This window comes from Methylobacterium sp. BE186 (assembly GCF_031457035.1).
Taxonomy (GTDB): Bacteria; Pseudomonadota; Alphaproteobacteria; order Rhizobiales; family Beijerinckiaceae; genus Methylobacterium; species Methylobacterium segetis.
Genome location: NZ_JAVDVV010000021.1, coordinates 1 through 57,203, shown reverse-complemented (window position 1 = coordinate 57,203; position 57,203 = coordinate 1). Strand labels below are relative to the sequence as shown.

Sequence of the window (57,203 nt, the reverse complement as noted above, 5' to 3'; positions counted from 1 at the left end):
AGCCGCGATCCTGGCCGTCGGGCCGATCGGGCCGGGCGCCGTCGTCGACGCCGTCTCGGCTCTCGCGCGCGCGGAGAAATCGGCGCCGAAGCTTCTCGCCATCGGCGAGGCCGAGGCCATCGTGAAGCGGCTCCCGGGCTACGAGCAGATCGACATTCCGGCCGGGGCGTTCCGCGGGAGGCCGGAGGTTCCGGACGACACCGTGACGGGCATCGCGGTGACCTACCGGCTCGCGGCGTCCCGCGCGATGCTCGACATTCTCGCGGCGGCGGTCGCGCGGACGGTCCTGACCATGAAGCCGATGCTTCTCGAAGCGACGCCGCTGGCAAGCCAGATCGAGGCGCCGGACACCGATGAGAAGGATCCCTTCCTGCCGATCCATCCGGGCGTCGCCGCCTATCTCAGCAGCGGGGACCAGAGCTTCTTCGACACTTCGCAGAATTATCTCTACGTCGCCGGCATCCTCGTCAGCGTCGCGGGCTCGACGCTGGCGATCCTCGCGGACCGGCGGCGGCGACGTCAATCCGACCGGGACCGCAAGGTGCTGCTGCACCTCGTCGGGATCGCCGAGCGCGCGCGCGACGCCGATGCCGCCAGCCTCGCGCGCCTCGACGGCGAGTTGCACGGGCTCCTCGCGGCGGCTCTGACCCGGCAGGCCGAAGGCCGCTCCGGACCGGACCAATGGGGTGTCGTCGCGGCTGCGGCCGCCCATGCCCGCCACGTCATCGCCGGCCGACAGGCGTGTCTCTCCGGCTCGGCGGGTGCCCTCTCCGGGCCGAGCCTCGACGGATCCGAGACATGGGTACGCAACCCCACAAGTCACAATCCGAGTTGATGGTACTTATTGCCTGGACTAACCAAAGGTGGCATGGTCGATATTCGCAATCTGATCATAATTGTACTCGGGCGCACCAGATTTCGCGATCGTGATCCGTACAGGAGCGCACGCACATGGTGGTCGTCGGCCTTGCCCTCCTCGCCGCCACCGTCGCACGTCCGGCAGCCGACCAGGTTCCGGAGTTCGACGTTCGGCCGAGTTGCCACGCGGCGACCTCGCTCATGACCCTCGATCCGAAGCGCGAGAAGCGCTGCCTCGACGACGAAGCGACGGCCCGCAGCGAGGTCGCGAGACAATGGGCGAGTTTCCCGGGCGTCGAGCGGCAGCGATGCGCGGCGGAGGCGCAGCTGAACGGAATGCCGAGTTACGTCGACCTCCTCGAGTGCCTCACCCTCGCCCGTGAGGCGAAGGCGGGCGCGAACTGACCGGGGGCGCCCGGCCGAGGCGCCGCAAACCGGTCGCACCGCTGCCTGGGCGGAGCCTTCCATGCTGAACGAAAGCCGCCCGTCATTCTCCGTTCCGGATCATCCTGGCCTGACGCGCCGCCCTTGGCGGTCCCTGCCCGCCGCGATCCTGATCCTGCTCGGCGCCTGCAACGAGCGGAACCAGTACATCGCACCGCCGCCGCCCACCGTGTCCGTGTCCCAGCCGGTCGAGCGGCCGATCACGCGATATCTGGAGATGACGGGCAACACGCAGGCCTTCGCGTCGGTCGATCTGGAGGCGCGCGTTCAGGGGTTTCTGGACTCGATCACCTACAAGGACGGGGCGCACGTGACGAAGGGCACGACGCTCTTCGGCATCCAGCGCGACACCTACGAGGCGCAACTCAAGCAGGCGCAGGGCAGTCTCGCTTCCCTCGATGCGGCACGCTCCAACGCCCAATCCGAATATCAACGTCAAGCCACGCTCGGCAAACAGGAATTCGCTTCGCAGGCGCATGTCGAGGACACCAAGACGAAGCTCGACCAGGCCACGGCCTCGGTGACGGAGGGGCAGGCGAACCTCGATCTCGCCCGGATCAACCTCGGCTACACGCAGGTCCAGGCGCCCTTCGACGGCATCGTGACGAACCACCTCGTCGATGTCGGCGGCCTCGTCGGGGTCGGCGGACCGACGAAACTCGCCACGATCGTGCGGGTCGATCCGCTCTACGTGTACTTCAACGTGAGCGAGCAGCAGGTGCTGCAGGTCAAGGCAAGTCTCACGAAGCAGGGCCGGACCCTCGGCGATATTGCGAAGATCCCGGTCGAGATCGGGCTTCAGAACGAGGCGGGCTATCCCCATGCGGGGCACCTCGACTACGTGGCGCCCCAGATCGATCCCGGTACCGGCACCCTGCTCGCCCGCGGCCTGTTCGAGAACGGCGGGCACGCCCTGATGCCGGGGCTGTTCGTCCGCGTGCGCGTGCCGGTGCAGCATCAGGAGAAGGGCCTCCTCGTGCGAGACGATGCCATCGGCACCAGCCAGCAGGGCAGCTACGTCCTCGTCGTCGGGTCCGACGACGTCGTGATCCAGCGCCCGATCACGACGGGCCAGCTCGAGGGGCGCTACCGCGTGGTCGAGGCCGGGCTCTCGGCCGGAGAATGGGTGATCACCGACGGGCTCCAGCGCGCCGTGCCCGGCTCGAAGGTCGTTGCGCAGAAGGTGGTGCAGGAAGCGGTGGCCGATGCGCGGCCATCCGCCCCGGCTCCGGCCCAGCGCTGAGGCGTCTTCCCTCCGCGCTCCGGAAAGGCCCGAGCCGACCATGATCTCGCGCTTCTTCATCGAGCGGCCCGTCCTCGCCAACGTGCTCGCCCTCGTCATGGTGCTGATCGGGGCGGTCGCGCTCTGGAACCTGCCCGTGGCGCAATACCCAAACGTCGTCCCGCCGACCGTCCAGGTCACGACGCGCTACCCGGGCGCCAGCGCGCGCACCGTCGTCGACACGGTGGCGCTACCGGTCGAGCAGCAGGTCAACGGCGTCGAGGGCATGCTCTACATGCAGTCGACCAGCGCGAGCGACGGCACCTACACGCTGACCGTCACGTTCGCGATCGGCACGAACGCCGATCAAGCCCAGGTTCTCGTGCAGAACCGTGTCGCCATCGCGATGCCCTCGCTGCCTCAGGCCGTGCAGGTCCAGGGCGTCACCACGCAGAAGAAGTCGACGGCGATCCTGCAATTCGTCACCCTGTCCTCGCCGGACGGACGCTTCGACAGCCTGTTCCTGGCCAATTACGCCGTGATCAACCTGCAGAGCGAGCTGGCGCGTCTGCCGGGCGTCGGAACCGTGTCGGTCTTCGGCGCCGGGCAATATGCCATGCGGATCTGGCTCGACCCCGATCTCGTGCAGTCCCGCGGGCTCACGCCGAGCGACGTGATCAGCATCGTCCAGCAGCAGAGCCAGGAGGTCACGGCCGGGGCGGTCGGGATGCCGCCCGCGCCCAGGGGTCAGGACTTCCAGTACACGCTCAACGTGAAGGGCCGGCTCGACGAGGCGGCCGATTTCGAGAACATCATCCTCAAGGCCGATGCGCAGGACGGCGGACGGATCACGCGGCTCCGCGATGTGGGCCGGGTGGAGCTCGGCGCGCAGAGCTACAGCCAGTCCTTCACGCTGAACGGGCGGCCGGCCGCTGGAATCGGGATCTACCAGCTGCCGGAAGCGAACGCGATCGCCGTCGCGAGCGAGGTCCGCGCCCGGATGGACACGCTCGCCAGGGCCTTTCCGCCGGGCCTCGTCCACACCATCCCCTTCGACACCACGACCTTCGTCGAGGCCTCGATCCGCGAGGTCTACCTGACCCTGTTCGAGGCCGGGATCCTCGTCCTCATCGTGATCATGGTCTTCGTTCAGGATTGGCGGGCGATGCTCGTGCCGGCGACGACCGTCCCGGTGACGATCATCGGCGCCTTCGCGGCGATGGCCGCCCTCGGTTTCACGGTCAACCTCTCGACCTTGTTCGCCATCGTCCTGGCGATCGGCATCGTCGTCGACGACGCGATCGTCATCGTGGAAGGCGTCGCCCGCCACATCGAGCGGGGCCTGTCGCCGCGCGAGGCGGCGGAGACCGCGATGGGCGAGCTGTTCGGGCCGATCATCGGGATCACCCTTGTCCTGATGTCGGTCTTCATCCCGGCCGCCTTCCTGCCGGGCCTGACCGGCCAGCTCTACAAGCAATTCGCCCTCGTGATCGCGGCCACCGCCCTCATCAGCGCGGTCAACGCCCTCACCCTGAAGCCGACGCAATGCGCCCTCTGGCTGCGCGAGCCCGTGCCGCCGGAGCGCCGCAACGTCTTCTACCGGGCCTTCAACCGGGTCTACGGCCTCGCGGAAGACGCCTATGCCCGGCTGATCGCCCGGATGGTCCGGCACAGCCTCGCCCTCGTGATCGTCGCGCTCGCGCTCTCGGGCCTGGCGGGCTGGGCGCTGACCCGCCTGCCGACCGCCTTCCTGCCCGTCGAGGATCAGGGATACGTCCTGATCGGGGCGCAGTTGCCGGACGGCGCCTCGAAGGAGCGCACGGACGCGGTGATGCAGCGTCTGAGCAGCCTCGCGCGGGAGGTGCCGGGCATCGATCAGGTGCTCACGATCAGTGGGATCTCGGTCCTCGATTCGAACGCGAGCCTGCCCAATGCCGGGGTCGCCTACGTCGTGCTGAAGCCCTGGGACGAGCGCGCGGGGATGCCGGGCCAGGACCTGCGCAGCCTCTACGGTCGCTTGAACCGGATGCTCGACGGGGTCGAAGAGGCGGCCACCTTCGTGCTGGTGCCGCCCCCGATCCAGGGCATCGGCAATGCCAGCGGCTTCACGATGCAGGTGGAATTGCGCAACGGCAGCTTCGACTACACCCTCCTGGAGGGGCTGACCCGGACCATCGTCGCGAACGGCAGCGCGCAATCCGCCCTGCAGAGGCTCAACACCTCCTTCCGCGCCGGCGTGCCGCAGATCGCCGTGTCCGTCGACCGGATCAAGGCCGAGGGCCTCGGGGTCACCGTGGGGCAGGTGTTCTCGACCCTGTCCGGCTATGTCGGCTCGGCCTACGTGACGCAGTTCAACAAGTTCGGCCGCACCTTCCAGGTCTACGTGCAGGCCGCCTCGGAATACCGGCTTCGGCCTGAGGACATCGCGAACCTCTACGTCAAGGCCGGCAACGGCACGATGGTACCGCTCGGAACCCTGGTCACCGTGAGGACGGTGCAGGGTCCCTCGCTGATCAGCCTCTACAATCTCTACCCGACGGCCACGATCGTCGGCGGCCCGGCGGCGGGCTACAGTTCAGGCGAGGCGATCGGGCTGATGGAGGAGATCGCCGGGACGGTGCTGCCGCTGGGCACCGGCTACGACTGGACGGCGATGTCCTATCAGGAGAAGGCCGTCGGCGCGCAGGTCTACCTCGTCTTCGCCCTGGCGCTCGTGCTCGTCTACTTCGTCCTCGCAGGACAGTACGAGAGCTGGATCCTGCCGCTGGCGGTGCTGCTCGCCGTGCCGCTGGCGCTGCTCGGCACCGTCGGCGCACTCGCCGCGCTCGGAGCCGCCAACAACCTCTACACGCAGATCGGCCTCGTTCTGCTCATCGCCCTCGCCAGCAAGAACGCGATCCTCATCGTCGAGTACGCGCGCGAGAAGCGGGGAGAGGGCATGGAGATCGTAGCGGCCGCCGTCGAGGCCGCGCGGCTCCGGTTCCGGCCGATCCTGATGACCTCCTTCGCCTTCATCCTCGGCGTGCTGCCCCTCGTCACGGCGAGCGGCGCGGGCGCGGCGGCGCGCAAGTCGATCGGCATCGCGGTCTTCAGCGGCATGCTCGCCTCGACCTGTCTCGCCGTCTTCTTCGTGCCGCCCCTCTACGTGGTTCTGCAACGCGTCGAGGAGTGGCGGGCGCGGCGAAGCACGCCGGCGCGCACCGCGCTGCCGCCGCTGTCCGGCCCGCTCTGAAGGGGTTCGGCCAGGGGTCGGCGCGGCCCTGGCGGAGGCGGATGGGAATCGAACCCACCATACGCTGTTGGCGTATCGCTGGTTTTGAAGACCAGGAGGGCCACCAGACCCCGTTCGCCTCCGCACGAGGTGGTAGCAGCCCGCCGGAGGCGGGACAATCGCACCCGCGGCGGCCCCGGCGGCCTCAGCCTGGCAGCAGCTCCGCCGCTCAGTCCTGCAGGCCCATCGTCAGGAACCCCGTCCGGAGTTCCTCCGACATCGGGATATCAAGCCGCTCGCCGTTCGGCAGCCGCTTGAGGAACCACTTGTCGTAGATCCAGCGCAGTTCGCGCGAGGCGGCGAGGCGGCGGAACGTGTCGCCGACGAGGGCGGCGAGGTCCGGATCGTCCCGGCGGAACATGACGGCGTAGGGCTCGAAGGAGAGCTTCTCCGGCAGCACGGTGTAGGCCGCGCCCTCGCGTCCCTCCCCCGCCTTCAGGCCGTAGAGCAAGACCTCGTCGGTGGCGAAGGCGTCGGCGCGCCCGTCCTTGAGCAGCGCGAAGGATTCCGCGTGATCCCCGGCCGTGAGGATCTCAGCCGCGATGCCGGACTTGGCGAGCATGGCGCGGAGCGGGGCCTCGTTGGTCGTGCCCGCCGTGACGACGACCTTGCGGCCGCCGAGGTCCCGGTAAGACCGCAGGCCGGATTCGCGCGTGACAAGGAGCTTCGTCGCGCTGACGAACAGGATCGGCGAGAAGGCGACGCTCTTGCGCCGCTCCGCGTTCGTCGTCGTCGAGCCGCATTCGAGATCGACCATGCCCGAGGTCACGGCTGGGATGCGGCCCTCCGCGGTGACCGGCTCGTAGCGGATGCGCAGGCCCTCCCGCCCGGTCGCCCGGCCGATATCGTCGACGATTTCCTGGCAGAGGTCGATCGAGTAGCCGATCGGGCGCCCGCCCTTCTCGACGAAGGAGAACGGGACCGAGCTCGACCGGTATCCGATCACGACCTCGCCGGTCTCCGCGGCCTTTCGCAATGTGCCCGTCAGCACCTCGATGGCGCGCGCGGGGGCGGCGCCGAGGCAGAGGGCCAGCGCGCAGGCGACCCTGGTCGCGAAGGAAGCGAACATCGCGCGTCTCCGCGGGTTCGGCCTACTCGGCCGGCGAGGGCAGCGGGCTGACGTCCCGGTCGAGCCGCTGGTCGGTCCCGGCGAGTTGCCCCTCCCATTTCGCGACGGCGACCGTCGCGACGCTGTTGCCGAGCACGTTCGTCGCCGACCGCCCCATGTCGAGAAACTGGTCGATGCCGATGATGAGCAGGAGCCCGGCCTCGGGAATGTTGAACTGCGACAGCGTCGCCGAGATGACGACGAGGGAGGCGCGAGGCACACCGGCCATGCCCTTCGAGGTCACCATCAGGAGACCGAGCATCGTGATCTGCTGGCTCCAGGTGAGCGGGATGCCGTAGGCCTGCGCGATGAACATCACCGCGAAGGTGCAGTACATCATCGAGCCGTCGAGGTTGAACGAGTAGCCCATCGGCAGGACGAAGGACGTGATCCGGTTCGGCACCCCGAACTGCTCGAGGTTGTTCAGCGTCTTCGGATAGGCGGCCTCGCTCGAGGCCGTCGAGAAGGCGAGGATGAAGGGCTCCCGGATCAGCCCGAGCAGCCGGGAGATGCCGCCCAAGCCGACGAGGAGAAAGCCGGCGAGGAGCAGCAGGCACCAGAGCACAGACAAGCTCAGGTAGAACTCGACCAGGAACTTGCCGTAGGTGACGAGGACGCCAATGCCCTGCGTGGTGATCGTCGCCGCGATTGCGGCGAAGACGGCGACGGGGGCGAACATCATCACGTAGCCCGTCACCTTGAGCATCACGTCGGCCAGCGCCTCGACGCCCTGGGCCAGGAACCTCCCCTTCTCCCCGAGGGCCGCGAGCGCGACGCCGAAGAAGATCGAGAAAACCACGATCTGCAGGATCTCGTTGTTCGCCATCGCCTCGACGGCGCTCTTCGGCACTAGATGGGTCACGAAGTCCTTCAGGGAGAGCGAGGCGGTCTTGAGCCCCGTTCCCGCGCCGGTATCGGGCAGCGGCAAGTTCAGGTTGTGACCGGGCTGCATGATGTTGACGAGGAGGAGGCCCAGCGCCAGCGAGCAGAACGAGGCGCCGACGAACCAGATCAGCGCCTTTCCGCCGACGCGCCCCACCGAGGCCGTGTCACCCATATGCGCGATGCCGACGACGAGCGTCGAGAAGACCAGCGGAGCGATGATCATCTTGATCAATCGCAGGAAGACGTCGCTGATCAGAGAGATGTAGCCCGAGATCTCCTTCGCGGTCTGGGGATCGGGCCAAGTGATGCTGCAGGCGTATCCGACGCCGATCCCCAGAACCATGCCGATGAAGATCATCGTCGTCAGGCGGTTGCCGCTCACGGGCGTCTCCTCGGCACCTTCGGCATCTCGGCCGCATCATCGGTTCTGAGCAGGAAGCGTGCCGCGCGCAAGCTCAGCAAGGACCCCGGCCCGGGCGGGACTGGACGCAAAGGGCCGCGCTGTCACGAAAGACCGCCTCCTTCGCACCCTCAACTCACGAAGCCGCGACTGCGATTGCCGCCGATGCTTGCCGGAACTCGGCCGGCGGCGCAGCAGGCGACGGCCTTCACGCACCTCGCCAGCGAAACGGCCTGCCCCTGGGTTCCGCGCCCTCGATCGAAGATGCAGAAAGGCAACACAGGTCGGCGAGCTTCGTTCGACCCCGGCCGAATCGCGGGAATGCTCTTGTCGTAGGCGGATCTTATCTGTCGAATTGCTTTCACGCCATGAACTGATCTTGTGCTTACAACGCAAACAACCCGCACAAGAAACATGCAACCGCGGTTTGACGGGCGCCCAAAGGTTCGGGTGGCCCGGCACAAACCGCGAGACGCCGCCTCGCCCCTCACCTGAGATCGCGCGGGGCTGCCGATGACGGGACGATGATCGATCGGGCTCAAGGCCGGATCGGATCGCATGGGCCAGAATGTCGAGTTGGGGGTGTGGATGATCAGGATCAGATCGGCCTTGCTGTGCACGGCGGCCGGCATCGTGGGAACGGGAACGGCGCAGGCCGCGGATTTGCCCCTCAAGAAGGCGGTTCCGGTCGAGTACGTGCGCGTCTGCGGCGCCTACGGTGCCGGCTTCTTCTATATTCCGGGCACCGATACCTGCCTGCGGGTCTCGGGACGAGCGCGTTTCGAGGCCGGCACCATCCCCAACCCGAACCGGGCGCAGAGCCAGGGCGACGAGTATCAGTCCCGCGGACTGCTGCGCCTCAACCTCGATGCGCGCACCCAGACGGGCTACGGCACGCTGCGCGCCTTCGTCCGCGCCGAGATCGCGAGCCGCACCGGCACGCTGCTCGCCTCGGGCACGCAGCAGCGCATCGCCAACGCCTTCCCGGCCTTCGGCCAGGACACGTTCGGCCGCGTCCAGAACTTCGTCGTCGCCGACAAGGCCTTCGTGCAATTCGCCGGCCTGACCGCCGGCCGCGCCTCATCGTTCTTCGATTTCTATGCCCACGATTACGAGTTGATCGGCTCGACCGGCGGGTCCGACATCGCCTCCACGAACCTTCTCGCCTACACGGCTAAGATCGGCGAGGGCCTGAGCCTGACCCTGTCGATGGAAGACCCGATGTTCCGCAAGCAGCCGGTCTACGCGGCCTCCGTGGCGACGGCCGCCGCGGGCGCCGGGCTCGCCTCGCAATTCGTCGTCGGCACGACGGCGCCGACGCCGGTCATCCTCACGACGGATGGAGGCTTCAACGCCACCGGCGTCACCTTCCTCGACGCCGTGCAGCGCGCGCGCATGCCCGATTTCGTGGCGGCGCTCCGCTACGACGCCTCCTGGGGCTCGGCCCAGCTCTCGGGCGCGGTCAAGGACGTCAATGTCGGCGGATTCATCGCGAATTCGGCGTTCGGCACCGGCGGGGTCGCCATCTCGAACGCGGCGGCCGGCGCGCTCCTCGCCGCGCGGGGCGTCCGATCGGGCGCGCAGACCGATTACGGCTGGGCGGTGCAGGGCGGCATCAAGGTCAACCTGCCGATGATCGCGCAGGGCGACGGCTTCTACCTTCAGGGCGCCTACGCCGAGGGCGGCATCCTCTACACCGGCTACACCTACCTGACCGGCAGCTACCTCAGCAACCTGACGCCCGTCCAGGGCGCCTCGTTTCAGCAATACGTCTCGGACGCGGTGATCAACCCGATCACCGGCAAGCTCGAACTCTCGACGAGCTTCACGGTGGTCGGCTCCTTCCTGCATTACTGGTCGCCCGAATGGCGGTCGGCCTTCTTCGGCAGCTATGGGGAGGTCAATTACAAGCGGGGCACGCGCGAGGCCTTCAGCCTGCTCAACGGCCTGATCGGAGGCGCGACGCCGCCGAACGCCTTCACCAACCCGGCCGCCTTCGCCTTGAGCCCGGTGCTGCGCAACAACGCGCAGATCATCGCGGGCGTGAGCCTGATCTGGTCGCCGGTGAAGGACCTCGATATCGGCATCGAGGGCACGTATATCGGCACGTCCGTCATCGGCGGGCGCGTCGCCGACCAGACCCGCCCCATCACGGTGAACGGCCTGCCGGCCTTCACGGTGAGCCGCTACGACGCCACCCAGATCCGCATGCGCGTCCAGCGCGATTTCTGACCCGTTGCCGGCACCGGCGCGCCCGTGCCGGGGCGCGTGCGTACCGGCACGCCGCTTGCCCCGGCCGCACCCGCAAGCCTAACCTTGCCGCAGACGATCGCGTCAGCCCCCAGGAAGGATCCCGCATGGGCCTGAGAGACAGCCTACTCCCCGCCGCTCTCGCCGCAACGCTCGCCGTCGCGCCGGCTGCCGCGCAGGAGCTGACCGGCACGCTCAAGAAGGTGAAGGAGTCCGGCGCCATCACCATCGGCCATCGCGACTCGTCGGTGCCCTTCTCCTATCTCGACGGGAGCCAGAAGCCGGTGGGCTACGCGACGGAGATCTGCCTGAAGATCGCCGACGCCGTGAAGGCGAACCTCAAGCTCGACAAGCTGGAGGTGAAGCTCGTGCCCGTCACCTCCGCGACCCGCATTCCCCTGATCGCCAACGGCACGATCGATCTCGAATGCGGCTCGACCACCAACAACGCCGACCGCCAGAAGCAGGCGGGCTTCACCAACACCCACTTTCTCACGGCGACGCGCTACGTGGCGAAGCGGGAGAAGAAGCTCGACACGATCGCGGACCTCAAGGGACGCACCGTCGTCTCGACCTCCGGCACCACGAACATCCGCCAGATCAACGAGGCGAACGCCGCCCGCTCGATGGGGCTGACCATCCTGCCGGCCAAGGACCACGCCGAGGCCTTCCTGATGGTCGAGACCGGTCGGGCCGACGCCTTCGTGATGGACGACGTGCTGCTCGCCTCCCTCGTCGCCGGCTCGAAGACGCCCGACGCCTACGCGATCTCGAGCGAGGCCCTCTCGAAGCCCGAGCCCTACGGCATCATGCTGCGCAAGGACGATGCGCCGTTCAAGGCCGTGGCCGACGCGGCGACGGCCGCCCTCTACAAGAGCCCGGAGGGCAAGGCCCTCTACGAGAAGTGGTTCACACAGCCGATCCCGCCGCGCGGCATCAACCTGAAGCTGCCGATGAGCGAGGCGATGCAGAAGACCTTCGCGAATCCGAGCGACAGCCCGGACCCGGCTTCCTACTGATCCGGCCGTGACGGGGGGCGGCCGGACATGAACTACACGTGGAATTGGGGGATCTTCTTCGAGCCCTCCCCCGAAGGCACCGGCACCTATGCCGACATGCTCCTGTCGGGTCTTCTCTGGACCATCCTGACGGCGCTCGCCTCCTGGGCGATCGCCTTCTGCCTCGGCTCAATCGTCGGCGTCATGCGCACCCTGCCCTCCAAGGCGGCGCGAGGCTTCGGCACGGCCTACGTCGAGCTGTTCCGCAACGTGCCGCTCCTCGTGCAGATGTTCCTCTGGTACTTCGTCCTGCCCGAGCTGCTGCCCCCGGCCGCGGGCGCGTGGATCAAGCAGCTGCCGAACGCGCCGTTCTACACGGCGGTGATCTGCCTCGGGTTCTTCACGGCCGCGCGCGTCGCCGAGCAGGTGCGGGCCGGCATCGAGGCCCTGCCGCGCGGCCAGCGCCTCGCCGGCACCGCGATGGGCTTCACGGTGGCGCAGACCTACCGCTACGTGCTGCTGCCGAACGCCTACCGGATCATCCTGCCGCCGATGACCTCGGAATTCCTCAACAACCTGAAGAACACGTCGGTGGCGCTCACGATCGGGCTCCTCGAACTGACCGCGCGTGCCCGCTCGATGCAGGAATTCTCGTTCCAGGTCTTCGAGGCCTTCACCGCGGCGACCCTGCTCTACGTGCTGATCAACGTGGTGGTGATCGTGGCCGCGACGTTCCTCGAGCGTAGCCTGACCATCCCGGGGCAGCGCTGATGTTCGCCAACCTCGACTTCGGCGTCATCGTCTCCTCCCTGCCCTACCTGTTCGGGCAGGGCATGGTCTTCACGGTGACGCTGACCGCGCTTGCCGCCTCGATGGGCGTGGTGCTCGGCACGCTGCTCGCGATCCTGCGGCTGTCCGGCGTGCCGGGCGTCTCGCATCTCGCCAAGGGCTATGTCGAGCTGATGCGCTCGCTGCCGCTCGTGCTGGTCATCTTCTGGTTCTACTTCCTCGTCCCCTATATCGGGGCGTGGGTCGTGCGCTCGCCGACGCCGATCCAGGTCGGCGCCTTCGCCTCCGCGCTCGTCACCTTCACGCTGTTCGAGGCGGCCTTCTTCGCCGAGATCATGCGGGCCGGGATCCAGTCGATCCCGAAAGGGCAGACGGCGGCGGCGTTGGCGCTGGGCATGACGCGCGCGCAGGTGATGCGCACGGTGGTGCTGCCGCAGGCCTTCCGCAACATGCTGCCGCTCCTGCTGACGCAGACGATCATCCTGTTCCAGGACACCTCGCTCGTCTACGTGCTCTCGCTGACCGACTTCCTCGGCGCCGCCTCGAAGGTCGCCCAGCGCGACGGGCGCCTCGTCGAGATGTACCTGTTCGCCGCCGTGGTCTACTTCCTGATCTGCTTCACGGCCTCGTCCCTGGTCCGCCGGATCCACAGCCGCGTCGCGATCATCCGCTGAGCCGACAGGAGGCCGCCGTGACATCCACACCGATCCCGGGACCGGACGCTCCGACGCCCGCCGGGCGCGAGGCGACGCTTCCCGACGATGGGCTGCAGCAGGGCCCGCTGATCCTGCCGCGCACCGCGACCACGGGCGAGCCGATGATCGCGATCAACGCCGTGAGCAAGTGGTATGGATCGTTTCAGGTGCTCACCGACTGCACGACGACGGTGTCGAAGGGCGAGGTGGTGGTCGTCTGCGGACCTTCGGGATCGGGCAAATCGACCCTGATCAAGTGCGTCAACGCCCTCGAACCCTTCCAGGAAGGCCAGATCACCGTCGACGGGACCAAGGTGAAGGACAGGGCGACGAACCTGCCGAAGCTGCGCTCGCGGGTCGGCATGGTCTTCCAGCATTTCGAGCTGTTCCCCCATCTCTCGATCACGGACAACCTGACCCTCGCCCAGCGCAAGGTTCTCGGCCGCAGCCCCGCGGACGCCGAGAAGCGCGGGCTCGACCTGCTCGCCCGGGTCGGCCTCTCCGACCATGCGAAGAAATACCCCGGCCAGCTCTCCGGCGGGCAGCAGCAGCGCGTCGCGATCGCCCGCGCCCTCGCCATGGACCCGGTCGTGATGCTGTTCGACGAGCCGACCTCGGCCCTCGACCCGGAGATGGTCGGCGAGGTGCTCGACGTCATGGTCGAGCTCGCCCGCGATGGGATGACCATGATGGTCGTGACCCACGAGATGGGCTTCGCCCGCAAGGTCGCCGACCGGGTGATCTTCATGGATCGCGGCGAGATCGTCGAGGACGCGACGAAGAGCGACTTCTTCGGCCAACCCCGCTCCCCTCGCGCGCAGCACTTCCTCTCGAAGATCCTCTCGCACTGAGCATCGGGCGCGTCTGCCGGGCACCGGTTCCGCGCGCTCGTGGAAAGATGCTTCCCCGAGCATCCGGACAATTCGAGCGATCCCGGTAGCGACCCTCGAACCGCGCGGCCCGCAGCATGCCGGGACCTCACCTGCTTCGAGCGGATTCATGGCGACAACGATAGCTAGACCGGCCCCCGACGACGTCGCGGCGCACCTCGCGGACGCGCGGATCATCCTACGGAACGGGCCCGACGCGTATCGCTGCCGGGCCGTCATCATCAACCGTCACCGGGCCCTGATCGAGACGAGCCTGACAGCGCAATTGCCCGCCTGGTTCAGCCTCGCCATCGCACCGGATTTCACGCCGAGGCCCTGCGCCGTGACATGGCGCGGCCAGCGGATCGTGAAGGTCGCCCTGTTCGAGTAAGCAGATCCCCGGCGGCACCCGCCACGTCCCATGCGGCTCGGGCCGCAGCGCTCGTGGCGGGCCTGCGACCCCGCAGCCCTACTTCTTCGTGGCGAGATAGGCGATCACATCGTTGATCTTCTTGTCGTCGGGATAGCCCGCGAAGACCATCTTCGTGCCCGGAACCTTGGTCTTCGGGTTCTTCAGCCACTCGTGCAGGTTCGCCTGATCCCAGGTGATGCCCGAGTTCTTCAGGGCGGGCGAGTAGGTGTAGCCCTCCGCGCTCGCGGCCTTACGCCCGACGACGCCGGTCAGGTTCGGCCCGACGCCGTTCTTGTCGAAGGCATGGCAAGCCTTGCAGGGCGCGAAAGCCTTCTCGCCGGCCGCCGCATCGCCGGCATCCTGCGCGGAGGCGGCGGCGGGAAGGAGAAGGGCGAGTGCGGCGCTGAAGATCACGGAGCGCATGTTGGTTCCTCTCATGCAGGGATCGGGCGCCTGTAGCTAAGGTCGGCGCTCCTGGCGCAAATGGCGGTTACAGCCGGATCACGCTTTTGTGAACATTGGGCGGGGATTAAATCGCGCTGCAACTTGGTGCTGCTCGGCACTGCACCTAGATCCTCCGGTCGTGCCGTCCGAGGCGGATGGAGAATGAGGCCGTGCGCGTGCCGTCGCACAGAGTCAGCGCCTTCCTGGAGCGCTCGGGCTGGACGCAGGCCAGGCTCGCCTGGGAGCTCGGCGTCAACCAGCCCCGAATCTCCCGCTTCATCAAGGGGCTGAAGAAGCCCAATCCCGAACTCGACGAGGCGCTGAACCAATTCTTCAGCAGCCATCCGACAGCACGCGCCGTCGCGCCGGGACGGGACGACGCGGGAGCCGGGAAACAGCGCGCCTGAGCGGACCCACCGATCTCGGCGCTTCAGTTCAGTCGGTTGCCGTGTCCGCCCCCGATCCTCCGGGCGATCGCGCGGCCCAGCTCCCACATCAGCAGATCGACCAGTTGCCGCAGGATCGGGGTGCCGTCCTCGTCGATGGCGCGGCGCGCGGCAAGGGCGTGCGAGGCGGCGCGATCGAGGGGGCTCGACGAAGCCGCTTGCGGGTCCTCGAGTCGACCGTCGCGTAGGACACGGGCGGTGACGTCGATCAGGATTCCGTGCCCGTGTGCCGGCATTGCGGCCTCGCGCGCGTAGATGCGTCCATGATCGAGGACCCAGCGGATCCCTTCGGCCGTGTGAACACGGTAGGTCAAGATGACGGGGCCGCCCTCAGCCTCGGCCTTCTCGACGTGCCGGAGCACGTCGGCGCGATCCTCGGAATGGATGCGGGCGATCACCGTCTCCAGCGAAAGCGTGGTCTGCGCCAGGGCCGGATCGCCGGTCAGCATCTCGGCAGCTCCCCTGTCCAGGACATGGTCGCCGCGCGCCCCGCTCCAGACCCAGGTGCCGACGACGCTGGCGCCGCGCGCGAGGGTCAGAGGATCGTCGGAGTGCTCCGTCGCGTGATCGCGTGTTCGATGCAGCACGCTTGGTCTCCTCCCGGCAAGCTCGGACTAGCAAGCATCGGGATGAGATACAACTTGCGACGAGTATAGCTCCTGCCCAAAACGTGCACAGCACGCGCGCCACCTGACGGAGGACAATCAATTATTGCGGCGACGCTTGTTGCCGCGCTCGCCACGGCATCGCACGGGATCGCGCCTGACGACACTCTCTTGCCGGCACCGACCGCAGCGTCAGCCAGCAGGATTCCGGGCGGCCCACGGCTGCAAGCCGCACGGATCTGCCATCCCCGGCGCCCTGATGCCGATATGGTGCAAGGCCATCCTCCCCGTTCGTCCCGACCTCGGACAGGCACGGCGAACGCCCTCGCGGAAACGTTTCCGCCCGCTCCGAACGCCGAGGCTTGGCTATGCGTTACCGGCCATGATGCGCAAGGAGCCCGGTTGCGATGCCCCGATCGACCACCCGTTTCCCCTGGAGGAGGCCGACATCGCCCTGGCCCTGCGGCTTGCTCAGGCCAAGGACACCGACTTCGTCCGCGGTCTCGGCACCGTCAGCGAGATCGGGAGCCAGCAGGCGCTGCTGGCTCTCGTCGGGCTGCTCTTCGCCTACGGTCAGTTCGGCCGGGACCCGGCGGCTACGCGAACAGCCGGCCGCCTGCTCGGCGCCCACCTCGCGGCGAGCCTGATCAAGTCGACCGTGAAGCGCCTCGTTCATCGGACGCGGCCGAACGTCCTGATCGAGGACGGGATCTACGCGCGCGGCTGGTCGGGACCGAACGAGGGCCCGTGGCAATCCTTCCCGTCCGGCCACGTCGCCGTCAGCGTGGCCATGGCCCGGGCGCTCGCCCGCGCGCACCCCTCATGGCGGGGGCGAGCCTATGCAGGAGCGGGCTTCGTCCTGGCACTTCAGGTGCTGCGCGGTGCGCATTACCCGGCCGACGTGGCGGCCGGCGCCCTCGTGGGCCTGTTGGCGGAGGCGGCGAGCGAGCGCGGCCTGTGCGCGGCCGAAAATCGGCGGCGTTCGGCTGCCCGCGGACGGTCGGACCGGGCCGGGCGCTGACCGGCGCTCCTCACGGAATCTCGAGCACCCGCAGGTTGTTGGTCGTCCCTGCCCGGCCGAAGGGAATTCCGGCCACCACGACGATGTGCTCGTGGGAGCGGGCGTAGCCGTGCCGCACCGCCTCGGCCGAGGCGAGGTCGACCATCTCCTCGTAGGAAGCGATGTCCGCGGAGAGCACGCTCTGCGTACCCCAGAGCAGGCAAAGCTGACGCGATACCAGTTCCGACGGCGTCATCGCCAGGATCGGGACGGGCGAGCGGCGTCGCGCGCTTCGGGCCGCCGTGGTCCCGCTCAGGGTGAAGGCGACGAGGCCCGCCGCATGGATCGATTCCGCGAGGCCGGAGGCGGCCGTGGCGACCGCGTGGGGCGGGCTCTCCTCGTCACCCGGCTCGGAAGCCGAGACGAGCGAGGGATAGAGGCGGTGCGTCTCGGTGCGCCGGATGATGCGGTCCATCATGGCGACCGCCTCGACGGGATAGCGGCCGGTCGCGGATTCGGCCGACAGCATCACGGCGTCCGCCCCGTCGAAGATCGCCGTCGCGACGTCGGACGCCTCCGCCCGCGTCGGCGTCGGAGCGGCCACCATCGAGTCGAGCATCTGGGTCGCCACGATGACGGGCTTGGCCGCGACGCGGCAGGCCCGGATCAACTCCTTCTGGCGGCCGGGCACGTCCTCCGGCGGGATCTCGACGCCGAGATCGCCGCGGGCAACCATCACGGAATCCGAGAGGCGGATGATGTCGCCGATCCGGTCGAGGGCCTGCGGCTTCTCGATCTTCACCATCAGGCCCGCCCGGCCATTCACGAGCGCCCTCCCCTCCAGCACGTCGGAGGGCGTCTGCACGAAGGAGAGCGCCACCCAATCGACCCCGAGTTCGAGGCCGAAGGCGAGGTCGTCGCGGTCCTTCCGGGTCAGGGGCGAGATGTCGAGGAGCGTCCCCGGCAGGTTGACGCCCTTGCGGTTCGAGATCGCCCCGCCGACGACAACCTCCGCCTCGATCACGTCGCTTTCCAGCCCCGTGACGCGCACGCGCACCCGTCCGTCGTCGATCAACAGGTCCTGCCCCGGCGCGACGGCCCGAAAAATCTCGGGATGGGGCAGCGGGATCGCATCCCGGTCGCCGTCGCTTCCGGCGAGCACGAAGCGGACGGGATCACCCGTCTCGATGCGAAAGCCGCCGTCCTTGAGGGTGCCGAGGCGGATCTTCGGACCCTGAAGGTCCTGCAGGATGCCGATCGGGCAACCGACCTCCCGCTCCAACGCGCGGATCGCCCCGTGGACGCGGGCGTGATCCTCGCGCCCGCCGTGGCTGAAGTTCAGCCGGAATGTGTCGACGCCGGCCTCGAACAGGGCCTTGAGCATCTCGGGCGAGGAACTCGCCGGGCCGACGGTCGCGACGATCTTGGCGTGGCGGTGTCTGCGCATCGGCGGCTCCTGCCGTTCGGCGGCGCGGGCCAAGTCGGCCCGCGCTCCGCGGCGGGTGCCGGCGAAGCACCCGCTCGCCCCGACCTTACTCGGCCGGGACGGGCCGCGGCGTCAACGCCTCGGGCTCCACCGCGAAGGGCCGCTCGGGATGCATCGTGAAGGCCAGCGCCGCGCCGATGACGAGGAGCCCGATCGAGCCGGCAAACGGCAGGATCCAGTTGCCGGTGACGTCGACGATCCACCCGAAGGTGAGCGGCGAGACGATCGCCGCGAAGGCCGAGCCGAAATTCATCAGCCCGCTCGCGGTGCCGGCATATTGCGGGGCGATGTCCATCGGCACCGACCAGATCGGGCCGATCACGAGTTCGAGGAAGAAGAACCCGCCGCTGAGGAGAAACGCGATCAAGGTCAACTCCTTGGTGAAGAACACGCCCGCGAGGCAGGCCGCGGCGCCGAGCATGCCGAGGCAGATCACGTTGCGGCGAGCCTTCTGCAGGTCGCCGGTCTTCTTCAGGATGCGGTCGCTCACCACGCCGCCGAGCGTGTCGCCGATGACGCCCGCGAAGAACACGCCCGAGGCGAACAGGGCGGAGTTCTTGATGTCAAGGCCGTAGCCGTCCTTGAAGAACGAGGGCAGCCAGTTGAGGTAGAGCCAGAGCGACCAGCCGTAGCAGAAATAGGTCAGCGTCACCGGCGCCATCCGCGGCACGAGCCGGCGCCAGGGCACGGGCGGCTTCGGAGCGGCCGGCTTGCGGTCGCGGATCGAGAGGCGCTCCAGGTCCTCGGCGGTGATCGCCTTATGCTCGCGCGGATCGTCCCGATAGTAGAAGAACCACACCGCCACCCAGGCGAAGCTGACGAAGCCGAGCAGCACGAAGGCGCCGCGCCAGCCCAGATAGGCCATCAGCAGGACGACTAGCGGCGGTGTGACGGCATTGCCGAAACGGGCGAAGGAGTGCGTGATGCCCTGCGCGAAGCCGCGCTGGTCGGCTGCGACCCAGGATTGCATCGCCCGCGTCGCCGTCGGGAAGGTGGCCCCCTCGCCGAAGCCGAGGACGAAGCGGGCGAGGAACAGCGAGACCACGCCGCCGACGAAGCCCGTGGCAATCGTCGCCGCGGCCCAGATCAAGCCGCAGATGAAGAGCGTGCGCCGCGCGCCCCATTTGTCGGCCATGGCGCCGCCGACGATCTGGAACACCGCGTAGGGATAGGCGAAGGCCGAGAAGATCAGCCCGAGCTGCGTGTTGGTGAGCCCGAGCTCGGCCTTGATGGCAGGGGCGGCCGTGCCGACGTTCACCCGGTCGACATAGGTGATGAAATACATCAGGCAGAGCAGGAACAGCACCATGCCCGGCGCGGTGACGCGTCTGGGTATCGTTATAATCCGTTTCCTCCGGCGGCGTGCCTGCGGCGCCGGTCTGAGGCCGGGCTCGCGCACAGGTCGAATTCTTGTTTCGCGCGGCTTTCGCCCACCTGCCGTGATGTCGCCCCTCCCGAGCGGGGCAGAAGCGAGCGGCGTTCAGAGCGTCAGGCGTGAAGGCACATCCTCGCGGCGCGCCGGGTTCGGCCGCAGCCGCCCGATCTGGTCTTGTCGCGCGCCCTAAAATGCATTCATTTTTCAGGCCCGCAAGAACTATCTTGTCGTCAGATCGCCAATCGACGCGCCCTGGCGCCACTGCTACGGTTCCGCCATGGCCAACACTTCGACCCTCGGCCGAACCAGCCTTCCAGATCGGCAGGACGGCCCCTCGCGGGTCGCGCGACCCGTCGATCCGACCAGCGAAGGGGTGCCGCCCCGTGGGCGAGGAAGCGGGACGATGCCGGGGCGCGACGCACCCGCCGGGCACCTCCACGGCGAGGTGCTGACCCGGCTGCGCGACTACATCGTCGAGGGCGAATTGCCCGCAGGCGCCCGGGTGCCCGAGCGCCTGCTCTGCGAGCGCTTCGGGATCTCGCGCACGCCCCTGCGTGAGGCTCTCAAGGTCCTTGCGGCAGAGGGGCTGATCGACCTCCTGCCGAATCGGGGCGCGCGCGTGCGCCGGCTCGACGAGCGCGAGCTGATCGAGCTGTTCGACGTGATGGGCGGCCTCGAGGCCCTAGCCGGTCGCCTAGCCTGCGAGAACCTGACCGATGTGGACTTCGATGCGATCGAACGGCTGCACCACGAGATGTACGGCCACTACCTGCGCCGCGATCTCCACGGGTACTTCGCCTGCAACCAAGCGATCCACCAAGCCATCGTAACCGCGTCGCGCAACGCTACTCTCAGCGCGAACTACGCGACCTTCGCCGGGCGAGTCCGGCGAGCGCGCTATTCCGCCAATCTCGACGCGGACCGGGACCGCTGGGGAGAGGCGATGCGCGAGCACGAGGAGATCCTCGACGCCCTTCACCGGCGGGCGGGGGCGGAGCTCAGCGACATCCTGTTCCGGCACCTGCGCAACAAGTACCGGTCCGCCGCCCGACAGACGGCCGAGCGCGCGCAGGCCGAACCTGTCCACGATCTCACCTGAGAGCCCCGCTGGACGCCGCTCAAGCCTGAAATTTGAATTCAATTTGCGAGCCTGATTCTACGCCATGACCGAACAACCCGCGCGTTCGACATCGTACCCGGGGCATGGCGCGCGTGTTCAAGGCGAAGCTGAGATGGCATCAAATGGGCAACACAATTGTGCCGATCATGGATTAGGGCGTGCACAACCTTAGGCCGACTGTTAAGACCTGTGAGCGATTTAAGGAACATGCGTCGCGCCGGGCTGCTCCTTGAAGATTCCCGCTCTCCATAGATGGGTCCTCGGACCCCGTCGCAGCCGGCCGAGCGCGCCGCCGCCGACGCTCCCGCCCGACATGCGCGGCAATTTCGACGGTCTCCGGGACGGCGTCCTGAACGGCTGGGCCTTCGATCCGCAGCGGCCGGAGACCTATGTCGGCATTGAGCTTTGGGTCGACGGATTGCTCCTGCGCGAGCATCGCGCCGACCGATTCCGATCGGACCTACGGGCGGCTGGGATCGGTTCCGGCTCACACGCCTTCATGATCCGCATCGACGATGCGATCCGCCGGCACGCGTCGAAGCCGGGCGCCCGCCTCGAACTCCGCACCGCGAGCGATCCGCCCCTGATCCTCGCACAGGTCAGTCTCTCCGAGACGTTTCGGCCGGATCAGGCCGATCCGCCGCCGGATTCGATCCTTCGCCTTCAGGCGCAGGTCCTTCGCGCGGCCGCCGCGCGGCCGGACGGCGCGGCGCGGTGTCCGGCTCGCGGTGAGGCGGCGCGCTCGCCCCTCTACCTGAAACTCCTGCGCGGCGAGGGAGCGGATTGCGCCGGAACGGGAAACGGCCGCGATGCCCGGCCGCGCCTCTCGCCCTTCGCTGCGCAGTTGGGCGAGCGAATGGGTCTGAGGAAGCAATTCCCCGAACCCTCGGATCGCGACCATCTCTACCGCTGGTACATCGACCATTACGCGGGCAAGCGCCCCTTCCGCGCGCCGCTCAGCGCGGAGGAGATCGCCTATCTCAACGAGCCGATCGTCCTCGGCGGTCAGCGCTACGCCCTGTCCCGGGCGGCGCTCTGGTACGCGCTCGAGGATGACGGCGTCCGCTCCGTCCTCGACCTGTCGAGCGAGCAGGGGTACCGGCGCGTCCTGTACTGGTGGGCCTGCAACAGGGCGCCCGCCCTCAACGTCGAGGATTGCCTCGTCTCGTACCGGCAGGCCGCCTTCCTCCAGGCCGTGCCGGGTGCCGAGTGCGGCGGATTTCTGCCCTTCTCGCGCTTCATCGAGGAGGCGCTCGATCGAAACCCGAACCTCGCCTTCGTCCGCGACACGGGCGACTTCCAGACGCGGATCGCCTGCCATTACGCCGTGCTGCTCGAAGCGGCCGAGGAGCCGGGCGTCCTGCGCTTCGTCCCGCGCGAGGTGCTGGAGCATTTCCTGCTGGGACCCGAACCGCAATTCGACGCGGTCGGCGCGACCCTCTCGGCTGCGAATGATGGCACGCCGTATCCCGACCGCGAGACCTATCTCGCCGTCGTCGCCGCCCACGGATTCGACATCGAGCGCCAAGCGTTCGCGACGGTCTCCCACGACGGTGACCGGATCGATGCGGCTCACCTGACGGCCAGTTCGCCGCCCGATGTCCTCCCCTTCGTGCAGGTGGTCGCGCCCTTCGGCAAGGCCTCCGGGCTTGCCACCGCGGCGCGCTCGACCCGGTCCGTGCTGCTCGCCTCGGGGCTCCCCTGCCGCTTCGCCAATTTCTCCCTCGAGAATCCGCAGCCGGCCGTCGCCGACGACAATCACGTCCGCCACGTGGCGCAGGGTGCGGTCGTCAACATCATCCACGTCAATCCGGACCTGCTGCCGTTGGTCTACGCGCATTCGCCGGACGTCTTCACCGACGCCTACAACATCGGGTTCTTCTTCTGGGAGCTCGACCGGATCGCCGCGAACCACCGCCTCGCCCTCGACCTCGTCGACGAGATCTGGGTCGCGTCCGAGTACAATCGGCGCTGCTTCGAGGCGGCGACGAACAAGCCGGTCCGCAACATGCGGCTCGCGCTGCCGCCGCTCGCGCCGGACGGCGCGTCCAGGGCGCGAACCCTGATGCAGGGCCTCTTCGGCACTACAGCCGACGATTTCGTGTTCTTCACCTCCTACGATTCGTTCTCCTACACCTCGCGCAAGAACCCGACGGCGGTGATCGAGGCGTTTCGGGCGGCCTTTCCGACCGACAGCGGGGTCCGACTGATCATCAAGACGCACAATGCCGCGACGCTGAGCGATCCCGGCACTCTGCGCGCTTGGCGCAAGATCGCGGATGCCTGCGACGCGGATGCCCGTATCGCGATCATCGACCGAACCATGCGCCACGAGGAGGTGCTCGATCTGATCGCGGCGGCGGATTGCTACGTCTCGCTCCATCGCTCCGAAGGGTTCGGCCTCGGCATGCTGGAGGCGATGCAGCGGCGCACCCCGGTCGTCTGCACGCACTATTCCGGGAATGCGGATTTCTGCACGTCGGAGACGGCTTGGCCGGTCGCGTTCGACATCGTGCCGACGGGCGCCGACGAATATGCCTACGTCGAACCCGGCCACGTCTGGGCCGATCCTCGACACGACAGCGCCGTCGAGGCGCTGCGGGCAGTGCGTCGCGAGCACGCGGAGCGCGCGCGCCGCGTCGAGAATGCGGCCCGCCTCGTCGGTTCATCCTACGAGCCGGCCGCCCTCGTGACGCTCTACCGGTCCCGAATCGACAGCATCCTGGCGGCTCGCGGCACCGCCGCGCCCCGGGAAGCCGCGCTGGCGTGAGCATCCGCTCCCTCATCGTCGTGACCTGCGGACGGCCGGACGGCGTCGCGGCGGTGCTCGCCGCGGGCGCGGATGCCTGCGTGCTCGACCTCGGCACGGAGAGCGGAGGCGCCCGGAACGCGGCCCGTGCGGCTGCCGCCGAGCCTCTCGCATGCGGGCGGGCGGACAGGGCCGCGACGCGACTCTTCGTCGGGATCGGCCGCCTCGACGCCGGCAAGACGGATGCGGATCTCGCGGCTCTGATGGGCTTTGCGCCGGACGGCATCGTCCTCGCCACGGGCAGCGGCCGCGACGTCGCGGCCCTCGGCGCGCGCCTCGCGGTTCACGAAGCTTTGGCCGGCCTGCCGGATGGGTCGACGCGGATCCTCGCCGCCGCGCATACGGCCGCCGACATCCTCGCCTTGCCGAGCCTGCCGGGCGCGTCCGGGCGGCTCGCCGGCCTGACCTGGGACGTCGGCGCCCTCGCCGCCGACCTCCGCGTCGATGTTTTCGGCACCGGGAGCGCGGATTGGCCGAGCCCCTGCCGGCATGCCCGCGACCGCCTCCTCATCACCGCCACGGCCGCCGGCCTCCCGGCCTTCGACACGGCGGAGCCGCACTTCGCCGATCGCGGTGGAGCCGAATGCGCCGCCCGTGCTGCCGCCCGCGACGGGTTCTCCGGCAAGCTCGCCGTCGATCCAGCCCATGTTCCCGCGATCAACACCGCATTCGGCAGGCTCGCCCAGCCGCCGGATTGATACCGTCGCCGGCGGCAGGACCCGCACGGTTCCGGGGGTCCGCGAAGCCGGGAAGGCCGCTCCCGAGGCGCGCCTCAGACATGGACCGGCCCCTCGTCCCGCTCCCGCTCTCCGATGACCGAGCGGAGCACGAAAATGGCGAGGCCGCCGTAGAAGGTCGCGACGAGACCGGCCACCAGCCAGCCCGGGAGGGGGCCGAGCGCCGCATTCTCGAGAATGTCCCGGATCGCATGGTTCGTCCCGGCGGGGCTGATGCCGGGCTGAAGCGAAGGCGATGTGATCTTGAGCACCCAGGCGAAGAGCAGGATCAGGAACATCCAGCCGTAATTGCGCCGCAGGCGACGGGCGACGGCAGCTGCCAGCGAGATGCGGAAGCTCGGGCGCCGGAGGCTGTCGCCGAGGTCGCGAGTCCAGTCGAGGGTGCCGCCGGGGAGCGGCGCGAAGATCTGGGCGTAGTAGAAGCGCTCCAGACGCCGGACGCGGGCCCGGTAGACGTCGAAGAACCGGTACCGGCGCGCCTCGATGGCGAGGAGCAGCAGCACGAGCAGCATCGCGAAGAGAAGTACGCCGTGATGCGCGGTCGGCGTCGAGAGCGAGACCGAGAGCATCGCGGCGATCACCGTGATCGCCCAGTTGGTGGTGTGGTCGATCCGGTCCCGCCAGCCGGCCATGCGGCCGATCTCGGCGCGGTGGTAATGGGCGAGGACCGTGATGATCTCGCCGGACCCGCGCGGTTGCGGCACGGGGCCGGGAGGTCCTTCATGGTGAGGCCCGGCCAGGGGCTCTGGGAGCGGCGCGCGGCTCATATCATTCTACGAGCGGCCCTTCCCGAAGTTGCAGGGAGGGGCCGGCGCGTGCGGGTGTGGACGCCCGGCTCGGCCCTGCACGGAGGCGCAGCGCCGGGCGGACCTTGCTACTGGCCGCTCTCCACGGCCGCACGCAGGACCGGGGTCCATCGGGCGACCTCGCTCTCCACGAGCTTCTGCAGGGCCGCCGGACCGCGCTCGGCGACGGGCGGAACGGTGCCGCCGAGGTCGAGGATGCGCTTGCGGGTCGACTCGTCCTCCAGGGCCTTGCCCAGCGCGTTCACGAGGGCGGCCGAGACGTCCTTCGGCAGACCCTTGGGCGCGAAGACCGCGTTCCAGGCGCTGACCTCGTAGCCCTCCAGGCCCGCTTCCTTGGTGGTCGGCACGTTCGGCAGCGCGGGCGACCGCTCGGGGGTCGCGATCGCGTAGGCCCTGATCGTGCCGCCGGTGATCTGGGGCGCCACGTTGACGATCTGGTCGGTCATGAAGTCGACTTGGCCCGCCATGAGGTCGTTCAGGGCCGGGCCCGTGCCGCGATAGACGACGAGAGTGGGCTTGGCGCCGACGATGGAGTCGAACAGCACGCCCGTCGAGTGGGAGACCGAGCCGACGCCGGCATGGGCCTGGTTGATCGAGGCGCCGCCCGCTTTGACCGCCGCGAGGAAGCCCTTCAGGTCGGCGGCCGCGAAATCCTTCTTGGCGACGATGACGATCGGCGTACCGGCCGCCATCCCGATCGGGTCGAAGCTCGTCGCGGGATCATATTTCAGGCCCTTGAACAGGGCGGGCGCGGCCCCGTGCGTGCCCATATGGCCCATCATGATCGTGTAGCCGTCCGGCGTGGCCTGCGCGGCGCGGGTGATGCCGGTGGTTCCGCCGGCGCCCGTCACGTTCTCGATCACGACCTGCTGGCCGAGGGTCCGGGACATGTGGTCGGCCACGATCCGCGCGACGACGTCGGTCGGGCCGCCGGCGGCGAAGGGCACCACCATGGTGATCGGGCGCTGCGGATAGGCGTCGGCGCGGGCGCCCGTCGCCGCGATGCCGAGCCCGGCCGCGGCGATGGCGAGGCCCGCGAGGCGGCGGGTGAGCGTTCGTGTCATCGTCGTAGGTCCTCCCAATTCGCTTTCTCGGCCCGGTCGCGCCACTCCGGCGCGATCAGGCCTCGCTGAAGACGTCGTCGCGGCTGCGGCGCAGCGACGGCATCAGGGCCGCGACCAGCATGATGATCGAGATGGCGAACAGCCCCGCGCAGATCGGACGTTCGAGGAACACCATCGCATCCCCGCGGGACAGCGTGAGCGCGCGACGCAAGTACTCCTCCATCAGCTTGCCGAGGACGAAGCCGAGCAGGAGCGGCGCCGGCTCGAAGCCGAACTTGATCAGCACGTAGCCGATCAGGCCGAACACGCCGATCAGCATCACGTCCGTCGGCAGCGCGTTGATCGAGTAGATGCCAATCGCGCAGAACATCAGGATTGCCGGGAACATCAGCCGGTAGGGCACCTTCAGGAGGCGCACCCAGACGCCGACGAGCGGCAGGTTGATGACGAGCAGCATCAGGTTGCCGAGCCACATCGAGGCGATCATGCCCCAGAACAGGTTCGGATTCTTGGTCATCACGCCGGGGCCCGGCACGATTCCGTGGATCGTCATGGCGCCGACCATCAGGGCCATCACGGCGTTGGGCGGGATGCCGAGGGTCAGGAGCGGGATGAAGGAGGTCTGCGCGCCCGCGTTGTTGGCACTCTCGGGGCCCGCCACGCCCTCGATGGCGCCGCGGCCGAAACGGCTCGGATCGCGGGCGATGCGCTTCTCGACCGTGTAGGCCGCGAACGGCCCGAGCACGGCGCCGTTGCCCGGCAGGATGCCGAGCATCGAGCCGATGGCGGTGCCGCGCAGGATCGGGCCCGCCGCCTGCCGGAGATCCTCCCGGCCGGGCAGGAGGCGACCGATATGCTGGCGCACCACGTCGCGGGTCTCGGTGTGGTCGAGGTTGCGCAGGATCTCGGCGATGCCGAACAAGCCCATCGCGAGGACCGAGAAGTCGATCCCGTCCGTCAGGAAGGCGAAGCCGAAGGTCAAGCGCTCCTGGCCGGTCTCGAGGTCCGTGCCCACCGTGGCGAGCAGGATCCCGACGAGGATCATCGCCACCGCCTTGAGGATGGAGCCGCGCGCCAGCACCACCGCGAAGACGAGGCCCATCACCATCAGGGCGAAATACTCGGCCGGGCCGAAGACGAGGGCGAGCCGGGTGAGCGGCGCGCCGATCGCCGCGATCAGCATGGTCGCCACCGTGCCGGCGCAGAAGGAGCCGATCGCCGCGATGCCGAGTGCGATGCCGGCCCGTCCCTGGCGGGCCATCTGATGCCCGTCGAGGGTCGTGATGACGGATGTCGCCTCGCCCGGGATGTTGACGAGGATCGCCGTGGTCGAGCCGCCGTACTGCGCCCCGTAATAGATGCCCGCCAGCATGATCAGCGCGCCCACCGGATCGAGCCCGAAGGTGATCGGTAGGAGCATCGCGATCGTGGCGATCGGCCCGACGCCGGGCAGCACGCCGATCAGCGTGCCGACGAGGCAGCCGAGGAAGCAGAGCGCGAGGTTCTGCAGGCTGAGCGCGATCGAGAAGCCGAGCCCGAGATTGGAGACGAGATCCGACACAGCCGGGGGTTCCTTGGATGGATCGCGCTCAGGTCGTCAGCGAATGGGTGGCGACGTCGACGCCCTCGCGCCGCTGGCCTCGTCCGAGGACGAGCAGGGCGAGGCCCCCGACGCAGAGGAGCCCGGCCGCGAGGCGCAGGAGCGTGCGCGAGGACAGCGTGCCCGAGAGCGCGTCGACGAGGGCCACCGGGAAGATCGGGATCGGCAGATTGAGGAGATCGCCGAAGAGCAGCATGCAGCCGGCGGTGAGGAACAGAGCCAGGATGACGAGCTCCCGCAGGCGGGCTTCAGGCGTGGCGTAGCCGCCGACGATCACGGCGAGAGGCCCTGCCACGATCAGACCGAGGCCGGGAGTCGCGACGGGACCGAGACTGAAGGGGCGGATCGTGACGGCGAAGGCGAGGATCGCCAGGGTGACGACCACGGGGCCGCGCCACGCGGCGCCCGCCAGCGGCTCGCCGTCCCTGACGAAGGAGGCCGCGACGAGGGCGAGGCCGCAGATCCCGACGCCGATCGAGAGCCAGCGCGGCATCAATCCCGGCCCCATGGCCCGGAGCGTACCCTGCGGCAGGTCGCTCCCGGCCCAGAGCCCGAACAGCGCGAGGGCCACCAGGCCGAGACCCGCTACCAGGCTCTGCGGTGCGCGCACGATGCCACGGCCCGGTTCGCGGCCGTGGTCCAGCTCGCTCATCTCGTTTCCTCCTCACGCCGCGATCTTCGGCTGCCGCCTTGCCCGGCGGATCTGCCGAAGACTGTGCCACGTCTTGCCTGTCCCGTCGCGAGGACGCCGACGGTTTTCCCAAGCGGCTCGTCCGCTCATTCCGTCTGAACGCCGGCTTCCTTGACGACCGGCGCCCATTTCGCGGCCTCGGCCTTCACGTGGTCGGCGAGGGTTTCCGGGCTCGAACCGACGATCGTGGCACTGAAGGCCTGCATCCGCTCGATCACGGTCGGGTCCTTGAGGGCCTTGAGCGCCGCCGCATTGAGCGCGTCGATGACCGGCCGTGGGGTCTTGGCCGGGGCGAAGAGCGCATTCCAGGTGTAGGTCTCGTAGCCCGGCAGCCCGGCCTCGGCGATCGTCGGCATGTCGGGGAAGGAGGGCGCCCGCTCCTTGGTCGTCACCGCGACGCCGCGAAGCGTCCCGGCTCGGATGAATTCCGAGGACGAGGGCAGGTTGTCGAACATGATCGGCACCTGTCCCGCCACGACGTCGTTCAGGGCGGGTCCGGCGCCGCGATAGGGGATGTGCTGCATCTGAACGCCGGCCATGCTCTTGAAGAGCTCGCCCGAGAGATGGAGCGGCGTCCCGTTGCCCGACGAGGCGTAATTGTACTTGCCCGGCTCCGCCTTCAGCAGCGCGATCAGCTCCGGCAGCGTCTTGGCCGACAGGTTCGGGTTCACGACAAGGACGTTCGGCACCACGGCGAGGAGCGAGACGGGCGCGAAATCAGCGATCGGGTCGTAGGGCTTGCGCTTCAGGATCAGGGGGTTGAGGGCGTGGGTGGCCACCGTGCCCATCAGGATCGCGTAGCCGTCCGGATCGGCCTTGGCGACGCGGGTCGCCCCGACATTGCCACCCGCGCCGACGACGTTCTCGACCACGACCTGCTGGCCGAGAGATTCCGACATCTTCTGCGCGACGAGCCGGGCAACCACGTCCGTCGAGCCGCCGGCCGCGAAGGGCACGATCAGGGTGATGGGGCGGGTCGGGAAGGTCGCCTGTGCCCGGGCCGCCCCGGCGGTGAACGGCAGGGCCGCGAGGCAGGCTCCGGCCAGCGTCAGACCCAGAAACCCGCGGCGCCTCACGAGCGCACGGCGCCCCGGCATCCCATCCACCATCGAGCCACTCCTCAAGCCGGCCGTTCCGTCCCGGCGCCCGCCTTCGATGGGCGGGTCGCGCGAGCGGCATTCTGGTCCGGCCGAGCCGAGCCCGTAAAGGTGAGCACGGGGGCGGAACTGCCGAGATGCGCTTGAAAGTGTTGAGCGATTGTCACGGATTAAACCTGCCGCCTTCGGAGCGGCTGTCGTCTGATGCCCGCCATGCTAGGGTTGCGCCGCCCACGGAGACCGCTTTATGCGCCTGCCCCTGCTCGCCGCCTTCCTCCTCCTCGCCGGCCCGCTGACGGCGGCAGCACAGGTCGATCCCTCGCCGAACAAGCGGCGGCCGATCGCACCGAGCGCCGCCGGAGCCGCCGGAGCCGCACAGTCGGCGCCCGCGACGCCCGAGGAGATGGAGGCGCGCCGCGATCGCGCCGACACCGAGCGCAAGTTGCAGGAGAAGGCTTTCGACGACCGCGTCCGCCGCGCCACCACCTCGATATGCAGCGGCTGCATGTCGGGCGCCGCGGCGGCACCCCGCCGGTCGCGGGGCGCCGCCCCGGCCGGGGAGAGCGCGCCGGCCGATCCGGCCGAGGCGCCCCCTCGGCCCGCCGGAAGGTAATGGGCCGCGCGGTCCAGTCTCTTCGGCCGGCGCCCTTGCCAAATGCCTGCGGCGATCTGTAATGATACGGACCCCTTCCCGGTCCCGGCGGTCCATTTCGCGACCCGCGGCCGAGCCTCCGGGCACAGACGTTGCGTCGCTCCCGGTCCCTCGCGGTGATCGCCGGACCCGTATCGGTCGTCGGGCGGGTGTCGGCAGACGTGGCGGAGTTTCTCTCGCCACACCGTTTTGGAATTCGCGACCGGCCGATGCCGGTCAGGATGTTTTCGCGAGGTCGGGGAAAGGATGAGCGCACGCACAGCATCGGTTGCCGTTGCTCGTGCCGCAGGCGCGCGTGTTTCACGTCGCGCCGGTTCGCTCGTCCCCCCGGCCATGTTCAACCCCAGGCGCGCCGACCACCGGCGCCGAGCGGCGGTTGACGGCAATCCCTTTCCCACAGCCCCCACGGCCCCGGTGACGAGGCCGTCGCGAGCGTTTCCCAACATGGCCCGCGGGCCGGGAGAGGCTCCACCGGGACGCCTCGGTCCAAGGTGTGCGACGTCGGCCGCCATGTCGAAAGTTCGTCATGGCCAACAACAAGATGCTCATCGATGCGATGCACCCGGAGGAGACCCGGGTCGTCACGGTTCACGGCTCTAGGGTCGAGGAATTCGACTTCGAGGCCGCCAACCGGCGTCAGCTTCGCGGCAACATCTACCTCGCCAAGGTGACCCGCGTGGAGCCCTCGCTCCAGGCGGCCTTCGTGGAGTACGGCGGCAACCGCCACGGCTTCCTCGCCTTCAACGAGATCCATCCCGACTATTACCAGATCCCCCTGGCCGACCGGCAGGCGCTCCTCGAAGACGAGGCGCGCGACGCCGAGGAGCATCGCGAGCGCGAGGAGCGCCGCCGCTCGTCCCGCCGCTCGCGCGGGCGCCGTGCCGAGGCAGCCTCGGCGCGCAACGCCGAGACCGTGAGCGCGGAGGACGCGGCGGAGACCGCTGCCGAGAACGACGAGCTGGTGGTGCCGGGTGGCGATGCCTCGGCCGATCTCCCCGAGGCGGCGCTCGCGGCCGGCGCGGAGGCGTCCTCCGAGACCGCCGAGGCATCCGCCTCGCCGGCGGAGGGGGGCGAGCCCCAGGCGGAGCGCGACGCGTCCGCCCCGGCGACCGAGGCGCCCGAGCCGGTGGTCGAAGGCCATCCCGAGCCCTCCGAGATCGGGGACGACTCCGACGAGGGATCGAGCACGGACGCGGCCGGTGCCGAGGAGGATGACGATTCGGACGAGGACGACGACGACGACGACGCCTCCGATGACGACGAGGAATCGGACGAGGACGAGGAATCCGAGGACGGCGACGATCCGGATGCCGAGCCCAAGATCGCCCAGGTCGGCGGCAACGGCGACGCGCTGGCCGAGATCCCCGAGCGGCCCCGCACCTACCGGCGCCATTACAAGATTCAGGAGGTGATCAAGCGTCGGCAGATCATCCTCGTTCAGGTCGTAAAGGAGGAGCGCGGCACCAAGGGCGCGGCGCTCACCACCTACCTGTCGCTCGCCGGGCGCTACTCCGTTCTGATGCCGAATACCGGCCGCGGCGGCGGCATCTCCCGCAAGATCACCTCCGCCGCCGACCGCAAGCGTCTCAAGGAAGTGGCGCAGGACCTCGAGGTGCCGGAGGGGATGGGCGTCATCCTCCGGACCGCCGGCGCGTCGCGCACCAAGCCCGAGATCAAGCGCGACTTCGAGTACCTGATGCGCCTCTGGGAGAGCGTGCGCGAGCTGACGCTGTCCTCGCAGGCCCCGGCGCTCGTCTACGAGGAGGGCTCGCTGATCAAGCGCGCCATCCGCGATCTCTACAACAAGGACCTGGAGGAGGTGCTGGTCTCGGGCGAGGACGCCTACCGGGAGGCCAAGGACTTCATGCGGATGCTGATGCCGACGCAGTCCAAGGTCGTGAAGCCCTACCGCGATCCGACGCCGATCTTCGCGCGCTACGGCATCGAGCAGCAGCTCGACGCGATGTTCTCGACCCACGTCTCGCTGAAGTCCGGCGGCTACCTCGTGATCAACCCGACCGAGGCGCTCGTCTCGATCGACGTGAACTCGGGGCGCGCCACCCGCGAGCACGATATCGAGGACACCGCGCTCAAGACGAACCTCGAGGCGGCCGAGGAGGTCTCCCGGCAATTGCGCCTGCGGGATCTCGCCGGCCTCATCGTCATCGACTTCATCGACATGGAGGAGAAGCGCAACAACCGCGCCGTCGAGAAGAAGCTCAACGAGTGCCTGAAGAACGATCGCGCCCGCATCCAGGTCGGCCGGATCTCGCCCTTCGGGCTCCTCGAGATGAGCCGCCAGCGCATCCGCACGGGCGTGCTGGAATCCTCCTCTATCCCTTGCGCTCATTGCGGCGGCTCGGGCTTCGTGCGCGCGACGTCGTCGGTGGCGCTCCACATCCTGCGCTCGATCGAGGAGGCGCTGCTCAAGTCGCAGAGCCACAACCTCGTCCTGCGCACCCGCACCGAGGTCGCCCTCTACATCCTCAACCAGAAGCGCGCGCATCTGCGCGAGCTTGAGGTCCGCTTCGGGGTGACCGTGACGATCGCAGCCGACGAGCGGCTCTCGGCCACCGCCGCCTACCAGCTCGACCGCGGCGAGCCCGCCCAGCGGGCCGAAGGGCCCGTGACTGGTGTTCGCGCCGTCGCCATCTCGCCATCCATGGCGGTCGACGACGAGATCGAGGAGGAGGATCTCGTCGAGGAGACGGCGGAGGAGGCAGAGGCCGGTTCCGACGAGGAGTCCCGCACCGAGGGCCGCGAGGAAGGCCGCGAGGAGGGCGACGGCCATCGCCGCCGCCGTCGCCGTCGCCGTCGCCGGGGCGGACGCTCCGAGGCGGGCGCCGAGGAGAACGAGGCGCAGTCGGGCGACGAGGACGGCGACGACGAGACCGCCGAGACCGCCGAGACCGCCGAGACCGCCGAGGGCGAGGAGAACACGGCGGACGCCTCCGAGGAGGCGCCGGCCGAGGCCGCTCGCCAGCCCGATGACGAGAATGGCGGACGCCGCCGTCGCCGCGGACGGCGGGGCGGTCGCGGCCGCTCGGAGGGCCGCGGGCAGGCGGCCGAGGCGGATGCGAGCGACGAAGTCGCGATTCTCTCGGCGGAAGAGCCCGTGAGCGCCGATGCGGTCGCCGAGGTCAACGCTGCGCCTGAAACGGCATCGGCCGAGCCGGTGCCGATGGAGGACGCGATCGAGCTGCCCGTCACGACGGGTCAGGGCGAGGACAAGCCGGAAGCCGCTGAAACGGCGGCCGCCGAGCCCGCGGCCGAGGTCCCGCCGGCGCCCGCCCGGGAGCCGGTCGCCGTGGTGCTGACACCGCCCGCCGACCCCGACCGGCCGAAGCGGGCTGGCTGGTGGTCCCGCACCAAGGCGGCGATCACGGGAGAGTGAAGGCGCAGCCCGCCCCGCGACCGTGAACATTCCTTGCGATGCCGCCCTGCCGAGATGCGGGGCGGCATTTCTCTTTTCGGTAACCTCTCTTCGTCCAGGTCGATACGGCGAACATTGTATTCAGCAACCGAATATCTCGCCGTCGCGACTTCGAGACAGGACGACGCAATCACCGGGAATCGCCTCATCCGGGATGGGGCGACGGGCTCAAGACGACAGGAAATGACCTCCGCGCCCGGATGACCTTCCCGAAGGCTTAACGATCGCTTGAGCCTTTTCTGACCAATATGCCGGAGTATTTTCCGAGGGCCTGCTGTTCCATGCTCCGTCTCTTCCGCAATGCCGATGCACGGACGGACGTCCCGACGAGGGCCCCGGCGCCTGCCGAACCCACCGCTCCTGTTGCCGCGCCGCCGCCGGCCCCTCCCGGCCCGGACCTCGACCTGCTCCGGCGTCAGGCCCGCGTCTCCGCAGCCGCCTCCGAGGCCGGGGTCTCGATCGGCTGGATCACCCACGACGCGGCCCAGGTCGCGGATCAGGCCCGCCTGATCGCGGCGGCGAGCGAGGAGGTCGCGGCCTCGACGAGCGAGGTCGCCGCCCGCTCCGCGACCTCCGCGGAGACCGCCGAGCGCGCCCGCGCCGGCATCGCGGAATGCGCCGTCGACATGCAGCAGGCCGGCGAGCGGATGCGCGTGATCGAGACCTGCACGACCGAGATCGGCGGCCGGCTCGACGCCTTCGCGGCGGCCGCGCGGCGGATTGAGGAGATGGCGAGCGCCATCGCCGCGATCTCCGCCCAGACCAACCTCCTGGCGCTCAACGCAACGATCGAGGCGGCGCGAGCCGGCGAGGCGGGCCGCGGCTTCGCGGTGGTGGCGGGCGAGGTCAAGGCGCTCTCCGCCCAGACGGCCAAGGCCACCGAAGAGATCCGAGCCCGGCTCACCTCGCTCCAAGGCGAACTCGCCTCGATGCAGGGCGCGGTCGATCAAAGCCGGGCCGCGGTGGCGGCGGGCTCCGACGTGATGGCGAGGGCCAATGCGCGGGTCGAGGCGGAGAGCGCGTCGGTCGCCGCCGCGGCCTCCGACATGCGCACGATGGCCGAGATCATGGACCAGCAGATCCAGGCGACGAGCGAGATCTCCTCGAACATCACCCGCATCGCTGCGGGCACGGACAAATCCCGCGGCGAGATCGCGGACGCGATCGGCAGCCTCCTGAAGCTGGAGGAAGCGAGCCGCGATCTCCTGGCCGGCGACGGGAGCGTCTCCGCGCGCCTCGCCCGCCTGCCCGCCGATTGCGCGACTTGGCGCCGTCACCTCGCCTCGGTGCTCGTGGGCCTGTCGCCGGCGAGCGAGGAAGCCACCGCCTGCCCCGGCCAGTCCGCGCCGCTGCCGCCCGGGGTGCAGGCCCATCTCGACGGGGCCCGCGCCCGCGCGGCCGAGATGGTCGCGAGCGTCCGCGCCTCGGATTGGGGCAAGGCCGCCGATGCCTTCCGGGCCTTCGAGGCGAAGCTCGGGGAAGCGGTGAAGGAGGCGGAGGGCGCCGCGCTCCGCGCGCTGGCGGCCTGATCACACAGAATACGCCCGGCGCGGGGACGGCGGCAGCAACCCCGCTCGGCGCGTCGATACCCACGCAGACCTACCGCTCGGCTGCGGTCAGCGGCCGAGCCAGGCCTTGAGGCGGACAACCGCCTCCCGGCACTCGGCTTCCGACCCCGCGAAGGAGAAGCGCACGTGGTGCGCGCCCTCGTCGGGGTCGAAATCGAGCCCCGGCGTGGCAGCCACGCCCGCCTCGTCGAGCATGCGCCGGCAGAAGCCGGAGGCGTCGTTGGTGAGGTTCGCGACGTCCGCGTAGAGATAGAAGGCGCCGTCCGCGGGATGGGTTCGGCCGAGGCCCAGGCCGGGGAAGGCGTCGAGCAGGATCGCGCGGTTGCGCGCGTAGCCGTCGCGCACGGCGTCGAGTTCGTCCCGCGCGTCGAAGGCCGCGAGCGCCGCGACCTGCGACAGGTACGGCGCGGAGATGTAGAGGTTCTGCGCTAGGCGCTCGACGGCGCGCACGAGGCGGGGCGGCACCACCATCCAGCCGATCCGCCAGCCCGTCATGCAATGGTACTTCGAGAACGAGTTGATCACGACCGCCTGCGGATCGAATTGCATGGCCGTGGCCGTCGGCACGCCGTAGCTGAGGCCGTGATAGATCTCGTCCGAAATGAAGGGCAGTCCAAGCGCGCGCGCCGCCGCGCAGAGTTCGGCCAGCCGATCGGGCACGATCACGGTGCCGGACGGGTTGGCCGGGCTCATCACGAGCACGCCGGCAAGTGCGCCGGCCGCGTGGGTGGCCCGCAACCCGGCCGCGGTCGGGGCGAAGCGGTCCTCGTCGCGCAACACCATCGGGGCGGGCACGAGGTCGAGGGCCGCGAGGATGCTGCGATAGGCCGGGTAGCCGGGCTGCGGCACCGCGACCCGCGCGCCCGCGTCGAACAGGCTGAGGAAAGCGAGGACGAAGCCGGCCGAGGAGCCGGTCGTGATCACGACCCGCTCCGGCTCAACGCCGACGCCATATTGCTCGCGGTAGTGACGCGCGACGCGCTCGCGCAGGGCGTGGAGGCCGAGCGCTTCCGTATAGGGCACGCGCCCGCTCCGGAGGGCGGCCTCGGCCGCCGCGATCACCGGCCGCGGGGCGGCCGCCGAGGGCTGGCCGACCTCCATGTGAACGATCCCGGCCCCGGCCCGGTCCTTGGCGGCGGCAGCGGCCATGACGTCCATGGCGAGGAAGGGCGCGACGGCGGCGGCGCGGCGGGAGATCTCGGGCATCGGGTCCACTCGGGGTGCCGCGCGGTCGCGGCGGGCGCGGGCGCCGGAAAGGCCGCCCTGTTACCGGCTGCGCGGCGAGGCCTCAACATGGCACGCATCGCGCTCAGCCGAACATCTCCGCAGTGACGGCCTCGAACCACGCCTCGCAGTGGGCCGCCTCCTGGGCGCGCAGATTCTCCGGCGCGCCGACGGGAGAGATCCCGGCCGCCTCGGGAATCGCGACGAGGGTGTCCCACTCGATCCCGTAGACGCCCGCGATCGAGACTGCGCGGCCCGGGGCGACGAGGCTGTAGCAGACGTTGACCAGTTTGGGCGGCGCTGGCGCCCGTCCCCGGAGGAGGTCGGCGACCGCCTGGGCACAGACCTTGGCCTGATCGTTCGCCGAGAAGGCCGATTTCGGCATTGCCCCCGCCATCGCCGCATCGCCGATCACGTGCACCCCGGAAACGCGCAGCGATTCGAAGCTCACGGGATCGACGGGGCACCAGCCGTGGGCATCGGTAAGGCCCGCAGCGCGGCAGATCTCCGGCGCCCGCTGGGGCGGGATCACGGAAGCTACCGAGGGTCGGAACGTGCCCGCCTCGGCGCGCAAGGTCATGGCGGAGGCATCGACCTCGGCGAGGCGGCCGCCCTGCGCCCTCGGCACGTACTCGAGATGCTGCGGGTAGCGTGTCGCCCACGCCTCCTCGAAGAGCGGCTGCTTCGAGAACACGTCCTTGGCGTCGAGCAGGATCAGCTTCGAGCGCGGCTTGCGGGCCTTGAGGTAATCCGCGATCAGGCTGGCCCGCTCGTAGGGCCCGGGCGGGCAACGGTAGGGGTTGTCCGGCACCGTGAGCACGACGAGACCGCCATCCTCCATCGCTGCGAGGCGGCGGGCGAGGGTCTCCGTCTGCGGGCCGGCTTTCCAGGCATGCGGCATCATCTCGCTCGCGCTCGCGTCGTAGCCGGGAATCGCGTCGAGGCGGATCTCGATGCCGGGGGAAACGATGAGGCGGTCGTAGGCGAGGCTGCCGCCGCCCGCGAGACGAACCCGGCGCGCCGAGCCGTCGATCGCGACCGCACGGTCGTGCACGACCCGGATCCCGGCCGCGGCGAGGGCGCCGTAGCCGAAGACCTGTGACGCCATCGGGCGCAGCCCCACGAGAACAGCATTGCTCAAGGGACAGGCATGATAGGTCCGCGCCGGCTCGACGAGGGTGACGCCGAGACCGAGCCGGCACAGCGCACGCGCGGCCGTGGCACCTCCGAAGCCGCCGCCGACGACCACGACATCCGGCCGGGCCCCGCCGAGCGCGGGGGCCGTGGCGAGAGCGGAGAGGCCGCCCAGTACGGTGCGGCGCGTCGCAGTCATCGCGGAGCGGCTTGCCCGAGATGCTCGGCGAGCGCCCGGATCTCCTCCCGGGAAAACCCCTTGGCGAGATAAGGCATCACCGTGCCGGTCCTCCTCCCGGTGCGATAGGCGTCGAGCGCTTCGGCGATCTGGTCCGGCGTCCAGTTGCGGAGGCAGGGCGGAGCCGCCGGGACGGGCCCGCATGCGGCATGGCATACGGCACAGGACGAGGCGCCCGGTGGTGGGACATCGTCGGCGACGGCGGGCGCGCCGACCAGACAGAGAAGCACGACGCGCGCGGATCTCGACCGAACTGACAGCGGCACGCCCCTCCTCCGACCTACTACTTGGTAGGCGCACCATCATCACGGGGCAAGCCGCCGCCGGTCGCGAATTGACCGACCGCCGTGAAAACGCCTAACCCCGTGGCTACCGACCCGTTGCTGCCCGGCATCGGCCGGCCCGTGCCGACCCGCGAGGTTTCATGCTCCGCCTTCCCTCGATCTCCGCCCTCGCTCTGACTCTCGCCCTCGGCGCGCTGCCCGCTGCCGCGCAGACGGCGGAGACCTCGCCCTTCACGGACGCGCAGCGCAGCGCCATCGAGGCGATCATCAAGGATTACCTCGTCAAGAATCCGGACGTGCTGCAGGAGGCGATCGCGGAGGGCGAGAAGCGGCAGCTCGAGACGCAGCGTCTGGCGCAGGCGGCCGCCCTCAAGGAATCCCGCGAGGCTCTCCTGAACGGACCGCACGACGTCGTCGCCGGCAACCCGAACGGCGACGTCACGCTGGTCGAGTTCTTCGACTACAATTGCGGCTATTGCCGCAAGGCGCTCGGCGACGTGCAGGCGCTGATCAAGAGCGATCCGAAGCTGCGGGTCGTCATCAAGGATTTCCCCGTCCTCGGCGCTGAATCGCTTGAGGCCAGCCAGATGGCGGTGGCCGCGAAGCAGCAGATCAAGGGCGAGAAGCTGTTCGAGTTCCACCAGAAGCTGCTCGAGTCGAAGGGCCGCGTGAACGGAGCCCGCGCCCTGCAGGTCGCAAAGGACATGGGCCTCGACACGGCGAAGCTCCAGAAAGACGCGCAGGGTCCGGAGGTGAAAGCGGCGTTGAGCGAGAACCGGGGCCTCGGCGACAAGCTCGGCCTCTCCGGAACGCCGGCCTTCATCATCGGCGACGAGATCATCCCGGGTGCCGTGGGAGCGGACCCGATCCGCAAGACGATCAGCGATGTCCGGCAATGCGGCCACGCGAGTTGCTGACGGCGGCCGCGCCGTGAGCGGGCGGGCGGCCCTTGTCGCGGGCGAGGCCCATCGTCTAAGAGCGGCCGACCTCGCGCCAGCCCGCGCGGCCCCCGGATCTCGTCCATGATCTCGATCCACGTCCTGAACGGGCCGAACTTGAATCTGCTGGGCCGCCGAGAGCCCGGCATCTACGGCACCGCGACGCTCGCGGACATCGAGCGGGACCTGACGGCGCGGGCCGAGGCTCTCGGCGTCGCGCTCACCGTCCGGCAAACCAATCACGAGGGCGAACTCGTCGGCTTCGTGCAGGAAGCGGGGCTCGCAGGCGCCGGCGTCCTGATCAACGCCGCCGCCTACACGCACACCTCCGTGGCCCTCCGCGACGCGATCAGCGGCAGCGGCGTGCTCGCCGTCGAGATCCACCTCTCCAACGTGCACGCCCGCGAGAGCTTTCGCCACGTCTCGATGATCGCACCCGTCTGCGCGGGCGTGATCTGCGGCTTCGGCCCGATGAGCTACCGCCTCGGCCTCGACGCGCTGGCCGCGCTGATGGCCGGCCGCATCCCGACTCCCGCTTCCGAAGACTAGAGCCGATGCCCAAGCAAGATTCCATCGATCCCGAACTCGTGCGCGAACTCGCCAACCTCGTCACCGAGACGGGGCTGACCGAGATCGAGGTGGAGAAGGGCGACCTGCGCATCCGCGTGGTGCGCCGCCTGGAACCGGTGAGCGTGCAGGTCGCGGCGCCGGTCGCCGCTCCTCTTCCGATGGCGGCGGTGAGCGCGCCCGCGGTCTCGGCGCCGGGTCCTGCTGCCGACAAGGGCAAGGCGGGGGCGAGCCATCCGGGCGCGATCCTCTCGCCGATGGTCGGCACCGCCTATCGTCGTGCGTCGCCCGAGGCCAAGGTCTTCGTCGAGGTCGGCTCGCAGGTCGCCGCCGGCGAGAAGCTCCTCCTCGTGGAGGCCATGAAGACCTTCAACGAGATCGTCGCGCCCCGGGCCGGCACGGTCACCGCCATCTTCATCGAGGACGGGCAGCCGGTGGAGTTCGGCGAGCCCCTTCTGGTGATCGAGTAGGCGCGATCCATGTTCGACAAGATCCTGATCGCCAATCGCGGCGAGATCGCGCTGCGCATCCTGCGGGCCGCCAAGGAACTCGGGATCGCGACCGTGGCGGTGCATTCAACCGCCGATGCCGACGCCATGCACGTGCGCCTCGCCGACGAGAGCGTCTGCATCGGTCCGCCCTCGGCCCGCGAGAGCTACCTCAACATCCCCTCGATCATCGCGGCCTGCGAGATCACGGGCGCGGATGCGGTGCATCCGGGCTACGGCTTCCTCTCGGAGAATGCCCGCTTCGCCGACGTGCTCGCCCACCACAATATCGGCTTCATCGGGCCGAAGGCCGACCACATCCGGGTGATGGGCGACAAGATCGAGGCGAAGCGCACGGCCAAGCGCCTCGGCATCCCTTGCGTGCCGGGCTCCGAGGGCGGAATCGAGGACGCGGACGAGGCCAAGCGCGTCGCCGCCGAGATCGGCTATCCCGTTCTCGTCAAGGCCGCCTCCGGCGGCGGCGGCCGCGGCATGAAGGTGGCGCGGACGGAAGCGGACTTGGAGCAGGCCATCGGGATGGCGCGCTCCGAGGCCAAGGCCGCCTTCGGCGACGATGCGGTCTACCTCGAGAAGTACCTGGAGAAGCCGCGCCACATCGAGGTGCAGGTGCTCGGCGACGGGCACGGCGGGGCCGTGCACCTGGCCGAGCGTGACTGCTCCCTGCAGCGTCGCCATCAGAAGGTCTGGGAGGAAGGCGGTTCGCCCGCCCTCAACGACGCGATGCGCGCCGAGATCGGGAGCATCTGCGCCAAGGCCATGCAGGAGCTCGGCTATCTCGGCGCCGGCACGATCGAGTTCCTCTACGAGGAGGGCCGCTTCTACTTCATCGAGATGAACACGCGGATTCAGGTCGAGCATCCGGTGACCGAGATGATCACCGGGATCGACCTCGTGATCGAGCAGATCCGCGTGGCGGCCGGAAGCGCCCTCTCCGTGGCGCAGGGCGACATCCGCGTCGAGGGCCACGCCATCGAGTGCCGGATCAACGCCGAGCACCCGGCGACCTTCCGCCCCTCCCCCGGCCTCATCACCTACTACCATCCGCCGGGCGGCCTCGGCGTGCGCGTGGATTCGGCCGCGTTCCAGGGCTACCGGATTCCGCCCAACTACGATTCGCTGATCGGCAAGCTGATCGTCCACGGCCGCACCCGCAACGAGTGCCTGATGCGGCTTCGCCGCGCCCTTGACGAGTTCGTGGTCGACGGCGTGGACACCACCCTGCCCTTGTTCCGCACGCTGGTCCGCAACGCGGACGTGCAAAACGGCCTCTACGACATCCACTGGCTCGAGGGCTTCCTGGCCCAGGGCGGCTTCGACGGCTGAAGCTCACTTCCGGCGCCGCCCATGTCTGCTGCGTCGACCTGTGTGGCGGCGCACCAGTCGGAAGCCGACGCGACACCGCATTGCACAAACCGGTAGTCGCAATCCGATCGGATAAATCTTCTCACAGTTGTGATCAGGCGAGGATTTCGTCTGCGAGGTGTCACGCCATGGGAGTGCGCCTGTCTCCGCGCAACCCCGAGATCCGCGACCTTTCGTCGGCTCAGCGAGGGCCGGAACGCGAGCGCCGCAGGACGCTTCATCCCGCAACCAGGTCGGGACGGTGGTGAGCAAGCCTCAACCGACGCCCCGGACCGGCAAACCCCTCGCCCATTCCTCGTATTGAGACGACAGCCATGCGCACCCTCGCCCTCGCCCTCCTCGCCGCCACGCTCACCGCCGGCACCGCGTCCGCCCAAGTTCTCACCGGCCCTGCCGTTCCGCAGGGTGAGTTCGTCCCCTACGCCTACGACGGGCGCCTCGTCGGCAACGTCGTGAACACGGCGCCAAACCGGCAGGCGATCTTCGAGGATTCCGCCAAGGGCGGCAACGCCGAGCAGACGAACCGTCGCGTCCCGAATCTCGGCACGACCTCGGGCGGCCCGATCTTCTGATCACCCGGGTCGGGGAAAAGCGCGGCGGAGCTTCGGCTCCGCCGTTTTCGTCACCACAAGCCTCTGGTCTTCCGCGCGCCGCCGCGCCAGACTCAACCCCATGCACGACGGCGCCCGTGTGGAGATCACTCCCGAGATCCTGCTCAAGGCTTACGCGGCGGGCATTTTCCCGATGGCGGAGGACGCGAGCGACCCGACCCTCTACTGGGTCGAGCCGCGCGCACGCGGCGTGCTTCCGCTGGACGGCTTCCGGGTCTCGCGCCGCCTCGCGCGCACCGTCCGATCCGACCTGTTCGAGGTCCGCAGCGATTCGGATTTCGACGGCATCATCGCGGGTTGCGCCGCGCCCCGGCGGGACAGCGAGCGGACCTGGATCAACCGGCGCATCCGCGACCTCTACGGCGCCCTGTTCGACCAGGGCTACGCGCACACGATCGAGGTCTATGCTGGCAGCCCCCGTCGGCTCGTGGGCGGGCTCTACGGGGTCTCCCTCGGGGCCGCCTTCTTCGGCGAGAGCATGTTCCACGAGGTGCGCGACGCCTCGAAGGTCGCGCTTGTCCACCTGATGGCGCGCCTGCGCCGCGGAGGCTACCGCCTCGCCGACACCCAGTTCGTCACCGACCATCTCGCACAGTTCGGGGCGCACGAATTGCCGCGCCATGTCTACAAGCGCCTGCTCGGCGAGGCGCTCGCGGCCCGCGCGAACTGGGATGTCTGGCCGAGTAACGGCAGCGTCAACGGGGCCGACGCCCTCGCCGCCCTCGGACTCGCCCGCAACACCTGATGGACGGCCCGGAGCTGGGCGCCGAATTACAACTCTAAGTAATTATTGAGCCGTCCACCGCGCTCCGGATATAGAGCGCTATCCTTCGTCGACGACGAAACGGACCGCGCACCGTGACGCACCTTCCCCGCGCGAGCGCGCGCCCGCGATGAATGCCGCCGACCTCGCCTTCTCGCCCGAGGAATACCTGCGGCTCATCGAGAGCCTCGGGCTGACCGGCACCTGGACCTGGACCTTCGCGACGAACGAGCAGACTTGGTCGCCCGGCCTCTACCGGATCCTCGGCATGGAACCGAGCCTCGTCAGGCCGAGCTACGACCTGTTCCGCAGCCTCGTTCATCCGGAAGACCGGTCGATGCTGGAGAGCGTCGTCGAGGTGATGCATCTCGGCTGCCTGACGGACCATACGGTTCGCGTTCAGCGGCCCGACGGCGGATCGCGCACCCTGTCCTGCCGCGGCGAGGTGCTGTTCTCGCCGGACGGTCGCCCGCGCTCGGCCAGCGGCCTCGTCCTCGACATCACGAACCCCGACCGGCTGGCGCGGGCGCAGGCCGCGGAGCGGCAGCGTCGCTGGGCGCTTTTCGAGCAGACCGGCTCGTTCCAGTTCACGCTCAGCGTCGACGGCGTGTTCCATTTCCCGAAGGAGCTCTTCGCGCTCACGGGCCTGACGGCGGCGGACATCGCCGAGGACGCCTTCGTCACGATCTGCCGGGAGGAGCGGGAGCACTGGCGCGGGCTGAGCCTGGAGGCCCGCGGGGCGGGCCTCGCCCACTCGTCGAGCCCGCTCGCGCCGCTGGCGGGCGGCGGCTCCGCCCGATTCCGGGTCGTGACGGTGCCGGTTCGGAGCGACCTCGGCCTCATCAAGGAGTGGAGCAGCATCACCGTGCCGGTCGACACGAACGCTTTCCGGGCCTCGGATTCGGCGCTGGAGGGATTGGAGCAGGCCGTGTGCGGCGCCCATATCCGGGCGGCTCGCGCGCTCCTCGACTGGTCGATGGCCGATCTCGCCCGGGCGAGCGGCGTCTCCTTCCACACGATCCGCCGGATCGAGGAGGACGCGCCCGGCATCCTCGCCCAGACCCGCCACCTCGCCATCGCGGCGCTTCGGCGGGGCGGAATCCGCTTCGTCTTCCTCGACGATGGGTCGATCGCGACCGCGCGGGTGTGAGCGCCTCTAGCGGAACAGCGCGTCGAACAGCGATTGGGGCTGCTGCTGCGGCGCCGCGGCAGGCCCCTCGTTCGACGGGAAGAACTTGCGCGAGGGCTTCTGGCGCGGCTGCACCGGCACGCCGCGCGGCGCCTCGACGTCGACCTGGCCGGCCGAGTTCACCTGCTGGGCGGTGCGGGTCGGATCCTTGTCGCGGTTGCGCTTCGGCTTCTCGGGCTTCGAGGCGAGCGCGGGCACGTCCTCCTGCTCCTTCGCCTCGGCGATCAGGTCGGTCCCGCCCTTACAATCGACGAGCCAGACATCGTAGATCGGATGCTCGATCGCGTGCAGGCCGGGGCTCGCCGCGAACATCCAGCCCGTGAAGATGCGGCGGTACTTATTGTCGAGGGTGACCTCGTCGACCTCGAGGAATCCGGTGGTCTTGGCGCTCTCGGTCGGCGGCCGCGTGTAGCAGACCCGCGGCGTGAGCTGCAGGGCGCCGAACTGCACCGTCTCGTCCACCGCCACCTCGAAGGAAACGATGCGGCCGGTGATCTTGTCGAGGCCGGAGAAGACTGCGGTCGGGTTCTTGATCTTGTCGGCGGAGGCCGGGAGCGCGCAGATCCCGAGGGCCAGCGTGGCGAGGACGGTTCGGCCGAGCGCGGCGCGCGCGAGACGTGCGGTGATGCGGCTCAAGGCTCGCCCCTCTCGAATGGACGGCGCGCCGGCGGCGGGCGCGTCCGGCCATCAATACCCGAACGGTGGTGGAAAAAGGGCGGTCCGGCTCAGTCGCCCGGCGTCCAGGGCACGTAGTCGCCGGTCGCGGCGGGGCGCTGCCCCCAGGAGAGCTGCGAGCCCTTCGGCCGGTAGGCCGCCGCCGTCCCCGTGAGGTTCTCCTCGTAGGGCTTCTGCCACTCGCGCGGGCGGTAGCCGTCCTCGCTCGGGGGCACGTCGCCGTTGTGGCAGAGCCAGGCGCGCCAGCCCGGAGGCACGCGCGAAGCGTCCGCGTAGCCGTTATAAACGACCCAGCGCCGCTCGGAGCCGACCGAGGCGTCGATCAGCGGTCCCTGGGCCCGGTAGTAGGTGTTGCCCAATTCGTCGGTGCCGACGAACTGGCCGCTGCGGGCCGTGTAGAAGGCGAGCGACATGGTCTGCCCGTTCCACCACGTGAAGATCCGCAGCAGCGTGTCCTTGAGAGCCATCGGCGTCCTCGCGTCCCGCGGCCGGTGGCGGCCGGCCGCGCCTGTCGTCCGCCTTATGCTGAGAGGGTTAGCGCAAGTCCAGCCCGCAGAGGGTCGCGCCGGTGCGGAAGGGCCGCGCGGGGGACGGCATCCACGCGGCTCCTCGCGCCCACAGCCCGTCGCCTCCAACCTCCGGGTGTCGCATTTGAGGCACGCTATCCCCGCTATCCGTCCCCCGATGCGCCGCCGAGGTGGGCCCCGAGGCCCATCGGGCTCTCCCGCCCTGTGGACGCAAAAAAATTCCGTCGCGAATCCCGAAGGCCAAAAGCGGACTTAGCGGCGGCCTCCGGATATCCACAACTTTTGGTTCGCGACCACAACATCTAGCGAGGAACATAGCCGCCAAACACCAGTTGTTGACGTGATGGCCGCCCGGGCATTAATGTTCGGGTCACGGTTCGGGAGCGGCCGCCGCGTGGTTCGCGCCCTCTCGGAAGCGTCATCGTCATGTTCAGCGGCCTGGAGCGCATCGTCGATGCGGCCGGAGTCGGCACCCATTGATCGGGCATACGTCCCGCGCAGCGTCGCGGGCCGAGACCTCGTGTCTCGTCGGGAGAGGTGTGTTTCATGCGGTTCGAGCGGCGCTACACCACGTCGGGTCAGTCACCCTACGCGGCGATTCCCTTCCGGAAGGCCCTGAGCGAGATCCGCAATCCCGACGGATCGGTCGTGTTCCGGCTGGAGGGCATCAGCGTGCCCGAGAGCTGGAGCCAGGTCGCCGCCGACGTTCTGGCTCAGAAGTACTTCCGCAAGGCCGGCGTCCCGGCCCGGCTCAGGAAGGTCGAGGAGAACGACGTCCCGAGCTTCCTCTGGCGCTCCGTTCCCGACGAGGCGGCCCTCGCCGAGCTTCCCGAGGAGGAGCGCACCGGCTCCGAGATTTCGGCGACCCAGGTCTTCGACCGGCTCGCCGGCTGCTGGACCTACTGGGGCTGGAAGGGCGGCTACTTCTCCTCCGAGGAGGATGCCTCCGCCTTCCTCGACGAGTTGCGCTTCATGCTGGCTCGCCAGATGGTGGCGCCGAACTCCCCGCAATGGTTCAACACGGGCCTGCACTGGGCCTACGGCATCGACGGTCCGGGCCAGGGCCACTATTACTGCGACTGGAAGACGGGCGAGCTGACGCGCTCCACGAGCGCCTACGAGCACCCGCAGCCGCATGCCTGCTTCATCCAGTCGGTGCAGGACGACCTCGTCAACGAGGGCGGCATCATGGACCTGTGGGTGCGCGAGGCGCGCCTGTTCAAGTACGGCTCCGGCACCGGCTCGAACTTCTCGATGCTGCGCGGGGAGAACGAGAAGCTCGGCGGCGGCGGCAAATCCTCCGGCCTGATGAGCTTCCTGCGCATCGGCGATCGCGCGGCGGGCGCCATCAAGTCCGGCGGCACCACGCGACGCGCCGCCAAGATGGTGATCGTCGACATCGATCACCCGGACATCGAATCCTACATCGACTGGAAGGTGAAGGAGGAGCAGAAGGTCGCCGCCCTGGTGACCGGCTCCAAGGTCGTCTCGAAGCACCTCCAGGCCGTGATGAAGGCCTGCACCCAGTGCGAGGCGGAAGGCGACGCTTGCTTCGATCCCGAGCGCAACCCGGCCCTCAAGCGCGAGGTGAAGGCCGCCCGCAGGGCGATGGTGCCGGACGCCTACATCAAGCGCGTGATGCAGTTCGCCCGCCAGGGCTTCACCAAGATCGAGTTCCCGATCTACGACACCGATTGGGATTCGGAGGCGTATCTCACGGTCGCGGGCCAGAATTCCAACAACTCGGTCTCGCTCACCGATGACTTCCTGCGCGCCGTGGAATCGGATGGCGACTGGAACCTCACCGCCCGCACCACCGGCAAGGTGACGAAGACGCTGAAGGCCCGCGACCTCTGGGAGCGGATCGGCGAGGCGGCCTGGGCCTCGGCCGACCCGGGGCTGCACTTCAACACCACGATGAACGACTGGCACACCTGCCCGGCGGGCGGGCGGATCCGGGCCTCGAACCCGTGCTCCGAGTACATGTTCCTCGACGACACCGCCTGCAACCTCGCCTCGGCGAACCTGCTGACGATGTACGACCGTGAGGCCAAGCACTTCGACGTGGCCGCCTTCGAGCACCTGAACCGGCTCTGGACGGTGGTGCTCGAGATCTCGGTGATGATGGCGCAATTCCCCTCGCGCGAGATCGCCGAGCTGTCCTACCGCTACCGGACGCTCGGCCTCGGCTACGCGAATATCGGCGGCCTGCTGATGACGATGGGCCTGCCCTACGATTCGGAGGCGGGGCGCGCGCTCGCCGGTGCCCTCAGCGCGATCATGACGGGCACCGCCTACGCCACCTCCGCCGAGATGGCGGCGGAACTCGGCACCTTCTCGGAATATCCCGAGAATGCCGACGCGATGCTGCGGGTGATCCGCAACCACCGCCGCGCCGCGCACGGCGAGGCCGAAGGCTACGAGTTCCTCAGCATTAACCCCGTGCCGCTCGACCACGCCAACGTGCCGCAGGCGGACGTCGCGGAGCGCGCCAAGGCGGTGTGGGACCGCGCCCTCGAACTCGGCGAGGAGCACGGCTACCGCAACGCGCAGGCGACGGTGATCGCGCCGACCGGCACGATCGGCCTCGTGATGGATTGCGACACGACCGGCATCGAGCCCGATTTCGCGCTGGTGAAGTTCAAGAAGCTCGCCGGCGGCGGCTACTTCAAGATCATCAACCGCGCCGTGCCGGACGCGCTGCGGGCGCTCGGATACCGGGAATCCGAGATCGCGGAGATCGAGGCCTACGCGGTCGGCCATGGATCGATGGGCCAGGCGCCGGCGATCAATCCGGGTAGCCTGCGCGCCAAGGGCTTCACGGACGAGAAGATCGCGGCCGTCGAGGCGGGCCTGAAATCGGCCTTCGACATCAAGTTCGTCTTCAACCGCTGGACGCTCGGCGACGATTTCCTGAAGGTCGTCCTCAAGGTGCCGGCCGACAGGCTCGTCGATCCGGCCTTCGAGCTCCTGCCCTTCCTCGGCTATTCGAAGAAGGACATCGAGGTGGCCAACACCCATGTCTGCGGGGCGATGACCCTGGAGGGCGCGCCGCACCTCCGCCGCGAGCACTACGCCGTGTTCGACTGCGCCAATCCGTGCGGTCGTATAGGCAAGCGCTACCTCTCGGTCGAGAGCCACATCCGCATGATGGCGGCGGCGCAGCCCTTCATCTCGGGGGCGATCTCCAAGACCATCAACATGCCGAACGACGCCACGGTCGAGGATTGCAAGGAGGCCTACAAGCTCTCCTGGACGCTGGCGCTCAAGGCCAACGCCCTCTACCGCGACGGATCGAAGCTCTCGCAACCCCTGAACGCCGCGCTCATCGCCGACGAGGACGACGAGGCCGAGGACGCGCTCGAAGCGATCATCCAGGCGCCGGCCGCCGCCAAGGCGGCGCAGGTGGCGGAGAAGATCGTCGAGCGGGTGATCGAGCGCGTCGAGCGCATCCGGTCGCGCGAGAAGCTGCCCCATCGCCGCAAGGGCTACACCCAGAAGGCGGTCGTCGGCGGGCACAAAGTGTATCTCCGCACCGGCGAGTACGATGACGGGCGCCTCGGCGAGATCTTCATCGACATGCACAAGGAGGGCGCCGCCTTCCGGAGCCTGATGAACAACTTCGCCATCGCGATCTCGCTCGGCCTGCAGTACGGCGTGCCGCTGGAAGAGTATGTCGAGGCCTTCACCTTCACCCGCTTCGAGCCGGCGGGCTTCGTGCAAGGCAACGACGCGATCAAGAACGCGACCTCGATCCTCGACTACGTGTTCCGCGAGCTCGCGATCTCCTACCTCGCCCGGATGGACCTCGCCCATGTCGACCCGTCCGAGATCGGCAGCACCGTGCTCGGCGGCGGCGTCGGCCAGGACCGGCCGGACGACAAGCCCGCGGTGTCGCAGGTCGTCTCCCGTGGTCTGCTGCGCGGCTCGGCCGACCGGCTCACCCTGATCCAGGGCGGCCCGGCCGGCGCGACCCTCGGAGTCGGCGGCGGCCAGTCCGGCCTGACGGCGCCGGCGGGCGGCGTGGTCCACGCGATGCGCGGCGCGACCGCGCTGAAGGTGGAACCGGCGGAGGCGGGCAAGGCCGAGACGATCGCGGACGCCCTCCCCTTCTCAAAGCCCGAGACGGCCGAGCGCAGCGTCGCCGACCGTCGCGCCGAGGCGAAGATGAAGGGTTATGTCGGCGAGGCCTGCCCGGAATGCGCGAACTTCACGCTCGTGCGCAACGGGACCTGCCTGAAGTGCGACACCTGCGGAAGTACAACCGGGTGCAGTTGAGTATGCCGACTTGATGTGACCTGTGTAGCGAACCGGTGAGTTTGGTCGTGCAGAGCCCATGATTGGTAGTGGGCAACAGGAAAGTCTGGTTGCGGCTTCCTGCTGGCTTGCAAGACACGCAGATCGGTTCCGGGCGGCCGGCAGCACGGCCGCCCGGGTGGCAGCTGGAACAAAACGAGGTCGAATTTTTAAGCTCCGACCTATCCGGTCGAAGGAGGCGTTAACCGAGACGCGAGCGGGACTACGTGCGGCCCGGACAGCAAACCTCACTTGTGCTACGCTAATCCGCGTATTAGCTTAGCAGGGGCGTCCCATGTCCGAGACGTTTGGCTCGTTCATCCTTCAAAAGAGGAAGGAAAAGGGCATTAGTCAAAAGGTCTTAGCAACAAGGATTTTACGGGAAGAGGACGGCAAGCCTATCTCGCCACAGTACCTCAACGACATCGAGCGTGACCGCCGAAATCCGACCTCCGACCATCTCATCAACCAGTTCGCGTCTGCCCTCGACCTGCAGGCGGAGTACCTCTTCTACCTCGCGGGCACGCTTCCCCAGGACGTGCGGGCGGCTGGGGCAAAGCCCGAGGAGGTCGTTCGGTTCTTCAATGCCTTCCGCAAGAGCACGAGGTGAGCATGGTGCAGTGGGTGCCAGATGCAACGAGGCGCTTCCGGAAGAGGCCCCACTACGAACCGCTGGAGATCGACCGGGAGTGCGAGGCTCTGACCGCCGCCTTCCTGCTGAAACACCGCGGGAAGGTCGAGTACCCGCTCAGCACCGACGACCTTTGTCTTCTCGTCGAGCAGCACGTCGCATATCTTGATGTCTACTCGGACTTGTCGGGGGATGGCGCAGACGTTGAAGGGGTCACGCGCATCGAGGTCGGAAGGCCACCGATCGTGGAGATCACAGAGGCCCTTTCCACCAACGACCGACGCGCCAACCGGTACCGCACCACGCTAGCCCACGAACTCGGGCACGTCAGGCTGCACGACGGCCTGTTCCAGGCCCACTTCGCATCCGGTGACATCCTTGCCGATGCCGGCAAGGCGAAGATCGTGTGCAAGCGCGATACGATCCTGGAAGCGCCGACGGCGGACTGGATGGAGTGGCAGGCGGGGTACGCCTCGGGGGCGTACCTGATGCCGCGATCAGCCGTAAGGGACCTTCTTCGCCCGCACATTGATGCCGCCGGCACCCTCCCGCCCTTCCACGTTGCCGACCCATTGGCAGCGGCTCTGATCGACAAGGTGGTGAGCAGGTTCGCGGTCTCCCAGGACGCAGCGAAAGTCCGGCTCTTGAAACTCGGCTACCTCGCCGTGCGGCCGCCCGCTTCGACTTTGTTCGGTTAGCGCCATCGCCTCCCCTTGATTTCCCGCCGGCGATTACTATGCTAATCAGCGTATTAGCTGATGAGCGTGAGACGGCAGATGGAGGAGAAACCGCGGCCATACCGGGTGCTTAGCCTCGACGGCGGTGGCATGCGGGGTATCTACACAGCCGCCTTCCTCGACCGGTTGGTGACGTACTTCGCCCGCACGCGAGGCGTAGATGCGCTCGACCTCGGCAAGGGCTTCGATCTCATCACGGGAACGAGCACGGGAGCTATCGTCGCCTCGGCGCTGGCGGTGGGTAAGCCGATCAGTGACGTGGTCGCGCTCTACGAGCAGCACGGACCCGCCATCTTCCCGCACCGGATTAAAGGCACGGCAAGTGCGATCTACCGTGCCTTGCGAGGCCGGTTCTATGTCAGAGCCGGTGACCGTGCATTGCGTGAGGCGCTCAGTGACGTGCTCGGCAGCGTCACCATGCTCGACGTGTACGAGAGGCGCGGCATCTCGCTCTCGATTCCAACCGTGCTGATGAAGACCCACCGCGCCTGGGTGTTTAAGAAAACGCCTAAGAGTGGTGTCCGCGACGACCTCTACCCCTTGGTGGATGTCTGTCTCGCATCAAGCGCCGCCCCGATCTACCGGTCGCTCGCCGCGATCAGCGATCCCATGGCGACTCACGGACAGAAGCAGGTCTTCGCCGACGGCGGTCTCTGGGCGAACAACCCGATCCTCGTCGGATTGGTCGACGCCCTGATGGTGGCCGACCGGGATCAGCCGATTGAGATCTTCTCGCTGGGGACCTGCTCAAGGCCGGAGGGAGAGCACATCGAAGGGCGGAAGACCCATCGCTCCATGCTCGAATGGAAGCTCGGGGCGGACGTCGCTCCCCTCAGCATCTCTGCCCAGGAATTCGCCTACGACAACATGGCGCGACTTCTCTCGAACGTCCTCACCGACCTTGGCAGGCCTGTGCGAACACTCCGGTTCCCCAAGAAGGATGTGCCCGCCGAGATGCTGAAGTTCCTCGCGCTGGACGACGCGCGGAAGGGCGCCATGGACCGTCTGGTCCAACAGGCCTGCTCGGACGCGGACATCACCAAGAGCTCCTGCGACGACCCCCGCAGCGAGGAAGGCCGGATGGTCAAAACCCTCATGTTGGACCTCCCGGCGATGCCGGCTGGCGGCATAACCTGGGAGAGCACACGATGAGAGACACTAACGACCAGGTCCGCGGCTTCCACAAGGAGCGCGTGCGGATGAACGACGACGGCCGCGCCGATATCCTGTCGAAGGCCAAAGCAAATCGGAAGCGGCTGCGCAAAGGCCTAGAGCGCGACGACAAGCCTGCCCCGTTCGGCTCGCAGACGCAGGGCTCCTACGCCATGCGGACCATGATCCAGGATGGCGATGGCGACTTCGACATCGATGACGGCGTTTACTTCGAGAAAGAAGATCTGGTGGGCGCGCGCGGCGGCGACATGTCGGCCCTAGACGCACGCAACATGATCTGCGCCGCGCTTCAGGACGACCTCTTCAAGGACAAGCCGGAGGTGCGCAAGAATTGCGTCCGGGTCTACTACAGTGCAGGCTACCACGTGGACGTGCCGGTTTACCGGCGGATCCGGACGACGAACGCCTGGACCGGTGCCGTCACCGTGACCTACGAGCTCGCGGGCGCGACTTGGAAGGCCTCCGACGCCCTCAACGTCACCAAGTGGTTCAAGCAACGCAACAAGGACCTCTGCAGCGACGCTTCGACAAACGGCGACCGTGGTCAGTTCGTCAGGGTCGTGCGCCTGGTCAAGGCTTTCGCTCGCAGCCGTCCCCACTGGAGAGGCAAGATCGCCAGCGGCTTCGCGCTGTCGCGGTTGGTCAGTGACCATTTCGTCGAGCGCGTGGGACGAGATGACGAGGCGCTGCGGGATGTCCTCCGCGCTATCCGCGACCGCCTGGCCTGGAACAGTGCTGTCGATCATCCGACCCTGGACGAGCGCATCGTCGAGGCCGGCGATTCCAAGACAGCCTTCCTCCGCAAGAAGCTGACCGACAAGCTCGCTCACCTTGATGTGCTCGACGACCCCGACTGCAGCCACGAGGAGGCGATGAAGGCCTGGGACGACTTCTTCTACTCCGACTACTTCTCGATGCAGCCCGACCCGGAGGACGAGAAGGACCTCGACCAGAAGACCAGCGGCCCGGCCGTCATCAAGTCCGGCGGGCACGGTTACGCGTGACCATCCACTTCCCGCTGGTGGCCGCCCACCCGCTCGATGCGGTCGATGCCTGGTTCCAGGACTTGGGACCACGGTACATCGGCCGCATTGCGCCCGATGACCCGCTCCTACGAGTTCAAACAGCCTCGGCAGGCTGGCGGGTCCGGACGCTCGGACGGGAACTCGTCACCGTCGTTGACCAAGCCTTCCCCTTTTCGCGACCGAGCGTCTACCTGCGCAACGTTGCCGGTCGGCTGCCGCACGTTGAGCATGACGGGAAGCTGTGCCTGCGTAACCCTGCGGTGCCTTCGGATCCTGTAACGGCGATAGCCTCCGCCTTGGGTGAAGCCCGGCAACTTCTGCGCGACATCTCGGCAGGCGCGGAAGAGGACGACTTCCAGGAGGACTTCGGCCTCTACTGGGCTCAAGACGCAACAAGTAGTCGGAAGGCCCGGTTGCTCCTGCCCCAAGAACGGGGCACAAGCTACGCAACATGGTTCAGCACAGACCAGGCCGTCTATGTCTTCGCGTCGGGTTCCGAGGCACGCCGCTGGTGGATGCATCGCTACGGCACCGATCTTACCAAGCTTCGGCGAACGGCGGCGATAGAGTTAACAAGCCTGCCTCATCCCGAGAGCTACCCGTCGACGGGTGCAGAACTCTGGAGCCTCGTTGAGCAGCGGTCGGAGCATGGGGTCGATGTCCTTGGAGAGCTGCTCCTGCAGGCTCCTAAGAGCTTCCCCCTCGTGTTGATGGGTGCGGCGCCGTCGGGCCGTCGGCACGAAGTCGTCATTGTCCTTGCTCGACCGCTGGACCTCAAAGGTATCCCGTTAAGCCGCCGGGAGCTGGAGCGAGGATTTGATCGTGGGAAGGCACCTGCCGAGACCATTTGCGGTCGGTACACGCTGGCACGCCTGAAGAGCGTTGCACTCGACGCAGCGAACACGCGCCTGCCGTACGTCGAGCGCGACCGGCTTGCACAGGCCCGTGTCGCTATCGTCGGATGCGGTGCCTTGGGATCAGGCGTGGCACGACTTCTTGCAAAGTCCGGTGTCGGACATCTCGTCATGGTAGACCCCGAAGCACTTGGCTGGGAGAACATCAGGCGGCACCAACTTGGGGCTGGCCATGTCGATTGCGCAAAGGCGGCTGCCCTTGCCCAAGCCATAGCGCAGGAAAACCCTGACATCGGCTCAACGTCATCTTACGACACAAGCGTACAGGCCCTACTCGAAGCGAATCCAACGGCGCTGGCGAGCCTTAATCTGGTCGTTTCTTGTACCGCCGATTGGGCAGCCAATTCCGCGCTCGATCATCATCTCTCGCAACAAGCCGATGGACCGGTCGCGCTCTACGCATGGATGGAGGCGCACGCACTGGCGTCCCATGCCGTGCTGATCATGCCCGGTGGATCGTTCCGGGCCGGCTTTGATCCAGCCGGCCATCCCCGCATGGCTGCGTCGGTGAGCCAGAAGCCCGCTCCAGCCGAGTGCGGGGGAATGACTTCGCCCTTTGGAGCTGTTGAGCTTAGCTACGCCGAGACGCTTGCGAGCCGGCTTGCCTTGGATTTCCTTCGCGGCAGATGCGACAAAACCGTTTGGCGCACGTGGTTGACCGATGCGGGCTCTCTCGAAGATGCGGAAGGTTCTTGGACCGATGCTTGGACTGCCGCACGGGGAAGGCCAGCGTCCCTCGGAGAGATGGCTGCTGGACCGTGGTGGGAATGAAAATGGAGGCCGTGACGTACCTCGTGGGCGATCTACGCCTGCGTATCACGGCCGACGCTCTGCGAACCTTTGATACCCATAGACAGAGGCGGTGCTACCAGCGGGAGGCTGGCGGACAGCTATTTGGTACCATCCGTTCCGGCAGATGGGTGGTTCTTGAGGCGACGGGGCTGAGGAAGGGCGACCGTCGGTCGCTCTTTGGCTTCTGGCCGAACCGCGCCTCCGAGCAGCGGGAGATCCACGCCTTCCACGCCCGTGGACTTGATTACCTCGGCGACTGGCATACCCACCCAGAAGACCATCCTACGCCCTCGCCGAAAGATTTAGTGACAATCGCCGGCATCGTGCGAGAGTCGAAGCACCATCTGCCGGGCTTTCTCCTCTGTATTGTCGGGCGGACTGAATTTCCTGATGGGCTCTGGCTATCACTCCACACACGTACAGGAGAGGCTAAAGCGGCGAAGCTAAACAGAAAGGCGTCGGGGAAACCGAAGAATATTACCATGGAGCTGTATACGTCGACGAGCGCTACTTCGTAAGCGTTGCTGGCCTCGCAAGCCTGCGAGTTTTTCGTCGGCACAGCCGCTTCTTCGAACCCATAGTAGAGCCGGACCATGCCGCCCGTCAGAGCCTTGGCCTGGAGATGTCGCAGCGCCTGTCCCGCGCCTGATCGCTCATCCGCCTCGTCATGGTAGTCGAAGATGCTCTGGACGCCGGCCAGTCCATCGACGGCCGGATGGATGAGTACACGGATTTGGTCGACGAGCCCGGCCTTGAGGATGGCTCCTTTAATGGCCGCGCCACCCTCTACTAGGATGGTCTCGATGCCGAAGGTCTCGTCGAACGCGTCTAGGGCCTCGGCAAGGTAATTGCCGTCCGAGCCGGCGAACAGGTAGGAGACGCAGACCTCGCGCAGCCCGGCGAGGTAGGCGTCGAACACGGCCTCCGAGAGCACCGCGACGGCGTGCCCGGCCGCATTCATGGGTGGCCTTCCTTTCGGAGCGGCCAGATCAGGACTGCCATGGGACCTAACCCGCGCAGCTGACCGGTTGAACGAATCCTGTGGGTAGAGGCGGAAGTCCGCTGCGCAGTCCAAACAACAAAACTCATGAATTTTGCACCAGCTCAGGTGGATGTGGTATCGACGGGAATGTCATCGCCGAGCTCACCGCAGACCCGCTCAACGACCAAACCTGGTCGCAATGATCCTTGTTGGTGCAATTCTGGAAAGAAATATAAGTATTGTCACTTCGATGCCGATCGGGATAGACTGGTTACGGTCAATCTCGATTTGCATCCTCCTGGCACTCCCGCTCAAATAAATTACAAAGACGATATTCTAAATCTTACAACTCGCCTATCGGCGCCCATTAAGCGCTTCTGCGCAGACAATGATTTCTACTTTTTCGGATCAACTTTTACATTGGGCGACTTAGAAAACGCCAATAAGAAACTTGACGATGGAAGTCTAACAAGAGAACACCTGATCGATACTTGCAAGGAGCGTCTTACAAGAGATGACGCTGCCAAATACATGGATGACGCTTGCAGTAAGTTTGACAGCTTCTCTGGTCGCGATAAGATCTTGAAGGATGCCGTAGAGGCTCATTTTGCGGGCAAGTATACTCTGTCTGCGCCAGCTCTCTTCGCTCAGCTAGAGGGCATTCTCAGAAAGGTCGGAGCGTTAGAGTACAAGGACACTTTCAAGCCGACAATCAAGCGAGATATTTGGGATAACAGATTACTTTTTTCCTTAAAGGACAGCGCACAACTATTCAATGGCTATATCTCTAGACTGTATGAAGGACAGAAGGACGAGCCTTTTAATAGGAACACCGTTTTGCACGGAGAAAGAACCGATTACGATACAGAGGATAACTCATTAATATTAATCCTATGCATTCTTGAAGTTAGAACTTTTCTTTGGTTCGAGGAAAACACAAAGCCGTTAGTTTAGGCGCCAGTCGAAGCGCTGTGCTACCGAGGTCGAGGTCCTTACCGAGACGCTCGCGCCCCCGCGGCGGCGAAGGGGTCGCGCAGTTTAAGGTCGTGCCTGTTACGAAGCGCCACCATGGCTTCATCGGCAGCCCTTTGCCCGCTGTCGTGAGCCCCGTGGGCCGTCGTAAAGTCGTGCGGGTGCGTCGCCTCGCCCGCGAAGAAGATCCGGTCCTCGAAGGGCTGGGCCAGCCGTGTCCGCGCCTGTGACCGGCCTGGCAGGGCGCAGCTATACGCGCCGCCGATGGACGCCATCCGGCTCCATGAGGTCGCCGCGATCGGACGGACGGCCGACGCCACGTCGCTGCCGAACAGGGCGGCCAATTCGGCCGAGACGTGGGCACAGCCGGCGGCCGGGCCCTCCTCCTCGATTAGACGGGCTCCTTCCCCGCCTAGGAATGCCTCAATGACCGGCTAGGAGCCTGTCCGAGTAACGGGGTCTGAGGCCGGGGTTAGAGGGTGCGAGACCCGAGCAGAGGCTCCGGCTTAGCGGGCTCAGCGGCCGG

General features: G+C 68.1%; 48 protein-coding genes, 1 tRNA gene and 2 pseudogenes (1 of these 51 running past the window's edge). 33 read left to right on the top strand and 18 right to left on the bottom strand.

Annotated elements, in window-relative coordinates:
- The 4 genes from J2X36_RS19335 to J2X36_RS19320 all read left to right on the top strand — a co-directional run.
- Positions 1–835, top strand: the 3' portion of a protein-coding gene (locus J2X36_RS19335; RefSeq protein ID WP_310352787.1) for a TAXI family TRAP transporter solute-binding subunit. Its footprint begins 524 nt before the window's first position; 835 of the gene's 1,359 nt are visible here — the last part of the coding sequence; its start codon lies beyond the left edge, outside the window; the stop codon is at positions 833–835.
- A gap of 116 nt (positions 836–951) precedes the next feature.
- Entirely contained in the window at positions 952–1,263 is a 312-nt protein-coding gene (locus J2X36_RS19330) for a hypothetical protein (protein ID WP_132252100.1), read from the top strand.
- A gap of 61 nt (positions 1,264–1,324) precedes the next feature.
- Positions 1,325–2,545, top strand: coding sequence for an efflux RND transporter periplasmic adaptor subunit (locus J2X36_RS19325; protein ID WP_310352786.1), 1,221 nt, complete (start codon positions 1,325–1,327; stop codon positions 2,543–2,545).
- A 40-nt stretch (positions 2,546–2,585) separates the two neighbouring features.
- Positions 2,586–5,756, top strand: a complete 3,171-nt coding sequence (locus tag J2X36_RS19320) for a multidrug efflux RND transporter permease subunit (RefSeq protein WP_310352783.1) — start codon at positions 2,586–2,588, stop codon at positions 5,754–5,756.
- A 29-nt stretch (positions 5,757–5,785) separates the two neighbouring features.
- On the opposite strand, the gene J2X36_RS19315 is transcribed toward J2X36_RS19320, so the two are convergent.
- The 3 genes from J2X36_RS19315 to J2X36_RS19305 form a co-directional block, all read right to left on the bottom strand.
- Positions 5,786–5,878, bottom strand: a tRNA-Sec gene (locus tag J2X36_RS19315).
- 86 nt (positions 5,879–5,964) lie between these two features.
- Positions 5,965–6,864, bottom strand: coding sequence for an amino acid ABC transporter substrate-binding protein (locus J2X36_RS19310; protein ID WP_310352782.1), 900 nt, complete (start codon positions 6,862–6,864; stop codon positions 5,965–5,967).
- 22 nt (positions 6,865–6,886) lie between these two features.
- Positions 6,887–8,170, bottom strand: a complete 1,284-nt coding sequence (locus J2X36_RS19305) for a dicarboxylate/amino acid:cation symporter (protein ID WP_310352780.1) — start codon at positions 8,168–8,170, stop codon at positions 6,887–6,889.
- Positions 8,171–8,776: 606 nt separating this feature from the next.
- On the opposite strand from J2X36_RS19305, the gene J2X36_RS19300 reads away from it, so the two are divergent.
- The 6 genes from J2X36_RS19300 to J2X36_RS19275 all read left to right on the top strand — a co-directional run bounded on the left by J2X36_RS19300 (position 8,777) and on the right by J2X36_RS19275 (position 14,180).
- The gene (locus J2X36_RS19300) at positions 8,777–10,420 is read left to right on the top strand and encodes a porin (protein WP_310352778.1); all 1,644 of its coding nucleotides are present in this window, start codon (positions 8,777–8,779) and stop codon (positions 10,418–10,420) included.
- 125 nt (positions 10,421–10,545) lie between these two features.
- Positions 10,546–11,457 (top strand): amino acid ABC transporter substrate-binding protein, encoded by a 912-nt coding sequence (locus J2X36_RS19295; RefSeq protein WP_310352776.1) that lies wholly within the window; start codon positions 10,546–10,548, stop codon positions 11,455–11,457.
- A 27-nt stretch (positions 11,458–11,484) separates the two neighbouring features.
- Positions 11,485–12,207, top strand: a complete 723-nt coding sequence (locus tag J2X36_RS19290; protein WP_310352775.1) for an amino acid ABC transporter permease — start codon at positions 11,485–11,487, stop codon at positions 12,205–12,207.
- Positions 12,207–12,899: an ABC transporter permease subunit gene (locus J2X36_RS19285; RefSeq protein ID WP_310352774.1), complete on the top strand. Its 693-nt coding sequence runs from the start codon at positions 12,207–12,209 to the stop codon at positions 12,897–12,899. Before J2X36_RS19290 ends, J2X36_RS19285 begins: the two co-directional genes overlap by 1 nt.
- Positions 12,900–13,042: 143 nt before the next feature.
- Entirely contained in the window at positions 13,043–13,771 is a 729-nt protein-coding gene (locus J2X36_RS19280; protein ID WP_132252189.1) for an amino acid ABC transporter ATP-binding protein, read from the top strand.
- Between the two features lie 148 nt (positions 13,772–13,919).
- Entirely contained in the window at positions 13,920–14,180 is a 261-nt protein-coding gene (locus J2X36_RS19275; protein ID WP_310352773.1) for a hypothetical protein, read from the top strand.
- Positions 14,181–14,258: 78 nt separating this feature from the next.
- Here J2X36_RS19275 and J2X36_RS19270 read toward each other — a convergent pair whose 3' ends face one another.
- A complete protein-coding gene (locus J2X36_RS19270; protein ID WP_132252192.1) occupies positions 14,259–14,624 on the bottom strand; it encodes a cytochrome c family protein in 366 nt (121 codons plus the stop codon).
- A gap of 197 nt (positions 14,625–14,821) precedes the next feature.
- Between J2X36_RS19270 and J2X36_RS19265 the strand changes: the two genes are divergently transcribed.
- A complete protein-coding gene (locus J2X36_RS19265; protein ID WP_132252122.1) occupies positions 14,822–15,052 on the top strand; it encodes a helix-turn-helix transcriptional regulator in 231 nt (76 codons plus the stop codon).
- A gap of 23 nt (positions 15,053–15,075) precedes the next feature.
- On the opposite strand, the gene J2X36_RS19260 is transcribed toward J2X36_RS19265, so the two are convergent.
- On the bottom strand, positions 15,076–15,540 hold the full coding sequence (locus J2X36_RS19260) for a PAS domain-containing protein (protein ID WP_310352770.1): 465 nt from the start codon (positions 15,538–15,540) through the stop codon (positions 15,076–15,078).
- Positions 15,541–16,078: 538 nt separating this feature from the next.
- Here J2X36_RS19260 and J2X36_RS19255 point away from each other — a divergent pair.
- Positions 16,079–16,717, top strand: a complete 639-nt coding sequence (locus J2X36_RS19255; protein ID WP_132252127.1) for a phosphatase PAP2 family protein — start codon at positions 16,079–16,081, stop codon at positions 16,715–16,717.
- A 10-nt stretch (positions 16,718–16,727) separates the two neighbouring features.
- Here the strand turns inward: J2X36_RS19255 and pyk are convergent, their stop codons facing one another.
- Entirely contained in the window at positions 16,728–18,143 is a 1,416-nt protein-coding gene (gene pyk, locus J2X36_RS19250; protein ID WP_310352766.1) for a pyruvate kinase, read from the bottom strand.
- Positions 18,144–18,228: 85 nt separating this feature from the next.
- The gene (locus tag J2X36_RS19245) at positions 18,229–19,527 is read right to left on the bottom strand and encodes an MFS transporter (RefSeq protein ID WP_310352868.1); all 1,299 of its coding nucleotides are present in this window, start codon (positions 19,525–19,527) and stop codon (positions 18,229–18,231) included.
- A 433-nt stretch (positions 19,528–19,960) separates the two neighbouring features.
- Between J2X36_RS19245 and J2X36_RS19240 the strand changes: the two genes are divergently transcribed.
- From J2X36_RS19240 to J2X36_RS19230, 3 genes are all read left to right on the top strand, one after another.
- Positions 19,961–20,656 (top strand): GntR family transcriptional regulator, encoded by a 696-nt coding sequence (locus J2X36_RS19240; protein WP_310352765.1) that lies wholly within the window; start codon positions 19,961–19,963, stop codon positions 20,654–20,656.
- Between the two features lie 334 nt (positions 20,657–20,990).
- Positions 20,991–23,447 carry a glycosyltransferase gene (locus J2X36_RS19235; RefSeq protein WP_310352763.1) on the top strand — a complete coding sequence of 819 codons (2,457 nt, stop codon included), beginning with the start codon at positions 20,991–20,993 and terminating at the stop codon, positions 23,445–23,447.
- The gene (locus J2X36_RS19230) at positions 23,444–24,184 is read left to right on the top strand and encodes an aldolase/citrate lyase family protein (protein WP_310352762.1); all 741 of its coding nucleotides are present in this window, start codon (positions 23,444–23,446) and stop codon (positions 24,182–24,184) included. The genes J2X36_RS19235 and J2X36_RS19230 overlap by 4 nt, the downstream gene beginning before the upstream one ends.
- 74 nt (positions 24,185–24,258) lie before the next feature.
- On the opposite strand, the gene J2X36_RS19225 is transcribed toward J2X36_RS19230, so the two are convergent.
- The 5 genes from J2X36_RS19225 to J2X36_RS19205 form a co-directional block, all read right to left on the bottom strand.
- Positions 24,259–24,990 carry a DUF2270 domain-containing protein gene (locus tag J2X36_RS19225; RefSeq protein WP_405029819.1) on the bottom strand — a complete coding sequence of 244 codons (732 nt, stop codon included), beginning with the start codon at positions 24,988–24,990 and terminating at the stop codon, positions 24,259–24,261.
- Between the two features lie 107 nt (positions 24,991–25,097).
- Positions 25,098–26,093 (bottom strand): tripartite tricarboxylate transporter substrate-binding protein, encoded by a 996-nt coding sequence (locus J2X36_RS19220; protein ID WP_310352758.1) that lies wholly within the window; start codon positions 26,091–26,093, stop codon positions 25,098–25,100.
- Positions 26,094–26,148: 55 nt separating this feature from the next.
- Positions 26,149–27,654, bottom strand: a complete 1,506-nt coding sequence (locus J2X36_RS19215; RefSeq protein ID WP_132252146.1) for a tripartite tricarboxylate transporter permease — start codon at positions 27,652–27,654, stop codon at positions 26,149–26,151.
- Positions 27,655–27,682: 28 nt separating this feature from the next.
- The gene (locus J2X36_RS19210) at positions 27,683–28,345 is read right to left on the bottom strand and encodes a tripartite tricarboxylate transporter TctB family protein (protein ID WP_310352752.1); all 663 of its coding nucleotides are present in this window, start codon (positions 28,343–28,345) and stop codon (positions 27,683–27,685) included.
- Positions 28,346–28,470: 125 nt separating this feature from the next.
- Positions 28,471–29,481 (bottom strand): Bug family tripartite tricarboxylate transporter substrate binding protein, encoded by a 1,011-nt coding sequence (locus tag J2X36_RS19205; RefSeq protein WP_405029820.1) that lies wholly within the window; start codon positions 29,479–29,481, stop codon positions 28,471–28,473.
- A gap of 247 nt (positions 29,482–29,728) precedes the next feature.
- Here J2X36_RS19205 and J2X36_RS19200 point away from each other — a divergent pair, with 247 nt between their 5' ends.
- The 3 genes from J2X36_RS19200 (at position 29,729) to J2X36_RS19190 (ending at position 35,095) form a co-directional block, all read left to right on the top strand.
- Positions 29,729–30,094, top strand: coding sequence for a hypothetical protein (locus tag J2X36_RS19200; protein WP_310352749.1), 366 nt, complete (start codon positions 29,729–29,731; stop codon positions 30,092–30,094).
- Positions 30,095–30,659: 565 nt separating this feature from the next.
- Positions 30,660–33,527: an Rne/Rng family ribonuclease gene (locus J2X36_RS19195; protein ID WP_310352747.1), complete on the top strand. Its 2,868-nt coding sequence runs from the start codon at positions 30,660–30,662 to the stop codon at positions 33,525–33,527.
- A gap of 320 nt (positions 33,528–33,847) precedes the next feature.
- Entirely contained in the window at positions 33,848–35,095 is a 1,248-nt protein-coding gene (locus J2X36_RS19190) for a methyl-accepting chemotaxis protein (RefSeq protein WP_310352744.1), read from the top strand.
- 87 nt (positions 35,096–35,182) lie between these two features.
- Here the strand turns inward: J2X36_RS19190 and J2X36_RS19185 are convergent, their stop codons facing one another.
- On the bottom strand, positions 35,183–36,340 hold the full coding sequence (locus tag J2X36_RS19185) for an aminotransferase class I/II-fold pyridoxal phosphate-dependent enzyme (protein ID WP_310352741.1): 1,158 nt from the start codon (positions 36,338–36,340) through the stop codon (positions 35,183–35,185).
- Between the two features lie 103 nt (positions 36,341–36,443).
- Positions 36,444–37,691 carry an FCSD flavin-binding domain-containing protein gene (locus J2X36_RS19180; RefSeq protein WP_310352739.1) on the bottom strand — a complete coding sequence of 416 codons (1,248 nt, stop codon included), beginning with the start codon at positions 37,689–37,691 and terminating at the stop codon, positions 36,444–36,446.
- 463 nt (positions 37,692–38,154) lie between these two features.
- Between J2X36_RS19180 and J2X36_RS19175 the strand changes: the two genes are divergently transcribed.
- From J2X36_RS19175 to J2X36_RS19145, 7 genes are all read left to right on the top strand, one after another.
- Complete coding sequence (locus tag J2X36_RS19175) at positions 38,155–38,931, top strand: DsbA family protein (RefSeq protein WP_310352736.1); 777 nt, start codon at positions 38,155–38,157, stop codon at positions 38,929–38,931.
- A 105-nt stretch (positions 38,932–39,036) separates the two neighbouring features.
- Positions 39,037–39,501 (top strand): type II 3-dehydroquinate dehydratase, encoded by a 465-nt coding sequence (aroQ, locus tag J2X36_RS19170; RefSeq protein WP_310352734.1) that lies wholly within the window; start codon positions 39,037–39,039, stop codon positions 39,499–39,501.
- A gap of 5 nt (positions 39,502–39,506) precedes the next feature.
- On the top strand, positions 39,507–39,989 hold the full coding sequence (accB, locus tag J2X36_RS19165) for an acetyl-CoA carboxylase biotin carboxyl carrier protein (RefSeq protein WP_310352731.1): 483 nt from the start codon (positions 39,507–39,509) through the stop codon (positions 39,987–39,989).
- Between the two features lie 9 nt (positions 39,990–39,998).
- Positions 39,999–41,351, top strand: a complete 1,353-nt coding sequence (gene accC, locus J2X36_RS19160; RefSeq protein ID WP_132252169.1) for an acetyl-CoA carboxylase biotin carboxylase subunit — start codon at positions 39,999–40,001, stop codon at positions 41,349–41,351.
- Positions 41,352–41,704: 353 nt separating this feature from the next.
- Positions 41,705–41,962 carry a hypothetical protein gene (locus J2X36_RS19155; RefSeq protein ID WP_310352728.1) on the top strand — a complete coding sequence of 86 codons (258 nt, stop codon included), beginning with the start codon at positions 41,705–41,707 and terminating at the stop codon, positions 41,960–41,962.
- A 100-nt stretch (positions 41,963–42,062) separates the two neighbouring features.
- Entirely contained in the window at positions 42,063–42,746 is a 684-nt protein-coding gene (gene aat, locus J2X36_RS19150; RefSeq protein WP_310352727.1) for a leucyl/phenylalanyl-tRNA--protein transferase, read from the top strand.
- A 148-nt stretch (positions 42,747–42,894) separates the two neighbouring features.
- A complete protein-coding gene (locus J2X36_RS19145) occupies positions 42,895–43,914 on the top strand; it encodes a PAS domain-containing protein (RefSeq protein ID WP_310352725.1) in 1,020 nt (339 codons plus the stop codon).
- 6 nt (positions 43,915–43,920) lie between these two features.
- Here J2X36_RS19145 and J2X36_RS19140 read toward each other — a convergent pair whose 3' ends face one another.
- Positions 43,921–44,589: a DUF2155 domain-containing protein gene (locus J2X36_RS19140; RefSeq protein ID WP_132252177.1), complete on the bottom strand. Its 669-nt coding sequence runs from the start codon at positions 44,587–44,589 to the stop codon at positions 43,921–43,923.
- An 89-nt stretch (positions 44,590–44,678) separates the two neighbouring features.
- Positions 44,679–45,095, bottom strand: coding sequence for an NADH:ubiquinone oxidoreductase subunit NDUFA12 (locus J2X36_RS19135; RefSeq protein WP_132252179.1), 417 nt, complete (start codon positions 45,093–45,095; stop codon positions 44,679–44,681).
- A 606-nt stretch (positions 45,096–45,701) separates the two neighbouring features.
- On the opposite strand from J2X36_RS19135, the gene J2X36_RS19130 reads away from it, so the two are divergent.
- The 7 genes and pseudogenes from J2X36_RS19130 to J2X36_RS26905 all read left to right on the top strand — a co-directional run.
- Positions 45,702–49,433 carry a vitamin B12-dependent ribonucleotide reductase gene (locus tag J2X36_RS19130; protein ID WP_310352719.1) on the top strand — a complete coding sequence of 1,244 codons (3,732 nt, stop codon included), beginning with the start codon at positions 45,702–45,704 and terminating at the stop codon, positions 49,431–49,433.
- A 313-nt stretch (positions 49,434–49,746) separates the two neighbouring features.
- On the top strand, positions 49,747–50,061 hold the full coding sequence (locus J2X36_RS19125; RefSeq protein WP_310352718.1) for a helix-turn-helix transcriptional regulator: 315 nt from the start codon (positions 49,747–49,749) through the stop codon (positions 50,059–50,061).
- Between the two features lie 2 nt (positions 50,062–50,063).
- Positions 50,064–50,780: an ImmA/IrrE family metallo-endopeptidase gene (locus J2X36_RS19120; protein WP_310352715.1), complete on the top strand. Its 717-nt coding sequence runs from the start codon at positions 50,064–50,066 to the stop codon at positions 50,778–50,780.
- Positions 50,781–50,858: 78 nt separating this feature from the next.
- Positions 50,859–51,971 (top strand): patatin-like phospholipase family protein, encoded by a 1,113-nt coding sequence (locus tag J2X36_RS19115; protein ID WP_310352713.1) that lies wholly within the window; start codon positions 50,859–50,861, stop codon positions 51,969–51,971.
- On the top strand, positions 51,968–52,996 hold the full coding sequence (locus J2X36_RS19110) for a cyclic GMP-AMP synthase DncV-like nucleotidyltransferase (RefSeq protein WP_310352711.1): 1,029 nt from the start codon (positions 51,968–51,970) through the stop codon (positions 52,994–52,996). Before J2X36_RS19115 ends, J2X36_RS19110 begins: the two co-directional genes overlap by 4 nt.
- Entirely contained in the window at positions 52,993–54,702 is a 1,710-nt protein-coding gene (locus tag J2X36_RS19105) for a ThiF family adenylyltransferase (RefSeq protein ID WP_310352708.1), read from the top strand. The genes J2X36_RS19110 and J2X36_RS19105 overlap by 4 nt, the downstream gene beginning before the upstream one ends.
- Positions 54,699–55,040 (top strand): annotated as a pseudogene (locus J2X36_RS26905) (Mov34/MPN/PAD-1 family protein); the annotation flags it as partial. The gene J2X36_RS19105 and the pseudogene J2X36_RS26905, both read left to right, overlap by 4 nt.
- Here the strand turns inward: J2X36_RS26905 and J2X36_RS19100 are convergent.
- Positions 54,968–55,684 (bottom strand): dihydrofolate reductase family protein, encoded by a 717-nt coding sequence (locus J2X36_RS19100; RefSeq protein ID WP_310352707.1) that lies wholly within the window; start codon positions 55,682–55,684, stop codon positions 54,968–54,970. The pseudogene J2X36_RS26905 and the gene J2X36_RS19100 sit on opposite strands and share 73 nt — an antisense overlap.
- Before the next feature lie 126 nt (positions 55,685–55,810).
- On the opposite strand from J2X36_RS19100, the gene J2X36_RS19095 reads away from it, so the two are divergent.
- Positions 55,811–56,659: an SEC-C domain-containing protein gene (locus J2X36_RS19095; RefSeq protein ID WP_310352705.1), complete on the top strand. Its 849-nt coding sequence runs from the start codon at positions 55,811–55,813 to the stop codon at positions 56,657–56,659.
- A 38-nt stretch (positions 56,660–56,697) separates the two neighbouring features.
- On the opposite strand, the pseudogene J2X36_RS19090 reads toward J2X36_RS19095, so the two are convergent.
- A pseudogene (locus J2X36_RS19090) lies at positions 56,698–57,111 on the bottom strand (FAD-dependent oxidoreductase); the annotation flags it as partial.
- Positions 57,112–57,203 lie beyond the last annotated feature (92 nt).

Coding starts and splice junctions, on each gene's coding strand:
- J2X36_RS19100 (WP_310352707.1), bottom strand. CDS start 55,684: ATGAATGCGGCCGGGCACGCCGTCGCGGTGCTCTCGGAGGCCGTGTTC.
- J2X36_RS19290 (WP_310352775.1), top strand. CDS start 11,485: ATGAACTACACGTGGAATTGGGGGATCTTCTTCGAGCCCTCCCCCGAA.
- J2X36_RS19270 (WP_132252192.1), bottom strand. CDS start 14,624: ATGCGCTCCGTGATCTTCAGCGCCGCACTCGCCCTTCTCCTTCCCGCC.
- J2X36_RS19135 (WP_132252179.1), bottom strand. CDS start 45,095: ATGGCTCTCAAGGACACGCTGCTGCGGATCTTCACGTGGTGGAACGGG.
- accB (WP_310352731.1), top strand. CDS start 39,507: ATGCCCAAGCAAGATTCCATCGATCCCGAACTCGTGCGCGAACTCGCC.
- J2X36_RS19320 (WP_310352783.1), top strand. CDS start 2,586: ATGATCTCGCGCTTCTTCATCGAGCGGCCCGTCCTCGCCAACGTGCTC.
- J2X36_RS19255 (WP_132252127.1), top strand. CDS start 16,079: ATGATGCGCAAGGAGCCCGGTTGCGATGCCCCGATCGACCACCCGTTT.
- J2X36_RS19130 (WP_310352719.1), top strand. CDS start 45,702: ATGCGGTTCGAGCGGCGCTACACCACGTCGGGTCAGTCACCCTACGCG.
- J2X36_RS19185 (WP_310352741.1), bottom strand. CDS start 36,340: ATGCCCGAGATCTCCCGCCGCGCCGCCGCCGTCGCGCCCTTCCTCGCC.
- J2X36_RS19325 (WP_310352786.1), top strand. CDS start 1,325: ATGCTGAACGAAAGCCGCCCGTCATTCTCCGTTCCGGATCATCCTGGC.
- J2X36_RS19310 (WP_310352782.1), bottom strand. CDS start 6,864: ATGTTCGCTTCCTTCGCGACCAGGGTCGCCTGCGCGCTGGCCCTCTGC.
- pyk (WP_310352766.1), bottom strand. CDS start 18,143: ATGCGCAGACACCGCCACGCCAAGATCGTCGCGACCGTCGGCCCGGCG.
- J2X36_RS19330 (WP_132252100.1), top strand. CDS start 952: ATGGTGGTCGTCGGCCTTGCCCTCCTCGCCGCCACCGTCGCACGTCCG.
- J2X36_RS19235 (WP_310352763.1), top strand. CDS start 20,991: ATGCGCGGCAATTTCGACGGTCTCCGGGACGGCGTCCTGAACGGCTGG.
- J2X36_RS19225 (WP_405029819.1), bottom strand. CDS start 24,990: ATGAGCCGCGCGCCGCTCCCAGAGCCCCTGGCCGGGCCTCACCATGAA.
- J2X36_RS19155 (WP_310352728.1), top strand. CDS start 41,705: ATGCGCACCCTCGCCCTCGCCCTCCTCGCCGCCACGCTCACCGCCGGC.
- aroQ (WP_310352734.1), top strand. CDS start 39,037: ATGATCTCGATCCACGTCCTGAACGGGCCGAACTTGAATCTGCTGGGC.
- J2X36_RS19240 (WP_310352765.1), top strand. CDS start 19,961: ATGCCGGGGCGCGACGCACCCGCCGGGCACCTCCACGGCGAGGTGCTG.
- J2X36_RS19145 (WP_310352725.1), top strand. CDS start 42,895: ATGAATGCCGCCGACCTCGCCTTCTCGCCCGAGGAATACCTGCGGCTC.
- J2X36_RS19190 (WP_310352744.1), top strand. CDS start 33,848: ATGCTCCGTCTCTTCCGCAATGCCGATGCACGGACGGACGTCCCGACG.
- J2X36_RS19205 (WP_405029820.1), bottom strand. CDS start 29,481: ATGCCGGGGCGCCGTGCGCTCGTGAGGCGCCGCGGGTTTCTGGGTCTG.
- J2X36_RS19095 (WP_310352705.1), top strand. CDS start 55,811: ATGAATTTTGCACCAGCTCAGGTGGATGTGGTATCGACGGGAATGTCA.
- J2X36_RS19275 (WP_310352773.1), top strand. CDS start 13,920: ATGGCGACAACGATAGCTAGACCGGCCCCCGACGACGTCGCGGCGCAC.
- J2X36_RS19200 (WP_310352749.1), top strand. CDS start 29,729: ATGCGCCTGCCCCTGCTCGCCGCCTTCCTCCTCCTCGCCGGCCCGCTG.
- accC (WP_132252169.1), top strand. CDS start 39,999: ATGTTCGACAAGATCCTGATCGCCAATCGCGGCGAGATCGCGCTGCGC.
- J2X36_RS19285 (WP_310352774.1), top strand. CDS start 12,207: ATGTTCGCCAACCTCGACTTCGGCGTCATCGTCTCCTCCCTGCCCTAC.
- J2X36_RS19110 (WP_310352711.1), top strand. CDS start 51,968: ATGAGAGACACTAACGACCAGGTCCGCGGCTTCCACAAGGAGCGCGTG.
- J2X36_RS19195 (WP_310352747.1), top strand. CDS start 30,660: ATGGCCAACAACAAGATGCTCATCGATGCGATGCACCCGGAGGAGACC.
- J2X36_RS19175 (WP_310352736.1), top strand. CDS start 38,155: ATGCTCCGCCTTCCCTCGATCTCCGCCCTCGCTCTGACTCTCGCCCTC.
- J2X36_RS19280 (WP_132252189.1), top strand. CDS start 13,043: ATGATCGCGATCAACGCCGTGAGCAAGTGGTATGGATCGTTTCAGGTG.
- J2X36_RS19260 (WP_310352770.1), bottom strand. CDS start 15,540: ATGCTGACCGGCGATCCGGCCCTGGCGCAGACCACGCTTTCGCTGGAG.
- J2X36_RS19115 (WP_310352713.1), top strand. CDS start 50,859: ATGGAGGAGAAACCGCGGCCATACCGGGTGCTTAGCCTCGACGGCGGT.
- J2X36_RS19125 (WP_310352718.1), top strand. CDS start 49,747: ATGTCCGAGACGTTTGGCTCGTTCATCCTTCAAAAGAGGAAGGAAAAG.
- J2X36_RS19300 (WP_310352778.1), top strand. CDS start 8,777: ATGATCAGGATCAGATCGGCCTTGCTGTGCACGGCGGCCGGCATCGTG.
- J2X36_RS19120 (WP_310352715.1), top strand. CDS start 50,064: ATGGTGCAGTGGGTGCCAGATGCAACGAGGCGCTTCCGGAAGAGGCCC.
- J2X36_RS19210 (WP_310352752.1), bottom strand. CDS start 28,345: ATGAGCGAGCTGGACCACGGCCGCGAACCGGGCCGTGGCATCGTGCGC.
- J2X36_RS19220 (WP_310352758.1), bottom strand. CDS start 26,093: ATGACACGAACGCTCACCCGCCGCCTCGCGGGCCTCGCCATCGCCGCG.
- J2X36_RS19180 (WP_310352739.1), bottom strand. CDS start 37,691: ATGACTGCGACGCGCCGCACCGTACTGGGCGGCCTCTCCGCTCTCGCC.
- J2X36_RS19295 (WP_310352776.1), top strand. CDS start 10,546: ATGGGCCTGAGAGACAGCCTACTCCCCGCCGCTCTCGCCGCAACGCTC.
- aat (WP_310352727.1), top strand. CDS start 42,063: ATGCACGACGGCGCCCGTGTGGAGATCACTCCCGAGATCCTGCTCAAG.